The following is a 55,613-nucleotide window of genomic DNA, read 5'->3' on the forward strand; positions in this document are numbered from 1 at the left end:
CGTCAGGCTCGACGGGAACGAAAGCCCGTTCGCCCTCCCGCCGGACGTCGCCGAGCGGGTCGCCTCGGAAACGGGCCGCCTCGATCTCAACAGGTACCCCGACCCCGAAGCGCACGATCTGAGGGCGCTCCTGTCCGGGATAAGCGGCTTCCCGAGCGGGGGGATAATCCTCGGGAACGGCTCGGACGAGATCATAGGGATGCTCGTGACCGCATTTACAGGCGGCACGGGGAAGGTCGTCTGCCCGGCCCCGACGTTTTCGATGTACAGGCTGAGCGGGCTTGCGCTAGGGGCGACGATACTGGAGCCAGGGCTCGACGAGAGATTCGACCTCGACATGGCGGGCATGCGGGCGCTCATAGAGGAGAAGGACCCGGACATAATCTTCCTCGCCTCGCCTAACAATCCCACGGGGAACGCATATTCCGAAGACAGGATTCTCGAAATAATAGAGCTTTCGGGCGGGCTCGTCGTAGTCGACGAGGCGTACGGGGATTTCTCGGGGCGGAGCTTTCTGCCGCTGGTTCCGGAGCACGGGAACCTCGCCGTGATGAGGACGCTCTCGAAGATAGGGTTCGCCGGGCTAAGGCTCGGGATGCTCTACGCCGGCGAGGGGGTAGTGCGCGAGGTAAATAAAGTCAGGTATCCCTACAACATAAATTCCTTTAGCCAGTGCGCGGCGCGCGTGGTGCTCGAAAACGGGGAGTTTATAGCGGAGAACGTTCAGCTCGTCGTGAGAGAGAGGGGAAGGGTATTCGGCGCTCTCTCTGAAATTCCAGGAGTCGAAGCCTTTCCGAGCGACGCGAATTTCATTCTCTTCAGGGTGCCGGACGCGGACGCTGTTTTCGAGGGGCTCATCGAGAGGGACGTTTTAATAAGGAGCTTCAACAGGCCCGGGCGGCTCGAAAACTGCCTCCGGGTTACTATAGGCACTCCGGGCGAGAACGACGCCTTCCTTGCCGCACTACGCGGCGCGCTTTCCCTTTAAGAGATATATCCCGCCGAAGACGGCCCAGAATACGAGGCACGCAGCGGGGAATACGTCGCCGATCCTCGTGTAGAATGTGTTCTCACCGTTCATGAGGCCGACCTCGCCTTCGAGGTTCATCCTCTCGAACGTGGGCGTTTCGGCGACCACCCTGCCGACGGGGTCTATTATCGCGCTTATGCCGGTGTTCGTCGAACGGAGGAGATATTTCCTCGTTTCGATGGACCTCGGTATCGAGACGAAGAGGTGCTGGTATGGGGCTATGGTTCTTCCGAACCATGCGTCGTTCGTGATGTTGATTATGAGGTTCGCGCCTTTCTCGGCGAACTTCCGGCTGAAGGGCGGGAGTATGTCTTCGTAGCATATGATCGGCCCGATACGGGCTCCCTTTTCCGGTATCTCGAAGAGGTCGTATTCGTCCCCGGGCGTGAAGTCGCCCGACGCGGGGCTTATCTTCTTTATCGCCGGGAAGTATTTCGAGAACGGGAGGTATTCGCCGAAGAGGAGGAGCTTGTTTTTATGATAGCGGGAGAGTATTTTCCCCTCCGAGTCGGTCAGGAACGCCGTGTTGTACTGTATGACGTTCTCGCTCGTGATGACCTCGATGTCTTCTTCCTTGGGTGTGAACGACATGCCGCCGACGATGAAGTACTTACCTTCCATGTGGGGAACGCCTACGGTGTCTCTTAGCGCGAGATAATTGGTATCCGTAGGGAACCACGCCTGTATCGCCGTTTCGGGCCAGATTATGAGATCGACGTCCGTAAGGCCGAGCGACATTTCCTTATGCTTCTCGGTGACGATGTCTTCCTGGCTCTCGGACTTTTCGAGGAAGTCGAAGTTGGCCTGTACCATGCCTATCTTGAGCTTGGGGGCCCGGGTTATCTCGGCGTCCACCTGGCCTATTCTCACGTAGCCGTATGCGAGAGAGGCGGAGACGAGGACGGCGGAGAGTGCGATCTCCCTTACCGGGAACGGCGCTCTGCCGCCCTGCCGCAGGATCGCTCTCGTGATCGCGACGTTAACGAGGACGATGACGAAGCTGAGCCCGTAGACGCCGAATATGTCGAATATCTGGATGACGGGGAGGTAGTCGGCCTGGGAGTTACCTATGCCGTACGGGAACAGGAACGGGAAGAAGTATTCGACGGACGTCCAGACGGCCGCTATGAGAAGGGCCGATAGGAGGCCCGGGCGACGCGTGAAGCCGAGACGCGTTACGATGCAGGAGAATAGTGCGTAGGAGAGCCCCGAGAAGGCGCTCAGTATGACGATGAAAATGACGCTGACCGGAATCGGGAATCCGCCGAACCTGCTGAGGGTGCCTATGAGCCAGTAGGTCCCTATGAGGTTCGAGAGCGTCCCGGCGAGGAGCCCGAGCTTAAAGGCGTTTTTAGGCGTCTTGTCCGATATGGCGTAAAAAAGCGGGACGAGGAGAATCCACGACAGGATGCCGGAGTAGGGGATCATGAACGTCAGGGGATAGAGGACGCCGGTAAGCGCGGCGAGGACGAGGTCGAGCCTGCGTATGCCTTTCATGGTGCATAAAAGATACCCAAGACGGGTGTTATGGAAAGGACCGGCTTGAAACGCTCGTAAGGCGGACGAAACGCCGTCAGGCGCGGGCGCGTTTCTTCCTGCCGGGCTTCCCGGGGCTTTCGGGGGCGGGGGCGTTTTCTTCGGCGCCGCGGAGGGAATAGAGCTTTACGGCGCCGATTATGATTATGGCTACCGCCATCACCTGGGCCAGCGAGAGGCCGTGTATGGGGCTCGGGGTCGTGCTCCTCAGAAATTCGATAAGGAACCTCTCGAGCCCGGCGAGTATTAGATAGATCGAGAAGAGCCATCCCGCCGGTTTCGGCCTCTTTCTTAATTTCCATATGATAGCGAAGACGATGAGTATGAGCCCGATCTCGTAGAGCTGCGTCGGGTGGACGGGAACGTCCGTCGGGGGGAGGCCCTTCGGGAACGCCATGGCCCAGGGGAGGTCCGACGGGACGCCGTAGTCGTCGCCGACGAGAAAGCAGCCCACGCGCCCTATTGCGTAGGCCAGCGCAAGGGACGGCGATGCCATGTCGCCTACCGTCCACATGCTGATCTTGTTGCGGCGGGCTATTATCCAGGTGAGTATTATCGCCCCGATAAATCCGCCGTAGAACGTGAGGCCGCCCCTCGAAAGAAGGCTCGCACCCGGGTTGGCGAGAATCTCGGAGAGGGGGATGTTCTCGAAAACGTAAAGCAGCTTCGCGCCGACTATGCCGCCGAACATGGCGGCGAGGAACATGTTGCCGACGACCTTCTGATCGAGGTTCTTCCGCCTGGCTTCGACCGTTATGAGCCAGTAGCCCGCGAGAAAGCAGAGGGCCATCATGGCGCCGAAGCTCGAGATGCTGAAATTCCCTATGCTTATCAGCTCGGGATACATTAACTACCCTTTTGGCCGAGCCGTTTTGCGGCCTCGGATTCGATCTCTTTTTTGAGCTCGCCGTTCCTGGCGACGAAGACGTACGTCACGAGGAAGAGCGCGGCGCACATGGCGAGCTGAATGTAGAATACGACGTCGAGCAGGTTCATGTGTCTCTCCGGTTAATAATTTGAACGGAGGGGGCGATAAGTCAAGTAAAAACATTTCGGGTGGGTCCGAGGCGGACTCGAATCGTGCAAAAATCCCGTGTTTTAACGGAAATTTAACACTTCTTTACTTGAAGTAGCCTTTAAAAAAGGGTAAATTGAACATACTAAATGCTAACCGCTCCCGTGTTAGTTCTGAATCGTTACTTCGTTCCAGTTACCATAACGAGCGTCAAAAGAGCTTTCGTAATGATGTATAGCGGCGTCGCGAAAGCCGTCGGCTCGGACTACGAGACGTTCGATTTCGAGTCGTGGTCGCAGGTATCCGCCATGAAAAACGGCGAGGATGCCGTAAGGACCGTTAGCGCGGTATTCAGGACGCCGAGGGTGATACTGCTGGTCCGTTACGAGGGGCTCATAAGGAAGGAAGCCAAGTTCAACAGGCTCAACATCTTCAGGCGGGACAGCGGCATGTGCCAGTACTGCCGGAAGAAGTTCTCGCGCGCGGAGCTTACGATAGATCACGTCATACCGCGCTCGCAGGGCGGGAAGAGCGTGTGGGACAACGTCGTTTGCTGCTGTGTCGATTGTAACAGGAAGAAGGGCGGAAGGACCCCGGAGCAAGCGAGGATGAAGCTCAGGACGAAGCCCCGTAAGCCCGTGTGGGACCCGTTTTCGAACGTCTATCTAAAGGCCGTCAGGTATAAGGAATGGGAGCCGTTCCTCAATTTCGTAGACGTTTCTTACTGGAACGTAGAGCTCGAAGAGTAATGCGCCCGGGATTTCGACCATACCCGCAATAGCTGTGGCTTTTCACTCATCCATAGGCTAAATTTATTCTCAAGATTCTATTCGGACTGTACCGACCCAAAAGACTGGAGGACCGATATGGTGTTAAGGACGCTCATGCTTATATTGGCCGTTTTCGTATCCGCGGCCGGGAGCGCATTCGCGCAGATAAAACTTCCCGACGTTACGGGGCCGACGATTCAGCGTATTCCTATATTTATCCCCGACCTCTCGAGCGTGGGCTCGCCCGACGCCAAGGGCCAGGAATTCGTCGAGGTCCTGCGGAACGACCTTTTGAACGCGGCCCTCTTCGAGGTAACATCGGGAAGCGCCGTATCGGGCGACCCGTCGAGCATAAACTTCCAGTCGATATACGACGCGGGGGCCGATTACATGGTTGCGGGTCAGTACCAGTCTGTAGGCGGGAAGATCAAGTTCGCCGTACAGCTCTTCAACGTCCGCGAGCAGAGGCCGATTCTCGGAAGGTCGTACGAGGCCACTTCGGGCAAGGTGCGCGAGGCGGCCCACAGGTTCGCCGACCAGGTCATGAAACAGATAACCGGCAACGACGGGTTCTTTACATCCAGGATCGCGTTCGTGATGGGCGGCACGCGCGACAGGAATCTGTTCCTGATGGATTACGACGGGGCCAACATAAAACAGCTTACGAGGCACAGCTCACTCGTGATGTCGCCTCATTGCTCGCCCGACGGATCGAAGATCGTATTCAACTCGGACAAGGTATGGGACCAGGACCTTTACATGATAACGCTCGGCTCGTCCATATCCGAGACGAGGCTGACCAAGGCCTTTAAGCTGGAGCAGAGCGCGGAGTGGTCCCCGAGCGGGCAGCAGCTCGCCTTCAGCGCCAACGGCGACATATACGTTTCGGGCCCGAGCGGGAAGGGCGCCGTGAACATAACGAGGAGTAACGCCATCGACGTTTCGCCGACGTGGTCGCCGGACGGGAGCAGGATAGCCTTCGTTTCGGACAGGGGAGGGAACCCCGGGATTTACGTCATGAACTCGAACGGGAGCGGCGTGAGAAGGATAAGCGGCGGCGGATACTCCACCGACCCTTCGTGGTCGACGAACCCGCGCGTGAATAAAATCGCGTTCGTGAAGCTGGAGGGGGGCGGCGCCAACATCTACACCGTGAACCCGGACGGCTCGGACGAAAAGAGGCTCACGGCCGGAGGCAGGAACGAAAACCCGGCCTGGTCGCCCGACGGCCATTATATCGCGTTCAGCTCTACGAGGAGCGCCGCAAAGGACATGTACATCATGTACATGAACGGGGAGAACCAGAGGCGGCTCAGCCAGGGCGGCGGGAAGTCGTTCCCGACCTGGTGCAAGTAGGCCGGCGCGGGACGGCCTTGCCACCGGTGAGAATCGATTGAGACTCTTCATTGCAGCGCTTCTCCCGGACGAAGTGAAGTCAGCGTTCGCAGGTTACATAGCTTCGCTCCGGAAAGTCACCGAAGGCGTGAAGTGGGAAAAGGAAGAGAAGCTCCACATAACGCTTAAGTTCCTCGGCGAAACGGACGAGGCCACTGCCGGGGCGGTGTCCTTCGTTACCGGCGCGGCAGCCGGGAATTACGCCCCCTTCGAGATGAGCACCGGGAACCTCGGCGGATTCCCCGACCTTGAAAGGCCGCATATTCTTTATGCCGGCCTCTCCCAGAACCCCGGTCTTTCGGCGCTGCAAGGCGAAATCGACGAGGGACTCGAGCCCCACGGATTCGGGAGGGAGAAGAGAACGTTCGTCCCACACGTCACCATCGGGAGGGTGAACGGCAGGATGAGGACGATCGGCCCGCTCCCTATACCGGAGAAGATCCGCTTTACTGTCAGGGAAATTTCCGTAGTCGGAAGCGTCCTCGGAAAGACGGGCTCCGTTTACACGCCGGTTCGTACCTTCATTCTCGGCGGATAAGCCGCGGGTTCTTTCCGTTCCTCGCCGCCGCGAGCGTCCTTCAGACACACCGATCGAAATTCCCCATGCGTTCCGGCGGGGAATCCTGTACGCTTTAATCAGATCGAGCTCGGTCACTTAAGGGGGATGGATTTACCGGAGGAGTATATGAAGATATACGTAACGGGAGCGACGGGAGTGCTCGGAAAGAGGATAGTCAGGGAGCTCTCCGGACTCGGGCACACCGTCGCCGGCATGGCGAGGAGCGCGAAGGGCGAAGAGACGGTCGGGTCCATGGGCGGAGTGCCTTCACGCGCCGACCTCTTCGACAAGGACGCCCTTTTGAAGGACATCGAGGGCTCGGACGTCGTCATACACGCGGCGACGTCAATACCGGTAAAGAAGAGGCTCAAGCCCGAGGATTTCAGGCTGAACGACCGCATACGCCGCGAGGGGACACGTATCGTCGCCGAATGCGCCATCCAAGCGGGCGCACGCAGGCTCGTATTCCAGGACGTCGTATGGGTCGCCCGTCCCGAGGACGGTTCGTTTTACGACGAGAGCTCGCCGGTCGTCCCGTCGCCTACGCTCCAGTCGGGCATAGACGGCGAGGGAATCGTGCTCGGGGCGGGTGAAAAGAGCGGCATGGTCGCGACCGTCCTCAGGTGCGGGTTTTTCTACGGCTCGGACACTGCGCACACGAGGCAAATGGGCGCGGGGCTCAAAAAGAGGGCGTTCCCGATAATCGGGGACGGCGAGGCGCTGTGGTCGCTCATTCACATCGACGATGCGGCGTCGGCCTTCGTGACGGCCGCACTCGAAGACCTCCCCGGGATATGGCACGTCGTCGACGACAGGCCGGTCAAGACGGGCGATTTTCTCAATTACTTCGCGGGGCGAATAGGAGCGCCTCAGCCCTACAGGTTCCCGGTGTGGCTCGCTCGTTTTCTTGCGGGAAGCTATTCCGTCGGGTTCTTCACGGCGTCGAACAATACTTCCGCCGCTAAGCTCAAGCGCGCGTCGGGCTGGTCGCCGAAATATCCCACGTACAGGGAAGGGATACAGCAGGTCGTCAGGGACTGGAAGGCCGAGGGCTTCCTCTAAGCCGGCGCGAATCGCCCGCGGCGTTTATCCGGATTCGCGACCGAGTAACGTGCGCTTGCGCCCGATCCCCCACCTGTACCCGCTGAGGGAGCCGTCCGTTCTCACGACGCGGTGGCACGGTATGGCGACGGCGAGCATGTTCGACGCGCATGCCGCACCGACGGCGCGGGCCGACCCGGGAGCGCCGATTTTTTCCGCGATTTCGCTGTAGGTCGCCGTCTCGCCGGCCGGAATCTCCATGAGCGCCCGCCAGACCCTTTCCTGAAATGCCGTCCCGCGTATGTCGAGCGGAAGCCAGAGGCCCCGGGAGGGATTTTCGACGAACCCGACTACGGTTGCGACGAGCCTCTCGAAACCCTCATCGCCGCCCGAGAGCTCCGCCTTCGGGAAGCTCCGTTCGAGCTCGCGCACGAGCTCTTCGGGGTCGTCCCCGAGCATTATGGCGGCTACGCCCCTTTCGGAAGCGGCGACCAGGACCGCCCCAAGAGAGCACTGACCGACGGCGAAGCTGAGGCTCGCGCCGCTCCCGCCGGAGCGGAATTCGCCCGGCTTCATACCGAGCATCTTCCCCGAGGATTCGTAGAACCGGGAGCTCGAGCCGAACCCCGAGCGGTATATGGCGTCGGTGACGCTGGCCGAGGCGGGGAGCTTCTCCCTGACGCTTTTTCTCCTGACGGCGTTCGAGTACGCCTTGGGCGTGACGCCGGTGATTGCCTTGAACAGCCTGTGGAAGTGGAAGCGGCTCATGCCCGCCGCGCGGGCGAGATCGGCCAGGCCGGCGGAGCCGCCGGATTCCTCTATCGTCCGGCATGCCCTTACGACCGCTTCGGCGCTGCCCGCGTCTCCGTCCTCGTCGGGGCGGCATCTCCTGCACGGCCTGAAACCCTTGCGTTCGGCCTCTTCGCGGGCGGTGAAAAAGAGGACGTTTTCGCGCCGGGCCTTGCGGGCCGGGCAGGACGGCCTGCAGTATACGCCCGTCGTCAGCACGGCGTAGTAAAACGCGCCGTCGCTGCCGCGGTCCCTTTCAAGGACCGCCGCCCACCTTTCGTCGTCGCCGCGCGGGATAATCCCGCCGCTTTCTTTTGTCGTCATATATGCCATTAGTTTAACCTCCGGCTCGTGGTTTTATAAGGAGTGTAGCGCGGCGCGACCGGGGGAACACTCCGTTTCTTGCCGCCGAATTAAAAATGCCGGATTGGCTGTATCGCGGTTCGGAGCGGGTTACTCCGCGTCGTGGAATATGACGCCCATGGTGAACCGCTCTCCTGAGCGGATGCGGCTGACGCCGTGACGCATGTTGACGCGGTGAAAGCCGCGCGCGCCGCGTACAGGCCTCTCGCGCACGGGGAAGATGACCCCTTCACCCTGCCTGAGCGGGACGACCTCGACGCTCGACTGCATGCGGGGCCGCTGACCCGTGAGGACGAACTCGCCGCCCTCGAAATCGCGCCCGGGCTCCGACAGGAGGAACGCCACCTGGAGCGGGAAGACGTGCTCGCCGTAGACATCCTGGTGGAGGCAGTTGTAGTCGCCCGGCCTATACCTCAGGATGAGCGGGGTCGGTTTCGTCTGCCCGGCGGCGCGGCAGCGGGCCTTGAAGGATTCGTGATCGCCGGGGTAGCCGACGTCTATGGACATGGCTTCGTTCCAGCGGTTGGCTATCCCGGAGAGGAAGGGGTAGAGACTCCCCCTGAGCCCTTCGACTACAGGCGGGAGCGGGTAGGAGAAATACTTGTATTCTCCGCTGCCGTAGCCCTTGTTTTCCATGACGACGGTCTTGCGGTACCGCTCATCATCGCCGTAGGCGGCCGTCAGCGAGCCGCACTCCTCCGGGGTCAGTATGGGACCGATAACGGCGTAGCCGTATGTGTCGAGCCCGCATGCTATGCCGTTCCAATCGAGCGACGCGATCTGTTTCTGGAGTGCTGCTTTACTCGATTTGCCGTTCGCCGTCATTTCATGTCTCCTCGTCCGGGATTGGTTTCGTACGTTCTAAGAATATACCGTTTGGGGAGTTCCGCCGCATCCCGGTTCTTGCCGCCGAATCCGAATTCGTGTCCGCGCTTGAAATAGCCGCCTGAACCTGAGAGGATATTTTCATGAGCGACGGATTCCACGGCTTTTCGAAAGGGGCGTTCGGGTTCCTCAGGGATCTCAAGGGGAACAACAATAAAGAATGGTTCGACGAGAACAGGGGCGTGTTCGAGGAATGCGTCCTCACGCCGGCGAGGTATTTCGTCGTCGCGCTCGGCGGGCGTCTTAAAACGCTCTCGCCCGGTGTGAAAGCCATACCCGAGATAGATAAATCGATATTCAGGCTGAGGCGCGACACCCGGTTCAGCGAGGACAAGACGCCTTACAAGACGCACCTCGGGATTCTATTCTGGGAGGGGCCGGGGAAGAAGCTCGACAATCCGAACTTTTACGTCCATCTGAACGAGGATTCTATTTTCATCGGCGCGGGGGAGTACCGCTTCCCGCCGGGGAGCTTGAGGGCGTACAGGGATGCGGTGGTCCATCCGAAAAATGGCGCCGGGCTCGGAAAAATATTGAAGCGTTTCTCGGAGAACCCTTCGTACAAGATCGGGGGCAGGCATTACAAGCGGATACCGCCCGGATACGGCCCCTCGCACGGGAACGCGGAGCTCCTTCTGCATAACGGGCTCTTCGTATACTACGAAGGCCCGGTCCCGGAGGAGGCATATTCAGAGAGGTTCGTAGATTTCTGCTTCGGGGTGTTGAAGGACATGTCGCCGCTCTTCCTCTGGACGCTGAAGGTTCTAGGGAGCGCAAAGGGCGGCGCGTCTCCCGTCAGGCGCGGGCTTTGAGGGAGGAATCGTAACGCGCGCGGGCCCTCTCTATCTTCTTTACGTTGCGGGCGCCCCATTCTTCGAGGACGTCGAATACGGGGATGAGAGAGAGGCCGAGGTCGGACAGCGAGTAGACAACCTTCGGCGGTATCTCCATGAACTGCTCCCGGTTTACGAGACCGTCTCTCTCCAACTCGCGGAGCTGCTGTGTGAGCATCCTCTGCGTGACCTTCGGTATAAGCCTCCTGAGCTCGTTGAAGCGCTTCGGGGACTGCCTGAGGTAATAAATGATGTCCGGCTTCCACTTCCCCCCGAAGGCGTCTATCGCGCTTCCCACGGGGCAGGCTGTTTCTTTTATCCTTATTTCCATTCGTCTACCTCGGTATACAAATAGTAACTATATATTAAAAATGTACCCGGTTGAAATAATATACCACGATTATAAACTATACATCGAGTAGTATTTGAAAAACGGTTTCGAACGCATAGGGGGGAGCAAAATGACGGACGAAGAAAGAAAGTCGATAGCCGCTGAATACCTGAAGAGCCTCGACTACAAGAGGGACTTTTACCATCTTATCGCGGAAGACGCGGAGGTTTATTTCCCGAACTGGGGCGTCGCCAGGGGGGCCGACGAGTACAAGAAGCTCTTCTCGCACCTGGGGACGCTGGTCGAGGACTTCACACACTTCCACGCTTACATAAACTGGATAATCCAGGGCGACATGGTCGTGGCCGAGGGGTCGAGCAAGGGCAGTCTCAAGAGCGGGGAGACCTGGAGCGACAGCAAGTGGTGCGACGTGTTCGAGATAAGGGACGGCAAGATACAGCGGCTCTACATATATCTCGACCCCGAGTATTCGCGTTATTAAGTAAGCTCGTAAGGGGCGTCGAACTTTGTCTCCACGGGTCATTCGCGCCGGAAGGAGGGGCGTATGATAATTACTACCGTCTATTCGGACGAAGAAGGGGAGTCTCATTTCGGGGAGCTCGAAATAGAGCTCACGGATGCGGGTGAGCTCGGGCGGCTTTCGGACAGGTTCCCAGCCCGCCATATAATCTTCAGGGAGAACGGCCCGGAATACGATTACGACTGGCACTGCGCCCCGGACAGGCAGTACATAATACTCCTCGACGGGCATATAGAGATAGAGGTGAGCGACGGGGAGAAGAGGGCGTTTTCCGGAGGGGATATAATCTTCGTCGAGGACGTAACAGGAAAGGGGCACAGGACGAGGACGACCGACGGCAGGCCGCGAAGGTCTGTCTTCGTGACCATAGACTAGTTCAAAAATGCTGGAAGGAGCGAAGCATGCCGAGCAAGATACTTGGGATTCACCACATAACGGCGATAGCGACGAGCGCGAAGAATAACCACGAGTTTTATACGAAGGTGCTGGGGCTTCGCCTCGTGAAAAAGACGGTCAATTTCGACGACCCGGGGACGTACCATTTTTATTACGGGAACGAGACCGGGGAGCCGGGGACGCTGCTTACGTTCTTCCCGTGGGAGGGGATAAGGCGGGGGAGGCTCGGGACGGGGCAGGTGACGGCCGTCTCGTATTCCGTCCCGAAGGGCTCCATGAAGTTCTGGCTCGACAGGTTCGGCCGCTACGGGGTGATTTACAATAACCCGTCGGAGAGGCAAGGCGAGGAGGTGATGGTGTTCGTCGATCCGGACGGCCTCAAGCTCGAGCTCGTCTCGGGCCCGGAGGAGGACGACCGGAAGCCGTGGCTTGCCGACGAGATCCCGGCCGAGCACGCGATAAGGGGTTTTCACAACGCCGCGCTCACGCTCGAAGGGTACGAGGCGACGGCGAGGCTCCTTACGGAGGAATTCGGATACGTCAAGGTCGCGGAGCACGTCAACAGGTTCAGGTTCGAAAATCCGAACGGCAGGCATGCCAACAAGATAGACCTCGTCTGCCTTCCCTCGGGGCAGCGGGGGAGCGTCGCGGGCGGCTCGGTGCATCACATCGCGTTCCGCGTCGCGAATTCCGAGGACCAGATGGAGGTGAGGGAAAGGCTCGTCGGGCTCGGATATAACGTTACGCCGCGGATGGAGAGGAACTATTTCAAGTCGATTTATTTCAGGGAGCCGGGGGGAGTCCTGTTCGAAGTCGCGACGGACGAGCCCGGTTTCGCGATAGACGAGGACGTGAGCGAGCTCGGAAGGTCGCTCAAGCTGCCGGAGTGGCTCGAACCCCGAAGGAAGGACATCGAAAAGGCGCTGCCGGAGATATAGAGGAGAGAGATGGCGGAAGATTTGGGCTTCATACATAAATATGTACCGGCGAGCGACGCCGAAAGCGAAGAGGCGATCTTCATTTTCCACGGCACCGGAGGGGACGAGGAGAGCCTCCTCCCCGTGGCCGATATCATACTGCCGGGCGCCGCCGTCGTAAGCCCAAGGGGGAAGGTGATCGAAAACGGAATGCCGCGTTTCTTCAGGCGTTTCGCGGAAGGTGTTTTCGACCTCGAAGACCTTCACATGAGAACGGAGGAGCTCGCGAAATTCATAGAGAGGGCGCGGACCGCATACGGCCTCGAAGATAAGCGGCTCGTGGCCGCCGGGTATTCGAACGGGGCGAATATAGCGGCGAGTCTCGTACTCACGCATCCTGGGATTTTCTCGAAGGCCGTTCTCTTTCACCCGATGGTGCCGTTCGTCCCCGAGCGGCTTCCGGACCTCACGGGTACGGATGTCCTGATAACAGCGGGCACTAACGATCCGATAGTCGATCCGGAAGGCACGAGGGAGCTTGCGCGGCTGTTAAGACAATCCCGTGCGCTGGTGGATGTCTTCTGGCACGACAGGGGGCACAGCCTCACGAGCGAAGAGCTCTCCGCAGCAAGGACTTTCCTCGAAAACCCCGCCTGACGGTTTTTATGTTCCCGCCGGATGGAGTAACCTTATCTCCATAAGGGAATTCGCCGCATTAAAATTCCAGGATTCCCGGGAGAAAATGTAATGATAGATTTTTATACGGCGGGGACTCCGAACGGCAGAAAGATTGCGATAATGCTGGAGGAGACGGGGCTCCCCTATAACCTCATACATCTCGACCTCGAAAATCTCGATCAGAAGGAAGAGTGGTATCTAAAGCTCAACCCCAACGGCAGGATACCGACGATTGTGGATAAGGACAACGACGATTTCGCCGTATTCGAGTCGGGTGCGATACTGATTTATCTCGCGGAGAAGACGGGGCAGTTCATGCCGGCTGACGTGAAAGGGCGCTCGACCGTTATACAGTGGCTCATGTTCCAGATGGCGGGGATAGGGCCTATGCAGGGGCAGGCGAACGTCTTTTTCAGGTATGCGCCGGAGAAGATAGAGTACGCGATAAACCGTTATCACCGCGAAACGAAGAGGCTGTACCAGGTTCTCGAAAAGAGGCTCGCCGAGAGCGAGTATCTTGCCGGGGATTATTCGATCGCCGACATGGCGACATACCCCTGGATTGCGGTGCACAACTGGGCGGGAGTCGGCGTCGAGGACCTTCCGAACCTGAGAAGGTGGATGAGGGACGTGAGACTGCGTCCCGGAGTGGCGAGGGGGATGGACGTTCCGAAGTCGAAAAAAGAAACCAAGGATGAGGCCGCGGAGAGGGGCTCGAAGCTCCTCGTGTGAGGAATCGGCCCCGGAATCGACAACTGTTCTGTGGAGAGCGCATTTATGAAGCTGGTCAAAACCGACGTTGCAATCATCGGAGCGGGGACGGCGGGCATGGTCGCTTACAGCAGCGCCTCGAAGCGCACCGGGAACACACTTCTTATCGAGGGCGGACCCTACGGGACGACGTGCGCCAGGGTGGGCTGCATGCCGAGTAAGCTCCTCGTAGCGGCGGCCGAGGCCGCGCACGCCGTCAAGGAAGCCCCCGGCTTCGGGGTATTTCCCGGGGGGGAGGCGAGAATCGACGGGCGGAAGGTCATGGAGCGGGTGAAGAGCGAAAGGGGCCGCTTCGTCGGCTTCGTCCTCGACTCCATAGAAAGGATGCCGCCCGAAAGAAGGCTTGCGGGCCACGCGCGGTTTTTGGACGACAACACGCTAGATGTCGGCGGCCACACAAGGGTCGAGGCGAAGTCTGTCGTCATAGCCACCGGCTCGAGCCCGTCCATTCTCCCGATGTTCAGCGGGCTCGGCGACAGGCTTATAGTGAACGACGACGTCTTCGAATGGGACGACCTGCCGCCGTCCGTTGTAATCTTCGGCGCGGGCGTAATAGGCCTCGAGCTCGGGCAGGCCCTTCACCGTCTCGGCGTACGGACCGCGATACTCAGCAAGAACGGCCTCGTCGGGCCGATAAATCATCCGGCGATAAAGAAGTACGCCGCGGAAACGTTCGCCGGCGAGTTTTACGTCGATACGGACGCCGAGGTTTTGGGGGTTTCCCGGAAAGACGGCGGCGTCGAGGTGCGGTACGTCGGCCTCGACGGAGGCGAGCGGACGGAGGAATTCGAATATCTCCTCGCCGCCACGGGGAGGACGCCGAACGTAAAGGACATCGGGCTCGAGAACACGAGCCTTAAGCTCGACAAGAGGGGAGTCCCGGTTTTCGACCGCTACACGATGAGGTGCGGCGAGAGCTCCATATTCATTGCAGGGGATGCGGATAACGACGCGCCGGTGCTCCACGAGGCCGCGGACGAGGGGCGGATCGCGGGAGAGAACGCGGCGCTCTATCCCGAGGTCAAAGCCGGGCGGAGAAAGACAGCGCTCAGCATCGTGTTCACCGATCCGGAGATCGCGATAGCGGGCCCCGGTTACAACGAGCTCAAGAATACGGAGGGGCTTTGCTTCGTTACGGGTACGGTCTCGTTCGAAAAGCAGGGCAGAAGCAGGGTCATGCGGAAGAACAAGGGAATACTTCACGTGTATGCGGAGTACGGGACCGGGGTTTTCCTCGGGGCCGAGATGTTCGGGCCGCGCGCCGAGCACGTAGGGCACCTCCTCGCGTGGGCGGCGGAGAAGAGGATGACCGTCCCCGAGATGCTTGCCATGCCCTATTACCACCCCGTCGTAGAAGAGGCCGTCAGGACGGCTCTGAGCTCGGCGAACGAGAAGCTCCACAAGGGACACGCGCTAAGCCCGGAGAGCGTCGAGTGCGGCCCCGGAATCTGACGGGACGGTGGCCTACCGGCCTTCGCGCGCCCATATGCCATGCCATTGTTTCCTGATGGCGGAATAAGTAGACTTCCCCGAAATATCGAAAGGAGGTGACGGAGAGATGAGACTCGAAGGCAAGACCGCGCTTATAACCGGCGGAGGCGAGGGGATAGGCAGGGCGACCGCGCTTTTGTTCACGAAGGAGGGCGCCAGGGTCGGAATAATGGGGAGGACCAAATCGAAGCTGGACGGCGTCGCCGCAGAGGGCGAAGGGCCCGGCGGGATCACGGCGTTCGAGGGGGACGTCTCGTCCGAGGCCGACGCGAAGAGGGTGGTGGAGGAATTTTATAAAAAGCACGGGCGCATCGACATACTCTTTAACAACGCCGGAATACTCGAAGGCGGGACAGTCGTCACGACGACGATGGCCGTCTGGGACAGGACGATAGATATAAACGTGAAGGGCGTCTTTCTCATGAGCAAGTACGCCGTTCCGCTTATGGCGAAGCACGGCGGCGGCTCGATCATAAACAACTCTTCGGTCCTCGGAATCGTGGGCATGGAAAACTGCGTTGCGTACAACGCCTCGAAGGGGGCTGTAAGGCAGATAACGAGGAGCATGGCGCTCGACCACGCGAAGGAAAACATACGGGTGAACTCCATCTGCCCGGGTTACATAAAGACGAAGATGGACGTCGAGTTCATGGGGAACCCGCCCGACGCCGAGGAGCAGCTCGACAGGATAGCGGCCGGGATGATACCGCTCGTAAGGCGCGCCGAGCCTGTAGAGGTTGGGCACGCCGTCTTGTACCTGGCGAGCGACGATTCGAAGTACGTTACGGGCTCCGACCTCGTAATCGACGGCGGCTGGACGACGCTCTAGCCGGGAATCCTTATACTTTAGCGAAGGATACATAATGGACCCGTTAAGCCAGGGGCTTGTGGGCGCTGTCGTGCCCGGGAGCGTTTCGAGCCGGAGGGAGCTTCGCCTCGCGTCACTCGCCGGTTTTCTGTCGGGTATGCTGGCCGACGTGGATATACTCATCCGCTCTTCGCGGAAGACCCGCTCCTCGTCCTCGACTACCACAGGCAGTTCACGCATTCGCTGGTTTTTATTCCCGTCGGCGGGCTCATCGCGGCCGGTTATCTGGCCGTTCATCCCGGTTATCCATGCGTCGTCGGAGACATGAGGCATTCGCTGCTGCCGAACGGGGTGAAGCCCCTCTGGGGGATCGTGATAGATCCGGCGAATCCGGGTCGTCACGTGAAAATGTTCGATTACGGGAGGGCCGTAACGGCCGATAAGTGGCGCGATTTCTCGGCCGTGCTTTTGGGAAAGGAGCCTGATAGCGGCGCTCCCGGAGAACCGGAATGACCCGTTTGGCCGCGCAGGGCGGAGCCCTTAGATTTCGCGTTTTTCCGGGATATAATAATCAGAGGATAGAGGAAACGCTGATGCCGATTTACGAGTTCTTCTGTAAGAAGTGCAATACCGTTTTCAAGTTCTACTCCAGAACCATCGATACCACGACGATACCGAAGTGCCCCAGGTGCAGGCGCGTTAAGCTCGAAAGGATGTTCTCGTCTTTCGCCACGCTCGGCAAGAGCGGGAAGGGTGAGGATACGGCCCCTGACATAGACGCGTCCAAGCTCGAGAGCGCTCTCTCCTTGCTCGAACGCGGCGCCGAAAGCGTGGACGCCGAGGACCCCAGGCAGGCGGCGGATTTCATGAGGAAGCTCACAGACGCAGCCGGCATATCCATGGGGGAGGGGATGGAAGAGGCGCTCGCCCGTATGGAGCGGGGAGAGGACCCGGACAGTATAGAGGCGGAGATGGGGGAGCTTCTGTCGGAGGGTTCCTTCGAGCTCGATTCCAAAAAGAAAAAAAAGGGCCGGAAAAAGTCTGACGACAAGCCCGAGATCGACGAAACCCTTTACGAGCTTTAAAGCCCGCGCGTTGAAACCGTATTAACATTTGAAGACGTATTAACATCCCGGGGTCCCTGGTGTATTGTCTATCTCGATGCCGGGATTGCTTTCACTTTTCACTCTATCCCTTCTTTTGACCGTGCTTTCATTCGGCTGCGCCGGAAAGAAGCCCGAGACCGACGCCGTAAAACCGGAGACCGCCCCTGCGCCCCCGATATACGTAGACATATCGGGCTTCGAAAGGCCCCCGTGCTCGACGCCCGACGTCGGGACGAAGAGCGGCCTTCTCTGCGGGAACATCATAGGCACGTCCGGCGGTAAGGCGGTGAACGCGTATCTCGGCATACCGTTTGCCGAATCGACGGCCGGGCGGAACAGGTGGCGGGCGCCCGCGCCGAGGGCTCCGTGGGAAGGCGTCCTCAGAGCGACGAGGACGGGCCCCGCCTGTCCTCAGACGGGTGAGACGATCTATCCCGAGAGCGAGGACTGCCTTTATCTCAACGTATGGGTCCCGGCGGAAGCTTCGCCCGCCCCGAGGGCCGTGATGGTGTTCATATACGGCGGGGCGTTCGTTTACGGCTACGATGCGCAGCCTCTATACGACGGGGCTTATACGGCGGGGAACGGGGACGTGATCGTCGTCAACGTGAATTACAGGGTGGGGGCGCTCGGGTTTCTCTCGGGCGTCAAGGACGCGAAGACGGGGGAGGCGGTGAACGGCAATTTCGGAATACTCGACCAGATAGCCGCTCTCGAGTGGGTGAGGGACAACGTCGCATCTTTCGGCGGCGACCCGGAGAAGGTGACCATATACGGAGAGAGCGCGGGCGCCATGAGCGTCGGCATTCATCTCGTGTCGTCGCCGCGGTCGAAGGGCCTCTTCAGGGCGGCCATAATGGAGAGTAACCCGCTCGGGCTCCCCTACAAGAACGTGAGGCAGTCGCGCGCCGTGGCGAGGGAGTTCGCTTCGAACCTCGGATGCGGCCCGGACGACCTCGCATGCATGAGGGCGCAGCCGGCGGAGGCCGTCCTCGCGGCGCAGATGCAGATGGATATGGCGCTCCCCGCGCTCTTCCACGGCATAAGGGATTTCCTCGCGTGGTCGCCGGTCGTCGACGGCGACGTCGTCGTGCAGCAGCCGATAAGGGCGATAGAGGACGGCAGGCTGACGAAGCCGGTTATTCTCGGCACCAACCGGAACGAGGGGCTGTTATTCGTCGAGGTCGTAAAATCCGCGCTGGGGTGGAAAAAGGTTTCGGATTTCGATTATCATGTCGCAATCGACTTTTTTTTCCGGGATTCGGCTCTCAGGAAGAAAATTTACGCGCACTATCCGCCCGACGGCCGCGACAACACCGAAACTATATCGAGATTGTTCACGGACTATCTATTCGCCTGCGCGAATCTGTACGCGGCCGGAAAAAGCGCCGGTGCAACGTGGTCGTACGTATTCGACCACGTGCCCTCACACAATTCGTGGCCGGAATATCCGGCCTGCGGGGAGAACGTCTGCCATACGGCAGAGCTGGCTTTCGTTTTTCACTCCGCCGGGAACATGGGATGGGAATTCACGCCCGAAGAGGAGCGGCTCTCGGGGCTCATGGTTTCTTACTGGACCGGTTTCGCCAAAGACCTCGACTCCGGCGGCGCGTGGCCCGAATATGAGCCCGGCTCGCGGAGCCTTTCTTTCGTGACGCCCGTCGAGGACATAACGACCGAGACCCCGCCCTCCGCGTGCGCTTTCTGGAACGGCGTAGGATACGACCTCGGCGATTCGTTCCGGGGCCTCTTTTGAACCGCACGACGCCGTTCCGTTTTACTCGCGGAATATTTACACCCGGCGCTTAAGGGCAGTAGAATTTGCTATCCCAACGTTTACGGACGGGTATAGTTGCCGAATTTTCTTCTGACAATCCTCGTGCTCTTTTCCGCTTTCGCGGCGCTCGCGCCGGTGCGCGCGGACGAAGTGTTATCGTCTCGGGAATACATGACGGGTGACTGGGGCGGAGCGCGGCAGAGGCTCGAGGACTGGGGGCTTACAGTGACGGCCGAATATTCGGCGGATATTCTCGGGAATCCGGCAGGCGGTTTCAGGAAGAAAGTTGATTACGCGGGGCTCCTCAATCTTTACCTCGACTTCGACCTCGAAAAGATATTCGGCATTAAGCGGACTAATCTGATTGTATCCGGGTTCTGGGCTTCGGGATGGAGCCTCAGCGCCCGCGCGCTCGACAATTATTTCACCGTGGCCGGAGATTTCAACGGTAATTCCGCCGGCCTCTATCAGTTTTTTCTGCAAACGAGCTTTTGGAACGAGAAGCTCGTTATAGCGGTCGGACGAATGGGAGCAGGAGACGATTTCGCGATCACGGATGCCATGGGTGTTTACGTGAATGACGCGTTCGATCCCGGCCCGGTAAGCCTCGCCTATAACATTCCCGCTTTCCTCAGTAATCCGTATGCCGCGCTCGGGATACGGGTTGATATAAGACCCGTCGAGACTTTTTACATAGCAGGAGGTGTCTACAATGCAAGCCCGGGCACCACGAAGAATCCCAGGTTCGACGGGCATATCGATTTCAGCTTTGGTGACGGGGCCATACTTATAGCCGAGGCAGGGTTTACGCCCGGCGGCGAGGAGTCGGGGGACGCGTACAAGGCCGGCGTATATTACGATACGGGTAAATTCAACGATATTGCCGAAGACGGAAAAACGGAGACCGGAAATTACGGTTTTTACGCCTTCGCCGAGCAGATGGTGTACAGGGAGTCGATGGACGGCGGCCAGGGGCTTACTCTGTGGGCGGGAGGTACGCTCGCGCCGGACGAGGAGATAAACACCTTCCCCTATTTCCTTTCAGGCGGGATGCTCTACGAAGGGCTGATTCCCGGCAGGGATAACGACGTCGCCGCTTTCGGCGCTGCTTACGGTATACTGAGCCGGGACATCGAAGGGCAGGACTTTGAAATCGCTCTCGAATGGACTTACGCATATCAGCTCTACCCCTGGCTCGCCCTTCAGCCGGACGTGCAGTGGATCATAAACCCGGGCGGGACGGGGGAGATTCCGGATGCGCTCGTGGCCGGGGTGCAGGTATCGCTCGACCTGTAGTCACGGCCGGAAGTGCTTTGCAAAGCCCGGTCGGACGGCGCTCCGAAATCAGTCGCCGTTCTATTCCCGATTAAAAACTTCCTTCAGGAATTCCTCCATTTCCGCCCAGGATTGCTTGTCGGCCTCGGCGTTATAGGTTATGGGGAGATCGAACTTCTTCCCGAGCTCGTCGGCCTCGGGGTTGGTGAAGCTGTGGGTCGCTCCCGGGTAGACGATGACCTCGTAGTCTGCGCCGGCCGCGTCCATCTCCTTCCTGAATTCCTCTATCTGCTCCGCCGGGATGTAGGTGTCGGCGCCGCCGGTCATCACCAGTATTTTCGCCTTTATAGCCCCCGGTGCGGCCTTTTGCTGCGTGCCGAGGCTCCCGTGGAAGCTGGCCACGCCGTCGAGGTCGGCCCCCGTACGGGCCATGTGGAGGACTATCCCGCCGCCGAAGCAGTATCCTATGGCCGCTATCTCGTCCGGGTCGACCGCGGGCTGCTTCTTAAGGAATTCGAGGGCGGCGTTGAACCTTGCCTCGGCCACGGCCATGTTGCTCAACGTCTCGGACGTAAATTTCTGTGCGTCCGAGGGATGGTCCGCCGTCTTGCCGTTGCCGAACATGTCGAGGGCGAGCGCCGTGTAGCCGAGCCCGGCGAGCATGTCGGCCCGCTTCTTCGCGTAGTCGTTGAGCCCCCACCATTCATGGACGACGAGCACTCCGGGACGCTTGCCCTTTATGCTGTCGTCGTAAGCGAGGTAGCCCTTGAAGGTGGTTCCGCCCGACGTGTATTCGACCGTCTCTCCTTTCACTTCGGCGAAAGACGGGACCGATAAAAACAGGAACAGCACGGCTGCCAGTGTGAGTATAACTTTCATGATATTTCCCTCCCCGTGTGGTATTTTAAGTTGATAAATGATTGATGCCGGGATGTCAATCGAACTTTCCCCGTACCGGGTATCAGGCGCTCCGAGGAGGATGGAATGACCGGCAAGCTTATACTCACTTTCATAGCGATGGGTATCGGCGTTATGGTAATCGCGGTCGATATAGCCGCCATAAACGTCGCCCTCCCATCGGTCGAAAAGGATTTTCAAACTACCATAGGCACTGTCGAATGGGTCGTGAACGGATATGTGCTCGCCTGGGCCGTGCTCATGGTTACGTGCGGGAGGCTGGCCGACATGTTCGGCCGGAGGAAGATCTTTTTCGCCGGTATAGTGGTATTCGGCGCGGCATCCCTCGTCGGCGCACTGGCCCACGATTCGGGGATGCTGATATCGGCGAGGGTAGTGCAGGGCGCGGGAGCGGCGCTCCTGTGGCCCGCGATACTCGGCATCGTGTATTCGTCCGTGCCGGATACGCAGAAGGGGCTTGCCGTGGGATTGATACTGGGCGCGGCCGGCGTCGGGAACGCGGCCGGACCGCTCCTCGGGGGTTTTCTTACCGAGCTCTTTTCCTGGCGGGCCGTCCTTTTCTTCAATATACCCTTCGCGCTGATCGCGGGCCTTATCACCTATTTCGTCGTGAAGGAAAAGGGCGCCGGCGAGTCCGGCGGGAAGATAGATTACGTCGGCATCGTAACCGTTTCGTTGTCGCTGGTATCGCTGCTCTACGCCGTAAACCAGTCGACGTCCTGGGGCTGGACTTCGGGCAAGACGCTCGCGCTCCTGGTTTCCTTCGCGGTATTCCTCGTGGTCTTTATCCTCTACGAGAGAAGGACGGCGGACGCGCTCATCCCGGAGGACGTCATGAACAACAGGAGGTTCATGGTAACGGGGGCCATGATGCCGCTGGCCGTTCCGGCGTTTTTCTCGATTCTGCTGTTCATCCCGCAGTACCTCGAAAAATTTTACGGGTACACACCCGTGGATTCGGGGGCCGCGCTCGTTCCCATGCTCCTTACGTTCGCGCTCACCGCGCCGGTGTCGGGGACGGTTTATAACCGGCTCGGCCCCAGGCTGTCTATCTTTACAGGGATGGCGCTCCTCTGCGTCGGCACCGTCCTGATACTGCTGTTCGGGTTCGGGGGCTCGTATGCGGGTATGGTCCCGGGGCTGGTGCTTTTCGGGATCGGCGTCGGTTTTTCCATACCGTCGATTACGACCGCCGCGGTCGGGGCCGTCGACGAGGCGAGGGCTAGCCTCGCGGGCGGCATAATCTATATGTTCGAGCTTGCGGGCGGGGCGCTCGGGCTCGCCATAATAACGACCATATTCACCGACGCGGTCAGGAAGGACATTGCCGTCAGGCTCACCGAGCTCGGATTTGCCCTCACGGGCCCGCAGAAGTCCGACCTTCTCGATTTCATCCTGGGCAGCGGGAGCAGGGAAAAGCTCGTAAGCGAGCTCGGGCCCGATAAGCTGAATACGGTTTTCTCTCACGTGAGGGAATCGTTCGTTACGGGACTCCAGGAGGGGCTCGGGTTCGCCGCCGTGGTCCTCGCCGTCGGAGCCGTTCTCACCCTCATCTTTATAGAGGGCAAGAAGGGCCCGCGCTCCTGACGCCGGAATCGTCCGCTTAAAGGCAAAAATGATTGAGTGCCGGTTTCTTCTTGGTTAAACTTAATGAGTCTGATTAACATGCCCGTTCCCTTCGTTCGTTTCCGCCTCCGGCGGGATGAAGACGGGCAGGATTCTTTAATTGAGAACCTTTAAAAGAGCTTCAATATGGTTAATGTCGGGCCTCGCGGTAATAGTTGTAATTGCGGCCTTATCGCTGCTCCTGGCCCAGAAGTACATCAGCCGTGAGCACGTAAAAAAAGAGATACTCAACTACCTTTCGGCCAGGATAGCCGGGAAGTTCGACTTCGAATCCATAGACTTTCAGTTCTTTCACAGGCCCCGCGTCGAGATAAGGGCCGGGAGCTTTTCGATACCCGGGGAGGCCGAGGGGACGTTCGAGACGCTCATCGTATATCCGAGGGTGCTTCCCCTGCTGACCGGTCACGTCGAAATAGACTCTATAGAAATCGTAAAGCCGGTCGTAAGGCTCACCATGCCGGAAACAGCCGGGCCGGAAACCGTGGAGGAGCGCGATACCCTAACAATAGTGCGAAATTATATTTCCTCCGTATTGGGGTATTTCGACAGGCAGGACAAGGGGCTCGAAGCCGCGATAAGGAACGGTAGCCTGGTCCTGAGCCAGCCCGGGTACGAGGACCTTACGTTCGACGGCCTTAACGCCGGCGTCGGGCTCCCCGACGGCAGGCTCGAGGTCAGCGTCTCCGGGCGGGGGAGCCTGTGGGACAGGCTGTCCCTGAGCGTTTTCGCGGTCACGGGGGCAAAAGATGTAAAAGGCAGCCTTACGGTAGAGGGATTTAAGCCACGGCTTCTCTCGCGTTATTTACCCGAGGCCTTACGCATAATAAAAGACGGAAGTGTTAACCTTGCCGTCGATTTCACGACCGATAAACTGGATTCGCTCGACCTGAAACTGGGCGCTTCGACGCCCGGCCTTACGCTCTTGAGAAACGGCGAGGAGTTCACTTTGCGTCTTAAGAGCCTCGCCGCCAACGCCGAGCTCTCGGATGCCGGGACGAAGGTCGTCCTAGGCCGCGCGGAGCTCGAGAACCCGCCGGCCGTTATATCCGGCTCGTACGAGATGGAAAAGTCCCCCGCTTCGGGGAAGCTCCTTTTGGAAGGCGCGAACGTGGACGCCGGGGCCGCAAGAGAGGCCACCCTCGCCGTGGCCGGGGGGAACGACGTCGCAGGCAAGATATTCGAGGTCGTGAGGGGAGGGACTGTCCCGAAGATTACACTCGAGGCCGCCGGGCCGACGTTCAGGGACTTCTGGCGAGAGGGGAACTTCGCGCTCCGTGGCAGCATGGTCGGCGGCTCTATACACATTCCAGTGGTCGGGTACGACATAGAGGAAGCGAGCGGGGACGCGGTTATAGCGGACGGGCTACTCCGGGGGACTAACCTCAGGGGAAGGCTCGGAAAATCCCTCGGGTACGACGGCACGCTGGTCCTGGGCCTGGGCGGCGACGAGGAGGATCTCACTCTCGATATAGCGGTCGACGCCGAGCCGTCTGAAATTCCTCCGGTGATAATGCAGTTCGTCGACGACGAGGTCGTGAACCACGAGCTTTCGCTCCTGTCGAACGTAACGGGCAGGGTGACGGGCAGGCTCAGGCTCGGCGACAGGAAGAAAAACCCTGACCCGATAATAAATGCGACGGATATAGACATCACGGCCGAGTACGGACGGTTCCCCTATCCGCTCGGGATAAAGGGCGGGACGTTTTCGTTCGCGGATAAGGTCATGACGCTCAAGGGATTCACCGTAACCGGGGGGAACAGCTCACTCGCGGACGTGTCGGGGGTTATAGAGCTCGGGGACAAGGACAGCCTCGACATGAAGACGGGGGCAGCGTCGATAGACCTTGGGCAGATTTATTCATGGCTCGGGGAATTCAAGGGATTCGGGCCGCATCTTAAAGACCTGGGCGCCGTTACGGGGAGGGCGGAATTCCCGTCGGTATCGGTGACCGGGCCGGTTTCGAAAGTAAAGGACTGGACGATTACGGCGAAGGGCATGATGACAGCCGTCGGCATGGAGCTCTCGGGGCCGCGCGAAAGGCTCGTGATAGCGAGCGCCGGCGTCGAGTCCTCGGGCGGGAGGATCACCCTTTCGAACGCCGTCCTTTCGCACGGCGAGACGTCGGTCAACCTGGACATGGTGCTCAGCGATTACTTTACGGAGCTGTTCTCGCTCAAGATGGATTTCGACGGGAAGGTCTCGCCGCCGGCGATGGACATATTAACCGAATACGTGCCGCTTCCCGAGGAGCTCGTATTTTCGGGCCCGCTTTCGGTCGGAAATTCCAGCCTCGAGCTGAAAGGCGGGGGGAAAAAGAAGGCGCCGGACGGGAAAGGCGAAGGCGCGGCGGGCCCGGACGGGGGACCCGAGTGGGACGTGGACGTGAATGTAAAGGCGGACTCGCTCGAATGGAAAGAGGGGGAGGCCGCCCCGGAAGCGCCCGCAAGCACCCCGCAGCCCGGGGGGGAGAAGTGGAAGTCGCCCGTGAGCGGCAGGGTCAATATAGAATCGGCGAGCTTTAAGTTCAAGAAGCTCAACTGGGATTCCGTCCACGCCATGGTCTCGTTCATGGAAAACGGCATCGGCATAGACGTGAGCAAGGCCGACCTCTGCGGCATTTCGACGCCGGGGTTCGTGAGCGTGGCCCCGCCCGGGGTCAAATTCGAATTCAGGCCGAATACGGCCGACGAAAGCCTGGAGGTCGTCATAAAATGCCTGCTCGACAAGGCCGGCATTATCTCGGGGGACCTCGATCTGAAGGCGGTCCTCTCCTCGAACGCCGGGGAGGGCGGCTTCTTCGATAAGCTTCAGGGCCGCATCGACCTGACATCGACCGACGGCTGGGTCGAAAAGTACGGGAGCCTTGCGAGATTCTTCGCCATACTCAATTTCGGGGACATGTTCAGGGGACAGGGGCCGGATTTCAAAAAAGATGGATTCAGGTACGACAGGCTCACGGCCGGCGCCGATATTAACGACGGCAAGATCAATATAAATAAAGCGGTGATGGAGGGGCCTTCGCTAAAGGTTTTATGCGAGGGGTCCGTCGATCTCGTCAACGACAAGCTCGACCTCGAATTGATAGTAATCCCCGTAATGGCCGTCGATTCCGTGATAGACAAGATACCGCTTATAAGCTACATCTTCGGCGACAGTAACGTTTCCATTCCGATAAAGATAACCGGCGATCTTTCGAATCCGTCCGTTTCACAGATATCGCCGTCGGCTATAAGGTTCGGGCTCCTCGGTCTCATAAAGCAGACGCTCAACATACCGGCTACGATTATATTGCCGGTGAAAAGGGCCGAAATAAATGAGCCTGGAGATTCGGATGCCGCCCCGCCGCCGTCCCCCGCGGCGAGCGGCGGGAACGACGCCATGCCGGGCCTTCCGGATAATAAATAGGCTGCGTCCCCGCGTTAATTACTTGTTCCTGAGTATGTCCCTTATCTCCGTGAGGAGCTTCTCTTCGTTCGAGGGCTCGGGCGGGGCCGGCGGGGCCTCTTCGCTCTGTCTCTTGAGCCGGTTTATATTCTTGACAAGTACGAACACCGCGAAGGCCACTATGAGGAAGCTGATGACGGTGTTTATAAACGCGCCGTAATTTATCGTTACGGCACCGGCGGTCTGGGCGTCCGCAAGGGCGGCGTAGGGGCCTGGCGGGACCCCTTCTTTCAGCACTACGAAAAGGTTCGAGAAGTCCACGTTTCCGAGAACGAGGCCGATAGGGGGCATGATGACATCGTTTACAAGAGACTGGACTATAGTGCCGAATGCGGTGCCGATTATGATACCGACGGCCATGTCGACGACATTTCCTTTTATCGCGAATTCCCTGAATTCTTTAAGCACCATCCACCTCCGTTAAGTATCAATTTTCGTAATTATTACACATAGCGCGCCCGCAGCCAACCTGAATATGTGGACTGCCGCCGCGGCGGCTGATAAAATAACCTTTCGGACTATTTTAATGACAGGGACGAAAAATCAAAACCGGGTAGAGATAAAGTACTGCCGGCAGTGCCGCTGGCTCCTCCGCGCTTCGTGGATGGCGCAGGAGCTGCTGACGACGTTCAGCGAGGAGCTCGGCGAGGTTGCGCTCGTTCCCGGAACTGGCGGCGTGTTCGAGGTAAGGGTTTCGGGCGAGCTCGTATGGTCGAGAAAGGAGAGGGGGCGCTTTCCCGACATAAAGGAGCTCAAGCAGCTCGTCAGGGACCACGTCGCCCCGGGAATGGACCTCGGGCACTCGGACGCCTGACGCCGAATCCGACCGGGATACGAACCTTCGTTCCGTCAAATCTCATACGCGTATAATATTCCCCCGATGCCCGTTTATCTTCTGGACAGCTCGATTTCATTTCCCGGCCCCGACATGGCCGAGGAAGACGGCCTTCTCGCCATAGGGGGCGACCTCTCGAAAGAGCGTCTCCTGCTCGCCTACGCAAGCGGAATTTTCCCGTGGTACTCGGAGGGGTATCCGATAATGTGGTTCTCCCCGGACCCGCGCCTCATCTTCGAGCTCGGCGGCCTTCACGTGTCGAAGAGCCTCATGAAGACGATAAAATCCGGCGTCTTCGAGGTGAGGTTCGATACGGCGTTCGAGGAGGTCATGCGCCTCTGCGCCGCGACGGCGCGGAAAGGGCAGGAGGGGACGTGGATTACGGGCGACATGCTGGATGCGTATACCAGGCTTCACCATGACGGCTATGCGCACTCCGTCGAGACATACCGCGGGGACGAGCTCGTCGGAGGGCTCTACGGCGTCTCGCTGGGCGGGGTCTTTTTCGGGGAGTCGATGTTCCACAGGGTAAGGGATGCGTCGAAGGTTGCGTTCTATCATCTGGATAGATTCCTCGCGTCGAACGGTTTCGACTTCATCGATTCCCAGGTTCCTAACAGCCACATGAAGAGCCTCGGCGGCAAGGAGATTTCGAGAGAGGAATTCCTTTCGAGACTCGCGAAATCGCTCGAAAAGAAAACCCTCCGGGGGCGCTGGCGGTATGAGCCGGAGACGTAAACGAACGAACATGCTGTTGTCACGGCGTACCGGGAGGGGTTATATTTGGAAAAATCGATAAAACATAATACGGAGGATTGTTTATGAAAACCGTTTTGTGCTACGGGGATTCCATCACGTGGGGCTTTAAGCCCGAGGACGGGACGAGGTACGCATACGAAGAACGCTGGACAGGCGTCCTTCAGGCGAAGCTCGGCCCGGGCTACCGCGTCATCGAGGAGGGGCTTCCGGGCAGGACGACCTGCTGGGACAGCCCTTATCTTGCCGACAGGAACGGCAAGGCTTCGCTTCCGCTCGTCCTTGAAACGCACGCCCCCATAGACATATTCGTTCTCATGCTGGGGACGAACGACCTCTGGACGAGGTTCGGTTTCTCCGCGCAGGACATCGCGGCCTCGTGCATGTCGCTTGCCTGGACGGCTCTCAGGAGCATGTGCGGCCCCGGAGCGGGCGCGCCGGAGATAGTTCTCGTGGCGCCGCCTCATCTCGGCGCGCTTTCGCCGTACATGGGCCTGTTTTTCAGCGGAAGGCAGACAGAATCGAAGAAGCTCGGAAGGGAGCTCGAAAAGATAGCAGAGCTCCTCGGGTGCAGGTTCCTCGATGCGGCCGGGGTGGTAAAGCCGAGCAAGGCCGACGGGGTGCATCTCGACGCCGGGGCGAACCGAAAGCTCGCCGCCGCCGTCGCGGCCGCGATCTCGGGGAAGCCCGCCGGGGCCGAAAAGCCCGCGCGGAAGCGAAATTGAAAAATAGCGCCCGGCATGTATACTGAAATTCCGTTTACCATGCCTGATTCGAACCCGGCAAAAATCTAAAGAATTTTGACCGACAGAGGAGACTTTAATGAGCGAGTGGAAGTTTATAAATCACGGTAACCAGGAGATAGCGCCCTCCAAGAGCAAGAGGGCTGTCTTCATCGGCAGGTACCAGCCGTATCACATGGGGCACGTGAGCCTCGTAAGGCAGAAGCTGGACAAGGGAGTGCCGTGCCTGATAATGGTAAGGGATATCCCGCCCGACCCGAAGAACCCTTTCACGACGGAGCAGACGGTCAGCATGATCGAAAAGTACCACAAGAGCAAGGGCGACGACGTCGTCGTGATGATAATCCCGGACATCGAATCCGTTAACTGGGGGAGGGGAGTCGGATACGAGATGAACGAGTTCACCCCGCCCGACGACATAGGCTTCATATCCGCCACGAAGGTAAGAAATTCGATAGCCGAAGGCAACGACGACTGGAGGCAGCTAGTTGACGAGTCCATACAGGAAGACGTCGTAAAGTACCTGAAAGGCGAGTAACCCGGAGCAGTACTGTAACCTTACGCCCGGGGTTTAGACCGCCCCGGGCCGTTCTCGAGACTTCCCGTCCGGATCGCTCGCGCTTGCGGGAAGAAGCGCGGCCGTGATATTATCGTTTATATACACCCAACGGACGGTGATGTCACGTGGCCGGCGGTAATCACGATCGCGAGGAATGCGGTAAGGAGTTCGGCAGCTTCGCCGAGTTCTACCCGTTTTATCTGAGCGAGCATTCGGACCCCCTGAACAGGCGGCTTCATTTCGCCGGATGCGTGCTCGTGATAGCGTCCGTGCTCTCTGCCGTTATCTTCGGCGAGTGGCTGTTTTTTCTCCTCGCCCCCGTATTCGGATACGGCCTTGCGTGGGTGGGCCATTTCTTCGTCGAGAAAAACAGGCCCGCCACGTTCAAGTATCCCCTCTGGAGCCTCATGGGCGACTGGGCGATGTTCGGGGAGATAGTGACGGGGAAGATAAGGCTGCAGGTGACCGCCGGCGGCCTTTCGTGTCTCTCAGCCGCACATTCCGTATATACAAAAACCGATTACCGGGTAAAATCTAAAAAGCATCTTCGGGGAATCTGCAACCTTATGCCGAAGCTTCTCGTATTTCAGCACGTGGCCCACGAAATACTTGGTACGCTGGACCCTCTGCTCAGGGGATCCGGCTTCAGGATAAAGTACGTTAACTTCGAGCGGTATCCCGATTACGTCCCGATGCTTTCCGGGTACGACGGGCTCATAGTCCTCGGGGGGCCGATGAACGTCGACGAAACGGGGAGGTACCCCTTCCTCAAGACTGAGGTTCGGGTTATAGAAAAGGCCATAGAGTCGGACATGCCCGTCCTCGGCATTTGTCTCGGCTCGCAGCTCATCGCGAAGACCCTCGGCTCCAGGGTCAGGAAGAACCGTGAAAAGGAAATCGGCTGGTACGACGTTACACCGAACACGGAAGGCGCGTCCGACCCGCTGCTTTCGCATTTTTCCGAAACGGAGAAGATATTCCAGTGGCACGGCGACACGTTCGACGTGCCCGGGGGGGGGACGCTCCTGGCTTCGTCCGAGCTCTGCGAGAACCAGGCGTTTCGGTACGGGGACAACGTTTACGGCTTTCAGTTCCACATGGAAGTCGACGAAAGGATGGTCGAGAGGTGGCTCGGCATCCCCGAAAACCGGAAGGAGATAGAAGAAGCGGCCGCTATAGACCCGGAGAAGATAAGAAAAGATACGCCCGTTCACATATCGCGGCTGAAGGAGCTTAGCGACGCATCGTTCGCAGGGTTCGTTAACCTCTTCGGCTTTTCGAAAAAGCGCCTGACCCTGCCTTCGAGGTAGCCCCCGTTATTTGTCCGAGTTCTCGGACGCTTTCCTGGCCGGACGCTGCGGCCTTCCGAATTTCCTGTAGTCCTCGGCGAACTCCCGTAGCTTCTTGTCTACGAGGTAGTTTATTGTCCCCCTCTTGAACTTCCCGCTCTCGCCGCGCTTTCCGGCTTCCTTGCCGGTCAATATCTCGGTCGCCTGCTCTATGGTCTCGACGGGGTAGATGTGGAACTTCCCGGCCTTTATGGCCTCGACCACGCTCTTTTTGAGCATGAGGTTCTTTACGTTCTGAAAGGGTATGACGACGCCCTGCTCGCCAGTGAGCCCCTTGGCCCTGCAGACCTCGAAGAACCCTTCTATCTTTTCGTTGACGCCGCCGATGGGCTGTATCTGGCCCTTCTGGTTGACGGAGCCCGTTATCGCGAGGCTCTGCTTCACCGGCACCCCGGAGAGGCTCGAAAAGAGAACAATGAGCTCGGCTGCCGAGGCGCTGTCGCCGTCTATCATCTCGTACGTCTGCTCGAAGCCGATGCTCGCCGAAAGGCTGAGGGGCACTTTCTGCGCGTAGTTGGAGCCGATGTAGCCGCTCAGTATGAGGACGCCCTTGTCGTGTATGTTGCCGCTCATCCGGGCCCGGCGCTCGATGTTGACGAGGCCCTCGGTGCCCATGTACGTTTCGCACGTGATGCGTGAGGGCTTTCCGAACGCGTAGTCGCCCATGTTGTAGACGGCGAGGCCGTTTATCTGGCCCGTCACCATGCCCTCGGTATCGACCATTATGACGCCCTTGGCTATCGACTCCTGTATCTTCTCCTCGACCATGTTGGACCTGTACACTTTTTCCTCTACCGCCTTCTCTACATGCTCGCGGCGTGTGGAGCCCTCGTCTCCTTCGACCCTCGACCAGTAGTCGGCCTCCTTCAGTATCTTCGTTATCGAGCCGAGCTGCACCGAGAGCTTGTTCTGGTCGCCGGAGAGCCTGGAAGAATATTCGATCACGCGCTCGATGCCGCTCCTGTCGAACGGTTTGAGCCTGTCCCTGTCGCATATGGTCCTTATGAAGCAGGAGTACTGGGAAATAGTCTCGTCGTTTCTTTCGACCACGGAATCGAAGTCGGCCTTTACCTTGAACAGCTTCCTGAAATCCTGGTCGTAGGAATAGAGCATCTGGTACATGTAGGAGTTCCCGGCGAGTATGACCTTGACGTCGAGTTTTATGGGCTCGGGCCTTATGCCGACGGGGCCCGAGAAGCCATACTGCTGGTAGATGTCTTCTATACGGAGCTCCTCGTTTTCTATGGCCTTTTTGAGCGCATCCCAGATGAAGGGATACTTGAACATGTCGAGTATTTCGAGGACGATGTAGCCGCCGTTGGCCTTGGCCAGGGAGCCGGCCTGTATCATCGTGAAGTCCGTGAACATCGCCCCGAACCTCACTTCCTTTTCGATGGAGCCGAAGAGGTTGTTGTAAGTCGGGTTCGTTTCGAAAATGACAGGGGCGCCTTCGGTGAGGGAGTTGTCTATGACGACGTTTACCTTATATTCCGTGAACTGCGGCGAAGGCTGCTGCGGACCTCTCACCATGAAGGGCATCCCCGCCTGGGGAACGTTCTTTTCCGGGAGGAAGATTTCTATATTCTCGAGGATGTTCTTCTGCATCTGGTCGAGGTAGTCTATGACTTTGGGGAAGGACGTGTACTTTTCCCTGAGCGTTTCGATTATCTGCCCGACGGAGAAGAGGGCGACCCTTTTTTCGAGCTCCTTTATCTTCTCGCCGGCGTCGTTTTCTACTTTCCTGGCCGTCTTGAGAGACTCGGCGACGAGGTTGTCTATTTTCTCTTTTCGCGCCTGTATCTCTTCCTTGGTCGCGTCGTCGAGTGTGGCGTAGCTTTCCTGTGTTACCGGCTTTCCTTCGACGAGGGGGATGGTGATTATACCCGTCGGGGAGAACTGCACCTGTATCTGGTTTTCGGCCCCTTTCTTCTGGAGCTCCTCGAAGAGGTTGTTCTTTTTCCTCTGGAACTCGTTCATTACGTTCTGACGCTGCTCTTCGAACTCCTTGCTCTCGAACGCCCTCGGGATATCCGTTTTCAGGACCTGGAGGAACTCGTCCATGTCCTTCTTGAAGACCTTCCCCCTGCCGGTCGGGAGGTCTATGGCCCTGGGTTCGTTCGGGTTCTGGAAGTTGTAGACGTAGCACCAGTCCCCCGGGGTGGGTTTTTCTTTCGCAACCCTGTCGAGGATGGTTTCGATCGTTGTCGATTTCCCTACGCCGGTCGGCCCCGCGAGGTAGATGTTGTACTCGCTGTACTCCATCCCGAGCCCGAACATTATGGCGTCCACGGCCCTTTTCTGACCGATGAAATCCTCGCAGGGCCTGAGGTCGTCGGTGGATTCCACGTTTAGGGAGCCCAAATCACAGACACGGTAAACCTGGGAAGCCTTCAGCTCCTGAACCTTTCGCATTTCATCCCCCCTTTTTGAACCTTGTTATTTACGTATTTTACCTCTACGGGTCAAAATCAACTATACCCAATCCTTCCGTTCTGAAAAACCCTGTAGAACTATTCCCGGGCCGCCGGGCTACGGGTGTATAAACGAGCCCCCCGGGACGTGTATCTCGCCGGAAGCATGCGATTGTCTTGACTTTTTTCCCCTTACGTGTTGCAATAACTGTGGCTTTTCGGACCGTCGCAGCCTGGATTACGATTCCGAAATGCGCACGATACGGTCGTTATCGTCCGGAGCCGTAATTAAAAAAATCACGCAGGCCTGCCTGCGCTTATCGGGGGGGACGACAGGCGACTCGCCTGTTCCATTAATCCAGACAGGACGCCGCTGCCGGCGGGAAGCGGCCTCGTATAAAACCATGACGAATATGAAGAGCTTTACCCTGCTTGCCTCGCTGCTCCTGCTTTTTGTCTTTCAGTCCTGTGCGTCAAAGAACCCTGACTATAGCGGGGCTTCCGGTGCGGACATCCTCTTTCCCGTCGAGCGGGATTTCGAATGGGGGTTCATAAACCGTTCGGGCGATCTCGTGATCCCTTACAAATACGAGGGGGCGGTGGATTTTTCGGAGGGGAGGGCGCTCGTAAAGAAGGACGGCAAGTGGGGCTATATAAACGAGTTCGACATCATGGTCATAACCCCGCAGTTCGAGGAGGCGCACGAATTTTCGGAAGGCCTCGCGCACGTCAAGATAGACGGCAGGTACGGCTACATAGACAGGGTGGGGAAGATAGTCGCCGAGCCCGAGTTCGAGAAGGCCGAGCCTTTTTCGGAGGGGCTTGCCAGCGTGAAGATAAACGGCAGGTGGGGGTACATAGACAAGACGGGGCGGATGAAGATAGAGCCGCGTTTCGAGAGGGCGTTCAGCTTTTCGGACGGCCTCGCGCTAATCGTCGAGGACGGAGAGGGCGGTTTTATAAAGAAGAACGGCGACGTATTCATAGAGCCGAAGTACGACTGGGCCGAGGGTTTCTCCGAAGGGCTCGCGTGCGTCGCGGCGGACGGGCGGTACGTCTACATAGACAGGTTCGGCGAGGTGAAGCTGAAAACGGACTTCGACGGCGCGAGGCACTTCAAGGAGGGGGCGGCCGCCGTTACGAAAAGGGAGAAGCAGGGCTTCATCAACAAGAGCGGGCTGATTATCGTCCCCATCGAATACGACCAGGTCGGGGATTTCTCCGAGGGGTACGCCAGCATGAGGGTGGGGCCGAAGTGGGGGTTCGTCAACAAGCGGGGCGAGGTTGTCGTGGAGCCCCGGTTCCACACGGCCGTAAGCTTTTCGGGCGGGCTCGCCATAGTCGAGCTCGGGAACGGCAAGTGGGCATACATCAACAGGAAGGGCGAGTTCGTCTGGAGGTCGGACGAGGTTAAATAAAGCCCTCCGCTAGCCCGTTTCCATGCCGCGGGCTTCTTCTTCCTTCATTTCCACTTCTTTTACGGTCTTCCGGGCAGGCGGTTTTATGAGCCATGCGGTCGATCCCAGAATGAGCGTTATCCCGAGGAGCGTTATCAGCTCTATCGCGTATCTGAATACGAGGATGTCGTATCCCGCCGAGAAGCCGACCTTTATAAACCCCGCCGCCGAAACGCCCGGGGCTTCGCCTATTGCGAACGCCTTCGTCATAGCGAGCTGGCCCACGGTGCCGAATACCCCCACGCCGGCGAGCATCAGCAGGTTCTTTGTCTCCGACATGAACGAGAGATCGAAATCCTTTCCGAGGGCGAATATGAGAACGAGGCACGTGAGCGACGCCGTGCCGGCGAAGTGCGTCACTATGACGCGCGGGTCGAGCCCGCGAAGCTTCCTGAGGATTATCATCACGACGGCCCCGGCGAGCGCGCCGTAAAGCGCGGCGAGGCCCGCGATGCTCCCGTTGCCTATGTGCGTGTGCTCGACGAGAACGACGCCGATCATGCCCATGACGATGGAGACCCATATTCTCTTCCCCGCCGCCTCGCCGAGAAGATAGCCCGCGAGGAGCGCAACCCATATCGGCTTGGTCTCGGTTATCACGGCGACGTCCGAGATGGGGAGACGCGTAAGCGCGTAGAATGTCGCCACCATGGCCGAGCAGCCGACGAAGCTCCTTAGCCAGAGAAGCGGCCTGTTGAGCACTATGGGGGTAATGCCGGCGCGCAGCGTGAGGATTAGGGCGAAGACGAACGAAAGGAACATCCGGAGGAACGCCAGTATGAGCCAGTCGCATTCCTTCCCGAGGGCGTGGATGAGCGCGGCCATTGTCGCGAAGTCGAAGCCCCCCAGGACCATCCAGAGTATGGCCTTGTTGTCGGGCGAGCCGAGGAAGCGGGTGAATCTGGTCGAGTTCATATTTTAAAGACTGTTTCTCCGTCCCGGTTCCCTGCTCTTTCAGCGCCCCGGCTCGGTGAGCACGCGTGATGGTAGGGGGTCACAAGGGGATTTCCCAATATTGTACCAGATGTATTTACGGATAATGGAGAGTGGGAATGCGTACCGGAAAGCCCGGGGCTATCCGGCGCTTTTCAGGAGCCCGTCGTGTTTTTTCAGGAACTCGAGCGCGATTTCGTTGAATTCATCCGGCTTTTCGATGGGCGGCGCGTGTCCGCAGTCTTTTAGAATAACGAGGGCCGAGCCTTTTATTTTCTCGCGGAGCTCCCTCGCGTATTTGGGCGGGATCAGGATATCTTCCTCGCCGCTTATGATGAGCGTCGGGGCCTTTATGCCCGACACCCAGTCCCTGAGATCGTGCGCCGCGCTTGCACGGGAGAGGTTTACGAGAGTCCTCACCGGGTTGTTTATGATGTTGGTCTCCCTCATGGCGAGGAGTTTTTCGAGGTTCTTTTCGGTGAACGATTCGGAAAAGAGCCAGGGGAGGGCGACGTCGTACCTGAGCCCGCTTCCGCCCGCCTCGGCCGCCTTTATCCACGACTCTATAGTCAGGCGGAGGAGCGGCTTTACGTGTGAGGATGTGTCGGTGAGGACGAGCGCGCCGAGCTTATCGGGATATAAGAGCGCGAAGTGCTGCGCGATCATTCCCCCGTTGGAGAGCCCGGCGACGTGAGCCCTGTCGATTCCGAGGGCGTCCATGAGCCCTGACAGGTCCTCGGCGTGCATCTTCTGTGAATAGGGCCCGTCGGGCTTGTCGGACGCCCCCTGCCCCCTGCAGTCGTATCTAAGCACGGTATAGCGTTTGCCGAACGGGGCCACCTGAAAGAGCCATCCGTTAAGATCCATCGTGAGCCCGTTTATGAAAACGACGACGGGCCCCGAACCCGAGAGCTCGTAGTTGAGGCTTATCGAATCTACTTTTATTCTCGGCATTTCGGAGTCATGCCCCGGGGGCGTCTTTGTAGAGGTCCCTGAGGTCGTTTATCACGTAGTCGGGTTTTATATCCGAGCCGGCGATATCCTCTCTTTTCGTCGAGCCCGTGAGCGTGAGTATCGTTATTATACCGGCCCTCTTGCCGCCGGTGATGTCTGTGTCCAGCCTGTCGCCGATTATGACGAGCCTTTTTTTATCCCTGTGGAGGTGCTCGGCTAGGGCGACCTCGAACATTATGGATTCGGGCTTTCCGACCGTTACGGCCGTTTTGCCCGACGCGACCTCTATGCAGGCGAGTATGGCCCCCGTGGCAGGTATGAGGCCTTCGGGGCTCGGGTAGAACGGGTCCCTGTTGGTCGCGTAGAAGCTGGCGCCGTTTCTTACGGCTATGGTGGCGGTCTTCATCTCGCCGTAGTGGAAATCTGGATGCCCGCCGACTATAACGAAGTCGGCATGATAGGCCTCTTCCCCCTCGACCACGGAAAGCCCCGTGAGGGCTATCTCTTCCTTGAGCGAGCCGCTGCCGACTACGTATGCCTTCATGCCGCCGACGTCGCCGTGTACGGATTTTATGTGATGGGCGAGCGCCATGCCGGACGTTATGACGTCTTCCGGCACCGTCTCGACGCCGAGCTCCCGGAGCCTTTCGGAATATCCGTGTGCGGTTCGCTTCGGGTCGTTAGTGATGAATATGACGGATTTGCCGTCGTCCCGGAGTCTTTTAATGGTTTCCCCGGCGCCGGGAGTGGGGCGGCCGCCTATGTAAACGACACCGTCGAGGTCGAGTAGGAGGCAGTCGAAAAGGTCGGCGAGTTTCATCTGTCTTAAGGTGTTCCAGGTGTACCGACGGCGTTATCGGCGGCGAGCACGGGATGAGCCGATCGGTCATCCCCATATGTGTTTCTTGAGCTCTTCCTGCTTGTCGTCGTCGGACTCTTTTTTGAAGAGCGATATAACCTTGTTGTAGTCGTCCTGGGCTATTTCGACCCCCATGATATTGAGCACGTCGACGGCGGCCTGCCTGTAGCCTTCGTAGAATTCCTCGACCTGCCCCGCGGCGCGCACTGTCTGTACGTCCAGGTGAAGGGCTATGGCCGCGAATTCCATGGGAACGCTCTTGTCGATTTCGAGCTCGTAGCCTTCGAGCTGTCCCTGAAGAAGGTAGCTTTTCCAGGCTTCTATTATTTTGTCTATCTCTTCTTTTTTCATCGAAAATTCCGGTTTGTAAGTTATTGGTAACCTTGATAAATTATATATCACGGAGAAGTTTTTTCAAATCCTGACGGCGGAACGGCCCCCGGGAGGGAGCCGGGCGGGTTACTGATTTCTGTTCTTCAGGAGCTTGCTTGCGACGATGATGTTGTCCCTTCCGGCCGCTTCGGCGATCTTGACGGCCTCCATGAGCGTGACTTTGTCCGAGAGCGTCGCGAGCTTGAGCAGCATCGGGAGGTTGACGCCCGAAATAACCTCGATGTTGTTTTCGTCGAGGAAAGTCAGGCTGATGTTGGACGGCGTGCCCCCAAACATATCCGTCACGAGGAGGATTCCGTCGTTGCCCTTGACCTTCTTGATCGCGGTTTTTATTTCCTGTTTGAAGCTCTCGAATTCCCTGTCGGGATCGAGACAGACCCCTTCCATCTTCACCGAGGGGTTCGACGAGAGTACGAAGTTCACGGCGGATATCAATTCCTTGGCGAGCTCTCCATGAGTTACCACTACTATACCGACCATAACGGCTCTCCTTAGTTCTTTGTGATGTCCCTGTGCCTCGTGACCGGCGACAGGCGCTCGAAATATCGAGACAGCTCGTTTGCGAGTACGACCGACCTGTGCTTCCCTCCCGTGCATCCGAGAGCGATCGTGAGATATGCCTTGCCTTCCTTCTCGTATCTCGGTATGAGGAATTCGAGGAAGTCGGTCAGCTTCTTCATGTATTCTTTCGTATCTTCCTTGCCGAGTACGAAATCCCTTATCTTTTCGTCGAGCCCCGTCAGATCCTTAAGCTCGTCTATAAAGAACGGGTTAGGCAGGAACCTGACGTCGAAGATCATATCCGCATCATAAGGATATCCGTGTTTATATCCGAACGACAGGATGTTTATCTGGAGCTTGTTGGTGTCGGACCTCTCGTACCTGCCCTTTATGACCTCTTTAAGCTGGTGAACGTTGAAATCTGATGTGTCGATGGTGAAGTCGGACAGGGACTTCAGGTCCTTCAGCATTTTTCTTTCCCTGGTTATGCCCTCGGCGATACTGCCGTTCACGGAAAGGGGGTGCCGTCTCCTGGTCTCTTTGTATCTTTTCTGGAGGACGTTGTCCGAGGAATCGAGGAAGATGAGATCGAGCGGATACCCCTTATCCCTTAGCTCTTTTATTTCCTCCGGCGCCCGGTTGAAGAATACTCCTTCCCTCGCATCGACGGCGAGGGCGACCTTGTTTATATCCCCTTTGGAGCTCTCGCAGAGCTCGATGAACTTTGGCAGAAGGGCGAGCGGAAGATTATCGAGGCAGTAATATCCGAGATCCTCCAGAACGTTCATGGCCGTACTCTTGCCGGAGCCTGAAAGGCCGCTTATTATCACGAGACTCGTCATCCGAAATACCTTATGGTCAGTAAAAAAGACAGCCGCGCGTCAGTTGTCGAACAATTGAACAGGGCGGCCTCCGCTCTGCTTTAATAATTGATTTCTGGCTGCGACTTCTATTATAGTGGACGTGTTTCTGCCGGGGCTTACCGGGATTACGAGATGGGGGAGGTCGATGCCGAGTATGTTATAGGTACTCGTTTCGATTCCAAGCCTGTCGTATTCGGTATCGGGATTCCATTGAACGAGCTCAATTACCATGTCTATCTCCCTCTTCTCCATAACCGATGTAGTCCCGAACAGGTCTTTTATGTTAATTATACCCACACCCCTTATCTCCATGAGGTGTTTTATGCGCTCGGGCCCGTTTCCGACGAGGCGCTCGGGCCCGACTTTTCTTATTTCGACTATGTCGTCTGAAATGAGTTTAGAACCTCTCAGTATTAAGTCAAGGGCGCATTCGCTTTTGCCTATGCCGCTTTTCCCGAGGAGGAGAACACCGAGCCTGTGTATGTCCATGAGGACCCCGTGTGCGGTGGCGAAGGGGGCGAGGCGCACCTCCAGTATTTCCTGGAGCATGGAAATCAGCTTCCCGGTGTAGAGCTTAGTCGAGAAGAGGGGGATGCGGTGCTTTTCGCACGCCTCGAGGAATTTTTCGTCGGGCGTGAGGTCGCGCGTGACTATAAAGCAGGGGACGTCCTGGGACATGAGGCTCTCGGTGACGTTCTTTTTCTCGGCCGCGGTTAATCTGTCGAAGTAGGCGATCTCGGTCTTCCCGAGTATCTGGACGGTGCCTTTGTCGAGCTTGAGGTCGGCGTCGAGGAGCTTGAGCCCGGGCTTTTGTATCCTGTCGGAGGATATGACGCGCCGGAGACCCTTTTCGCCGGTGAGTATATCTATTTCGAGCTTCTCCCCCCAGCTTTTAAGGAGCTCTCCTACCCGGAGAGCGTTTACCGTGTCAGAGTTTAGCATCTTCCAGAATTATCATCTCGTATATTTCGTCGCGGCTCTCGGATTTCATCAGCCTCGACCTGAGATCTGCGTTACGGAATATCTTCGAGATGCGGGCGAGGAGCTGTATGTGCGTGCCCGACGAGTGTTCCGGCGCTATGAGCGCTATGAAGAGGTGTGTCGGCTTGGTGTCGAGGGAATCGAAATCTACCCCTTTTTCGCTCCTTCCGAAAGCGGCTATCGTGCTCGTGAGCCCGCTCAGCTTGGCGTGGGGGATGGCCACTCCGGAATCGACCGCAGTGCTGCAGAGCTTCTCGCGCTCCATGAGCACCTCGACCAGCCTTTCGTCGTTTATGTTCGGATATACTTCGGATATGGTTCCGGCAAGCTCGCTGATGACCTCGGGCTTGGACTCCGCCCTGAGGTCGGGGATTACCGCTTTTTTTTCCAGAACGTCTGATAGTTTCATTGCGTCGCCGCCCGGCTCAGGGCTCGACGAGTGTGATTTGCCCGTCGTTGTCTACGTAAAGCACGTTCATGTCACTGGTTGCGCTGTTGCGGAAAGCGACCACGCTTTCCCCGGACGCGCTCAGCTGGAGAAAAGCTTCCTCGACCGTCATGAGCTTTCGCGAAAGCTTGCGGACCTTGACGCCGGATATGTCGGCCGTGCTCCTCTCGGGAGATTCGGCCGCTGGCGATGCTTCGCCCAGGGTTCTGGGCGAGACCCTTCTTTTGGCCGTAATCTTCTTATCTGTTTCTTTTTTCAGCTTGGCTATTATGGTGTCGACTGCGCCGTCTATGGCCGCGAGCATCTCGGTCGTTTCGAACGTGCTCGCCGTTTTAAGTACCTTGCTGTTTATCGTGATTTCGGCGTTGTCCCTGAACTTTTCGGTCCAGAGAACGAATTTCACGGTCGACTCTTCGTCGGATTTAAGGTATTTCTCAATTCTTTTGGATTTTTTAAGTGCGTAGGCCTTGAGCTTTTCGGGGTTCAGGTTGTCTGCCAGGTGTCTAGTAGTTACCGTTACTTTCATCTCGCTTTTTTGCTCCTGCTCTTGCTGAAGATGAAGGTATTTTAAGTGCTTTTCTGTACTTTGCAACAGTCCTTCGCGCTACTTTCACATTTTTCCTCTCGAGGATCTTCGAGATGTCCTCGTCGGAGTAGGGGCTGCCGGGAAGCTCGTCGGCGACTATTTCTCTTATCATGGATTTTACCCTCTCGTAGGAAATTTCCTTTCCGTGAGAGGTCTCGATTTTCCTCGAAAAGAGTGATTTGAGCTCTATGGTCCCCTGAGGCGTCTGTATATAGCGCCTGCTGGTGATGCGGCTGACCGTCGATTCGTGGACGCCGACCGACTGTGCGACGTCCTTCAGGATAAGCGGCTTTATATAGTCCTTACCGTGCTCGAAGAAATCCCTTTGCACCTCGACTATCTTCGAGATTATTTTCTTTACGGCGGCCTCCCTTTCGTCGAGGCACTTCATTATCCTCTGGGCGGCCTCTATCTTTTCCTTTATGAACTGTTTCGCTTCGGGGGGGAGGCTCTTCTCTTTCTTTAAAAGCGATCTGTAATAGCTGCTTATCCTAACCTTCGGGAAGTCCCTGTTGAGCTGGACCTGAAGCTCGTTCCCTATCTTGTACACGTAAAAATCGGGGACGATGTACTTCTCGGTGTCCTTCTGGTAAAAGGGCCTCCCCGGCCTGGGTTCGAGCGAGGATATGACGGACAGGGCTTCTTTCACTTCTCCGGGCGTGCATCCTAGGCCCGCGGCCATTTTCTGAATGTCGGTGTCTTCGAGCTCTTCGAGGTAGCCGTCGATTATCCTGATTTCGAGCCCGTCTTCTTTGTATCCGAGGTCGAGCGCCTGGATCCTGAGGCATTCCCCGAGGCTCCGGGAGCAGGCTCCCGTCGGGTCGAACGTCGTCTGGATTACGGCAAGGACTTCTTCTATCTCGCTCCTCAGCTCGCCGAGGTCGAGTGAGCCCGCAGCGCCGCCGTCGGGGCCGTCCCCGTTGGAGGCCGCAGAGTCCGCGCCGTGCTCCTGGAGATAGAGCTCCAGTATTTCGTCCACGTCTATTTCGAGATATCCGTCCTCGTTCGTGTTGCCGATTATGACAGATGCGATTTGCTTTTCCCCGGGCAGGAGGTCGGATACTTCGAGCTGCCATCTGAGGTGGTCGTTGAGGGAGTCGGCCGACGTGACCCGGCTCTCCCAGGGCTGCTCGTCCTCGCCGCCGCCGTCGAGCTCTCTCGACGAATAATGGGGCATGTCGTCGTCACCGCCGAGAAGCCTTTCCCCGCCGAGGCTCCCGAGGTCGAAATCCTCTTCGCCGGAGTCGCTTTCGGTTTTGTCGGACGGCTCGTCGTTCTCTTCGAGTGTGGGGTTTTCGATGAGCTGCTCTTCGAGGTAATCCTTGAGCTCGAGCGTCGTCATCTGTATGAGCTTTAGGAAGAGCTGAAGCTCCTGGGTAAGAATCAGGCGCTGCTGAAGGACCTGTCTCTGGGACGTAGTCTGGCTTAAATTAGTGCTCATGCTTGACCCTGACTATTAAAAACAATAACCCCATTCAAATTCTATGCCAAATGTTTATATTCTACAAGGAGAATATCTATTTGTCTAAAATCGGCGGGGGTTTTTGCCCGAACCGAAGCGCCAGAAACCGCCCCGGTTCGGCGTTTCGGGCCGGACAGGATATAATTTATGGACGGCCCTACGGCCGGGGTATCGATATGGAAATTCAGGGTCCGGGAAAGATAGTGATCATGGCCGGCGTCGTTCTGACTGCCGTCGGCGTCCTCATGCTGATCGCGCCGAAGCTGCCTTTCATAGGCAAGCTGCCCGGGGATTTTTACTTCAAAAAGGCCGGCGTGTCGTTCTATTTCCCGCTCGCGACGTCCGTAATCGTGAGCATCGTTCTCTCAATTCTCCTGAGCTTTTTTTTCCGGGGGAAATAATGTGCCGGCCGGTCAGTGGGGCTGCGAAGGAATGGCCCACGCCCTTTCCCTGGCCATTTTTTCTTCGTACTTCTCTATCGAGTCCTCGCTCCTGAGCGTGAGGGATATGTCGTCCAGCCCTTCGAGAAGGGTCTTCTTTTTAAACGGGTCTATGTCGAAGCCGATGCTGAGCCCTTCGCCGTCGGAGATGGTTTGCGTCGGGAGGTCGACGGTAAGCGAGTAGCCCCTTTTCGCCGCCGTCTTCTCGAAGAGCTTCTTCACGTCCGCCTCGGGTAGAGCTATGGGCAGAATGGAATTTTTGAAGCAGTTGTTATAGAAGATATCGGCGAAGGAGGGGGCGATGATCACCCTGAAGCCGTATTCGCGGAGCGCCCACGGAGCGTGCTCGCGTGAGCTTCCGCTCCCGAAGTTCTGCCCGGCGAGGAGTATGCTGGCGCCGGCGAGGTGCGGCTGGTTGAGCTCGAAATCGGAATTGAGCGAGCCGTCTTCGAGGTATCTCCAGTCGAAAAAGAGGAATTCCCCGAAGCCCGTCCTTTCGATCCTCTTTAAGAACTGTTTCGGTATTATCTGGTCCGTATCGACGTTCATCCTGTCGAGAGGGGCTACTACCCCGGTTATTTTTACGAGCGGCTCCATGATTGTTGCTCCTTCTTTTCTATCGTTATTAGAGTTCCCTGTCGAGGTCCCAGTCCCTGATGTCGACGAAACGGCCTTCTATCGCCGCCGCCGCAGCCATCTGAGGGCTTACGAGGTGGGTTCTCCCGCCCTTGCCCTGCCGTCCCTCGAAGTTCCTGTTGGAGGTGCTGGCGCATCTCTCGCCCGGCTCGAGGATGTCGGGGTTCATGCCTAGGCACATGCTGCATCCCGATTCCCTCCACTCGAACCCGGCCTCCTTGAATATCCTGTCGAGGCCGAGCTTTTCCGCCTGGAGCTTCACGAGCTGTGAGCCGGGAACGACCATTGCTTTTACCGTAGACGCGACCTTCTTTCCCTTTACAACTTTCGCAGCTTCTGTGAGGTCCTGTATGCGGGAATTGGTGCACGAGCCTATGAAAACCCTGTCCAGTTTTATGTCCTCTATAGGGGTGTTCGGCTCGAGGCCCATGTATTCGAGGGCGCTTATCGTAGCCTTCCGGTTGTTCTCGTCGTCCATGGCGTCGGGATCGGGCACGCGTCCCGTGATGTCGATAACCATGCCGGGGTTTGTCCCCCAGCTTACCTGGGGCGCCATGCTGCCGGCGTCGAGGATTATGCTCTTGTCGAATCTCGCGCCTTCATCCGTCCTTAGCTCTTTCCAGCTCTGGACGGCGGCGTCGTAGTCCGGGCCCTTGGGGGCGTATCTCCGCCCCCTGATATATTCGAACGTCTTTTCGTCGGGGGCTATCATGCCCGCGCGGGCCCCGGCCTCGATGGACATGTTGCAGATGGTCATTCTCTCTTCCACCGTCAGGTCTTCGATCGCCTGGCCCCTGTATTCGACGACGGTTCCCGTCGCTCCCGCCGTGCCTATATGGCCGATGATGCTGAGTATTATGTCCTTTGCGGTTACGCCGTAGCCCCTTTTGCCCTCGATCCTGACCTCAAATTCCTTGGGACGGGTCTGCCTGAGACACTGGGTCGCCAGGACGTGCTCGACCTCGCTCGTCCCTATGCCGAAGGCGAGCGCGCCGAAGGCGCCGTGGGTAGAGGTGTGGCTGTCGCCGCAGACTATCGTCAGACCCGGCTTCGTGAGGCCGAGCTCGGGGCCGATGACGTGCACGATGCCCTGCATATCGCTGTTTATGTTGAGGCCGAAGAGGGTGACGCCGAAGTCTTCGCAGTTCTTGACGAGGACGTCTATCTGCTGGGCCGAGATCGGGTCTTCGATCGGAAGCGCCCTGTTTGTCGTCGGTACGTTGTGGTCCATCGTCGCGTAGGTGAGGTCGGGCCTTCTGACCTTGCGCCCGGAGAGCCTGAGGCCCTCGAAGGCCTGGGGCGATGTTACCTCGTGCACGAGATGAAGATCGATGTAAAGGAGCGTCGGCTGTCCTTCCTGCTCCTCTACTACGTGCTGTTCCCATATCTTATCGAAAAGCGTTCTGCCTGCCATGTCTTTTCCCTACCTTGGATGATACAGACTAGTAAAATTATACATTTCAAATCGGCCCCTGCGTAACTCCCGGAACGCCGGGGGACGTACATCCTTAAAATAATTACGTATTGCGGCTTATCAAGGCCCGGGCCGAACGGCTCCCGGTTATACCCTGAACGCCTTTCTCCCCGGGAATACGGCCTCGCTTCCGAGCTCTTCCTCAATCCTCAGGAGCTGGTTGTATTTCGCTATGCGGTCGCTCCTGGAGGCCGAGCCCGTTTTAATCTGCCCGGAGTTGGCAGCGACCGCTATGTCCGCTATGGTCGAATCTTCCGTCTCGCCCGACCTGTGGGATATTATATAAGTGTAGCCGGCCTTGTCCGCCATGCGTATGGCCTCGAGGGTTTCGGTGAGCGAGCCTATCTGGTTCACCTTGACGAGTATGGAATTCCCGACGCCTTCTTTTATCCCTTTTTCGAGCCGTTTCGTGTTGGTTACGAAGAGGTCGTCCCCCACGAGCTGGACCTTCCCGCCGAGCTCGTCCGTGATCATCTTCCAGCCCTCCCAGTCGTCCTCGGCGAGCGGGTCTTCGATGGATATGATCGGGTACTTCGTAATCCATTCCGCGTAAAGCGCTATGAGCTTGTCCTTGGCGAGCTTCTTGCCCTCGACACTGTACTTGCCGTCTTCGAGGAATTCGCTCGACGCGACGTCGAGCGCGATCGCCACGTCTTTTCCGAGCTTGTAGCCGGACCTGGAAACCGCTTCGGATATGCACTCGACGCCTTCTTCGTTCGACTTCAGGTTAGGCGCGAAGCCCCCCTCGTCGCCGACGGAGGTGGAATAACCCTTTTTCTTCAGTATGGCTTTTAAGTTGTGAAATACCTCGACCCCGGCCCTTATCGCATCCGAGAAGCTCCCGAAGCCGACGGGGACTATCATGAATTCCTGAAAGTCGAGGTTGTTGTCGGCGTGGGCCCCGCCGTTGATTATGTTCATCAGCGGGACGGGAAGTGTGTTGGCGGATATCCCGCCGAGGTATCTGTAGAGCGGGATGCCGAGGGAATCCGCCGCCGCACGCGCCGAGGCAAGCGATACACCGAGTATGGCGTTCGCGCCGAGCTTCGACTTGTTCGGAGTGCCGTCGAGGTCTATCATCAGGCGGTCTATCTCGCCCTGGGACGAAGCGTCGAGCCCTATGAGCCTGGGAGCGATTTTTTTATTTACATTGTTTACGGCCTTTTGTACGCCCTTCCCGAGGTATCTGTCCTTTGCCCCATCCCTGAGCTCCACGGCCTCGTGCTCTCCCGTGGATGCGCCCGAGGGGACGGCGGCCCTCCCGAAGGACCCGTCGTCGCACCTTACGTCCACTTCTATCGTCGGATTCCCCCTCGAATCCAGTATCTCTCTCGCCCTGACTGAATATATGGTGGCCAAGTCTCAAGCCCTCCGGGTGATGTGGTTTCGGATAAGGGAAATTACCACAGGAGTTTACGCCAATCAAATCGGTTAAAATTATATATAGCCGGAGGGTGTCCCTATATGTGCCCCGGCGGATTTACACGGTCGATACAATGGGGACGGCCCTTATGTCCCGGGTTCTGCTGTTTTCTGTTGGAAATAGGGCGGGGGTTCGGTAAAATTCATGCTTTAAAATCACGAGGTCGAGGGAAAAGCTATATGGGATTCATATCCGTACTTAAAAGAAGGTGCAGTGCTTCGGTTTTAGTCTTGGTTTTATTCGTGGTTGCATGCGCTGTCGGCGACGAAAATCATCCTGGTACCATAGACGACCTCAGCTCCGACACGCTTGCAAGGCTTCTCCTCTGGACGGCGCCCGGAGACAACGGGAACAGCGGCAGGGCCACCATATACTTCCCGAGATACTTAGAAACAGAAGAGGTGGAGGAGCTGCTCGGCGTTCCATCCCTGGACGGCGTTCCCTTTATAGAGATAGAGGAGACGGTGAGGAATAATTTCGACATAGCGACGCAGGTGCCGGACTTCGATCAGCCCGAGAAAGCCGGCTCGCCGGAGATCTTCCTCGTGCCAAGGATAGATATAACGGGGTCTACCGAGTATTACTTCGCGGTACGCACCAACGACGAGGTGGGGAGCTCTTCCCAGCCGTCAAACGTGACGTCGATAACGACCGGGATTCAGAACCTGAGATATGTGAGCTCGGACCCCGGGAGCTGTCTCGGAACGGGCATCTCCGCCGGTAACTATAACGGCGACAGGACCACGAACGAGCAGGGGTTTACCGTCAGCATCAACGACTACGCGATAGGCGACCCGTGTCTCGGGCGAGTGTATATCTTTTACGGACAGAACAACCTTACTGAGAACGGAAGCGGGGTAATCGACGTATCCACCGCGGACGTCACGATCATCGGCCCCGAGGGGCAGGACTTCGGCGCCGCGCTCGCGACCGCGTCCCACTTCGAGAGCGACCCGAGGGCGCTTGAGCTCGTGATAGGGGCGCCGGCGTTCGACAACGGCAGGGGCAAGGTTTACGTCGTTTTCGGAAGCCTCGAATTCCCGAGCGTCGTAGACCTCACGGACGGGAGCGTCGAGCACATAGAGATAGAAGGCGAAAACCAGGGGGACAATTTCGGGCTGACGCTCCAGGACGGCGTGGGAATACTCAACGGAAGGGGCGTCATGATGGTGGGAGCGCCGTTTTTCAATGCGGCCACGGGAAAGGTATACGTCTTCAAGGGCCCCGACCTCAGCAAGACCAGCGTGAACCAGGCGGCGTCCGTGGCGCACGCCACGTTCACGGGACCGCAGGCGGATGGATTCTTCGGGTTCTCCATGGCCGTCCTGGGCAGGATAGATTCCAGCAGCTACGACGAGTTCGGCATAGGCGCGCCAGGGCTCGGAAGGGCGTACCTGTTCCGCGGGAAAAATAGCCTCAACAGCATAAATCTCGCGACCGACACCACCTCGGATACGCTTCTCCTGCAGGGCAGCGCCGCGGACAGCTTCGGATTCAGCATTTCGGGCGACGGGGACGTCGACGGGCAATTCAACGAGAACGGTCAGGTCAGCAACAGCAGGCCGGACGTCGTCGTCGGCGCGCCCGGTGCAAACGGCGACACGGGGGCCGCTTTTCTCTACTCGGGCCAGGTGCTGAGGGAAGCCTTCGAGAACGGCGATCCGATCACTATAGAAACGGAGCTCTCGGGCTCCGTGCCCGGAGAGCAGTTCGGCTCTGCGGTAGCGATCTTTCCGAACCTTACACCGTCGGCCCAGGTCAGAAACCGCGATACGGCGAACGTCCTCATATTCGAAGACAGTAACGCCGACATAGCGGTCGGCGCGCCCGGGAGTAACCACGTTTACGTCTTCTTCGGGCAGGAGAACATGCCGGCCTTTCTGACAACGGGCGATGCGAACATGACCATTAACGGGCCCGAGGGGGAATCGCTGTTCGGCTCTATCATAATCGAGATGTACGATATAAACGGCGACGAGATTGACGATATGGGCGTCGGAAGCGGCGGCTCGGTAAACATTTACTACTGAGCCCGGGGCCCGGTTTCAGGCTGCGGTCCGCCGGACCAGACGCAGGAGCTACTCGTATCGGAGGGCCTCGATGGGGTCGAGCCTGGAGGCCTTTCTCGCGGGATATATACCGAAGAATATTCCTATAAGGGCGGCGAATCCGAAGGATAAAAGGACGGACCCGGGGGAGATTACGGTCTCCCATCCCGTAAGCGACGACGCGATTTTCGAGCCCGCGATTCCCGCCGCTATTCCTATCACGCCGCCCGTGAGCGAAAGCAGTATGGCCTCTATCAGGAACTGGACCATTATGTCCTTCGGCCTGGCCCCGACCGCCATTCGTATGCCGATTTCTCTCGTCCTCTCGCCCACGGACACGAGCATGATGTTCATGATGCCTATGCCGCCGACTATGAGCGATATCGAGGCTATGCTGCCGAGAAGGACGGTCATGATGTCCGAGATGTTGAATATCCTCTGAATGATTCCGAATTGTGAGCGGAGGTAGAAGTTGTCTTCGTCGCCGGGCCTCAAGTTGTGCCTTTCTCTCAGCAGCTGCCTTATCTCGGATTCGGCCGCCGGTATGTCGCCGGGGGCGTTCACCGAAACGGATATGGTTTCGAGGCTGTTAGAGCCGAGGATTCTCTTCTGAAACGTGGTGTAGGGTATTATGACGACGTCGTCTTGGTCGCGCCCGCCCGTAGTCTGGCCGAGGGCTTCCATAACGCCTATGACCTTGAACGAGTTCTTTCCGATCCTGACCGTCTCGCCGACGGGGTTTCTATAGCCGAAGAGGTTGGAGACGACTGTCGCCCCGAGGACGCATACGTTCTCGGCGCCGGCGACGTCTTCACGGTTGAAGAATACCCCCGTTTCGGGGTACCAGTCGTTAATGAATACGAACTCGGGTGAGGTGCCGACGACCATGGTGAAGAAGTCCCTGTTCCCCCATACGACCTGCTCGGGGTTGTCTATCATGGGGGCGACGTGGCTGACGATCGAAAGATCCCTTATGGCGTCCGCGTCGTCCGTCGTGAGCGTGATGGCGCTCTCCTGGACCCCTACGCCCCTCTTGCCGGGGTTCACTATGAGGGATTTCCCGCCGAGGCTGGTGAGCTGCCTTTCTATCATGAGGTTTGCGCCCTGGGTGAGGGCGACAAGGGAGATGACGGCCGCGACGCCGATTATTATGCCGAGTGTGGTGAGTATTGAGCGGACCTTGTTTGTCCTTATGGCCCTCGACGATACCTTAAGCGCTGCGGTGATGTTCATTGTCTATCTTCCGGCTCTTTGACCCCGGGCTTTATTTCCCGCCGTCGTTGAGCCTTTCCTCGGAGACGTTTCCGTCCTTGAATACTATGGTCCGGGCCGCGTATTCGGCGATGTCGCTTTCGTGCGTTATGGTGATTATCGTTTTCCCCTGCGAGTTGAGAGAGACGAATATCTCCATTATCTCGGCGCTCATCTCGGTGTCGAGGTTTCCCGTGGGCTCGTCGGCGAGGATTATGCTCGGGTCGTTGACCATGGCGCGCGCGATGGCGACCCTTTGCTGCTGACCGCCCGAGAGCTGGGAGGGGAGGTGCCTCTCGCGGCCGCCGAGCCCCACCATTTCGAGCGCGGCGAGCGCCTTTTCTCGCCTCATTTTCTGCGGCGTGTCGTTGTACACCATCGGCAGCTCGACGTTTTCGAGCGCCGACGTCCGCCCGAGGAGGTTAAAGCTCTGAAAGACGAACCCTATCTTCCGGTTCCTGATTTCGGCGAGCTCGTCGCGAGAGAGCGTCGATACCTCCTGGCCGTCGAGGAAATACCGCCCCCTCGTCGGTTTGTCGAGGCAGCCTATTATGTTCATGAACGTGCTTTTCCCCGAGCCCGACGCCCCCATTATGGAGACGAACTCGCCCCCGGCTATGTCTATCGATACGCCGCGGAGCGCCCTTACCTCTATGTCCCCCAGGTAGTAGATTTTGTGTATGTCACGCGTGACTATGACTTTCCCGTTGCCGCTCATCCTCAGAATCTCCTGGGCTGAGGGAGGAGGGACGAGCCGGCGTCGGATTTGCCTTTCGTTACGGCCTCGACTATAACCTTCTGTCCTTCTTTAAGGCCGCCCTCCAGTATCTCCGTGTAAACGCCGTCGCTCGCGCCCGGCTTTACGGGGACGGCCCCGAGGCGTCCGCCGTCGAGCTCCACCCAAACATAAGAGTCGCCCGAGAGCTCGTCGGGCCTTTCCCTTACGGGAACATTGGACGGGGGGATGAATCTCAGAGCCGCGGTAGGCACGCGGAGGACATTCTCCCTGTCGGATACGACTATCCTGACCTCGGCGGACATGCCGGGCTTTAGCTTCATCGAATCGTTCTTCGTCATGACGACGACGTTATATGTGACGACGTTATTGGTTACTACGGGTTCGTTCCTGACCTGGGTGACGGTGCCTCCGAACACATCGTTAGGATAGGCGTCCACCCTGAATTTTGCGCTCTGCCCGGCCGAGACCCTGCCTATGTCGGCCTCGCTCACCCTGGCGTCTATCTTCATCTCGTCGAGGCCGCTCGATATGACGAAGAGTGTTTTCCCGTCCGCCGTGACGGACTCGCCGGGATCGACGCTTCTCGAAAGGACCATGCCGTCTATGGGCGCCCTGATGACGGAGCCCTCGGCGTTCGTTTTGGCCACGTCTAGCGCTACCTTCGCCTGCTCGTAGGCGGCGAGCGCGGTCGCGTATCTCGATTGCGAGTCGTCGAATTCCTCTTTGGGGATGAGGCGCTTCGAGTAGAGCTCCTTGTTGCTCTTGTAAAGCGAGCTCGCCATGTTGAATTCGGCCTCGGCCTTTTTGGTGTCGGCCTCGGCCTTCCTGAGCTCCGTCCGGAGGAGGGAAGGGTCTATCTCGGCGAGCGGGTCGCCCGCCGATACCCGGTCGTTGAAATCCACGTTGACGGCCGAAACCGTGCCCGCGACGCGGGAAGAAACGTCTATAGTGAGGAGCGGGTTCACCGTGCCGTTCGACGCTACGAGCGAGACGACGTCCCCCCTGTCCGCCTCGGCCGTTCTGAAGGTTGTCTCCGAGCCCCCGCTGTCGAGGAGCCTCGGGACGATAAAAGCGCCCGCGGCAAGGAGTATGACTAACACTGCGATTGTTTTTTTATTGATCAAGGTCACCGCCTCCGCTTATAGCCCTTTCGAGCTTTGCAGCGGTAATTCTGTAGTCGTATATGGCCTGGAGGTAGGCCGCGTTCGCGTTCGAATAGAGCGCTTCGGCCTCGGCGAGCTCGACGTCGGACGCCCTTTCGAGCCTGTACCTTTCGCGCGCGAGGGCGAGGGTTTCCTCGGAGGATCGCCTTGTCTCTTCCGTTACGGAAATATTCTTTTCGGCGAGGCTGAGATCCCTGTGGAGCTTTCTTATCTCGGATTCCACCTCGGTTCTTTTCGTTTCTAGCTCGGCCCGGGAGCGCCTGAGCTGGGCCCTTGCGTTTTGTATCCCGGCGTTTTTCTTAAAGCCGTCGAATATGTTGAGCTCGAGCCCTATACCCGCGATAAAGCCCGGCGTTTCCGCTCCCTCGCCCTTGAACCTGTAGGCCGTCCTTCCGAATATGACGGGGAAGTATTCCTTCCGGGCGGCCGAGAGGTCGGCGTTCATCGCGGCCTCTTTGGCCTTCAGGCTCTTGAGCTCCGGCCTGTTGGCTAGCGCCGTGTCTATGGATTTTTCGATATTCATCTCCACTTTGTCGTACGTCGGGTCGTCGACGAGGGTGTAGTTAAACCCTCCATCGACGCCCATTGCGTCGAGGAGGCCCTGCTTTGCCGCTTCGAGCTCGTTCTCTGCGGTGTTGAGCTCGAGCCGGGCGTTTCCGAGATCGACCATCGCCTTCGTGACGTCGGCCTTGCCCGCCCGCCCCGCGTCGAAGAACCCTTGGGCGCGTTCGAGCCGCGCCTCGAATTCCCGGACCTTCTTCGCCCTGGCTTCGGCCGCATGCTGCCACGACAGCACACTATAATAACTAACGGTCGTGTCGAGTATGAGGTCTTCCCTTGCCGTTTCGCTGTCGAACCTCGTAGATCTTAGCTGCGCCTTGCTCGATTTTACGCGGTTCGAAGTACGTCCGAAGTCCCATATCATCTGGTCCAGGAAAAACCCGGATTCCCTGCCGATGAAGGGGAATACGAGCCTCGTGTAAATTTCGGGGTACCAGGCGGAATTCGCGCTCCTCACGAGGGACTCGGAAATTTCAACGGATGCATCGGCGGCCGTCATTCCGGGGTTCTCTCCGAGGGCCGTCGCTATGGCCTCGTCGAGGGTCAGAACCCCCGCTTCTTCCGCGCCGGAAGGGGCGGAAAGGCACAGTGCGAAGCACATCACGAGGAACAATCTTAAGGGGTTAGCTCTCATTTTCTCTGAATTATGCAATAATATGACCCTAAAACAAAGCCGTTGCAACACCTTCCGCCCTCCCGTACAATACCGTAATGGCGTTCGGCGTTTACGTTCACATACCCTACTGCGTCACGAAATGCCCTTACTGCGACTTCAATTCCTACGGCTCCCGCGGCAGGTTCCCGGAAGAGGATTATACTGAGGCCCTCCTGAACGAGCTCGGGCTGTACGAAGAGGAGCTCGCCGGGGGCGGGCTGACGTCCGTATTTTTCGGGGGAGGAACGCCGTCCCTTTTCGACCCGGGCTCTATAGAAAAGGTCGTTTCGGCCATATTCGGGAAGACGGGATCTTCGGGGGAAGGGATAGAAGTTTCGCTCGAAGTCAATCCGAAGACGGCCGACCTCGAAAAGCTGAAGGGCCTCCGGCGCGCGGGCGTGAACAGGATAAGCGTCGGAGTACAGTCCTTCACGAGGCGGAAGCTCGAATTCCTCGGGAGGATAAACGATCCCGACGATTCGGTGAGGATCCTGGAAGAAGTGCCCGCCGCCGGGTTTACGAACTATAGCTTCGATCTGATGTACGGGACGGGCGGGGAGACGATGGCGGAATGGGAGGGCGACCTTTCGCGCGCGCTTTCGTTCCCATCGGCGCACATTTCCGCCTATTGCCTCACGATAGAAAACGGGACGGAGTTCGGGAAGCTCCACAGGGCCGGAAAGCTCGTCCTGCCGCCCGAGGATTCGCTCTCGGAGTTCATAAGCTACACGACCGCCTTCCTCGAATCCGCCGGGTACGGGCAGTACGAGATCTCGAACTACGCCAGGCCCGGATACGAATGCAGGCACAACCTTCTTTACTGGAGGGGCGGGGACTATATCGGCGTCGGCGCGGGCGCTCACTCGCACCTGGGCGGCGCGGGGGAGGGCGGCTGGGGGAAAAGGTGGGCCAACGTCAGGAACCCGAGCTCGTACATAAAGGCCGTTTCCGAAGGCCGAAAGCCCGTCGATTTTTCGGAGGAGCTCGGGCGGGACGAGGCCGTGGAGGACGAGATACTGATGAGCTTCAGGCTGAGCGACGGGCTCGACATACCTGCCCTCAGGCGGAAGTACGGGGTCTCGCCCGACCTTTCGAGGATAGGCTACCTGAGCGACGACGGTTTTATAGATATCTCGGAGGACAGGCTCAAACTGACCAAAAAAGGGGCACTCCTTTCTGACGAGATAATCGTAAGGCTCGTGAGCTCGCTCGGATAAACCCGTAAAACTCACTCGCTTTTTATGAGGTGCTTTACCCCGCGCTCTTCTATGAAGTATTCGAGGCCGATCTCCTCGGCGTGCTTCATGAGCTCGTAGTATGCGGGCCGCGAAAAGCGGGCGTCGAACTTCCCGCCCTTGACCTTTATATACGGGACGTTCCTGTCGTCGATGCGGAGGTTCTCAAGGTCGAGCTTCTCTTCCGTCTCGTCGTTGAGCCTCACGTAAAAATCCCCTCCGCGAAAGTCGGCCATCCTGACGACGAATGGCGTGTCCTCGACCTTGACGTAAAGACGCCCGCTGCCCTCGTCGACGAAATACCTTCCTTCCTCGTCCCTGCCCAGGAGCTTCTGGTTGTAAAGGTACGTCAGCCTGTGACGGACCCTGATGCCGTCCTGGTACCAGTTGCCTTCCTTGTCTATCAAAAACCTGTACGTGATTTCGGGGGCCGATTCATTTGCACTCATGTTCTTCCAGTATATCGAATTTCGCCGGCCGCGTCCTATTCGCCGATTATCTTGACGACGACCCGCTTCTTCCGCATGCCGTCGAACTCGGCGTAAAAAACCCTCTGCCACGGCCCGAGGTCGAGCTCGCCGGCCGTGACGGGGAGTATCACCTGGTGGTGCATGACGAGGTTCTTGAGATGGGCGTCGCCGTTGTCCTCGCCCGTCCTGTGGTGCCTGTAGTCGTCCCTTCGCGGGGCGATGTCTTCGAGCCATTCCCATATGTCCTCGATGAGCCCGTCCTCGAGGTCGTTTACGTAAACGGCCGCCGTTATGTGCATGGCCGAGACGAGGGCGAACCCCTCTTTTATGCCGCTCTTCCCGAGTATGCTTCTTACGGTGTCGGTGATGTGCACCATCTCGCGCCTCTTTTCCGTCCTGAACCAGAGATATTCGGTATGGCTTTTCATGGCTTCCTCCCCGGACCGGTGCGGTCCGTATAAAGAGATTAGCCCGTAAGGGGCGTTATGCAAAAACCTCCGTCCCGGTGTAGTATCATCGGAAGGGGCTTTACGGAGACCGGCATGATAATAGAGCTGATAGTTATACCTATAGGAGAGGGCGTTTCGCTCTCGGAATACATCGCCGAGGTGATGAAGGTCATCGAGGCGAGCGGGCTTCCGTACGAGGCGCATTCGATGGGGACGAATATCGAATGCGGCTGGGAGGACATAACGCCGCTCGTGAAAAGGTGCCACGACGCCCTTAAGGCGAAGGGCGTCGAGCGCATAAGCACGACGGTACGCATAAGCGAGAGGACGGACAAGCCCTATACGATGGCGGGCAAGATGGAGAGCCTGTCTCGGAGGCTTAAGAGGGAGTAAAGACGGTCTTCCCCTCCCGATCCTTCTTTTCATTTCCTTCCCTTCCCCCTGGAAGGGGGAAGGCCGGGATGGGGGTAAGAAGGAGTACCTTCCCCGACCGTTCCACGTTCCTTGACTGCGCCCGGGATTTAGGGTTATTAATTCAGGGTAATGGAAGGGGACGGAAGATACTGGCTGGCCCTCGGGATCGCGACAGGGATCGGGCACTCGGTGGTTAAAATCCTGAGCGCGAGATACGGCAGCGCCGGGGAGATATTCCGCGCGCCCGAACGGGAGCTCGCGGCGATAGA

The 55,613-nt window shown here is 58.1% G+C and carries 58 protein-coding genes and 1 pseudogene (2 of these 59 running past the window's edge); 31 read left to right on the forward strand and 28 right to left on the reverse strand.

The window, feature by feature from the left end:
* Positions 1-988: the 3' portion of a histidinol-phosphate transaminase gene (hisC, locus tag PKC29_10460; protein HML95839.1), read on the forward strand. It extends 113 nt beyond the left edge of the window; the window shows 988 of its 1,101 coding nt (coding positions 114-1,101); its start codon lies off the left edge, out of view; it ends in the stop codon at positions 986-988.
* Here the strand turns inward: hisC and lnt are convergent.
* From lnt to PKC29_10475, 3 genes are all read right to left on the reverse strand, one after another.
* Positions 965-2,527 carry an apolipoprotein N-acyltransferase gene (lnt, locus tag PKC29_10465; protein HML95840.1) on the reverse strand — a complete coding sequence of 521 codons (1,563 nt, stop codon included), beginning with the start codon at positions 2,525-2,527 and terminating at the stop codon, positions 965-967. The two genes, hisC and lnt, sit on opposite strands and share 24 nt — an antisense overlap.
* 76 nt (positions 2,528-2,603) lie before the next feature.
* Positions 2,604-3,413, reverse strand: coding sequence for a prolipoprotein diacylglyceryl transferase (gene lgt, locus PKC29_10470; protein ID HML95841.1), 810 nt, complete (start codon positions 3,411-3,413; stop codon positions 2,604-2,606).
* Positions 3,413-3,562, reverse strand: a complete 150-nt coding sequence (locus tag PKC29_10475) for a hypothetical protein (GenBank protein ID HML95842.1) — start codon at positions 3,560-3,562, stop codon at positions 3,413-3,415. Before PKC29_10475 ends, lgt begins: the two co-directional genes overlap by 1 nt.
* A 168-nt stretch (positions 3,563-3,730) precedes the next feature.
* On the opposite strand from PKC29_10475, the gene PKC29_10480 reads away from it, so the two are divergent.
* The 4 genes from PKC29_10480 (at position 3,731) to PKC29_10495 (ending at position 7,367) form a co-directional block, all read left to right on the forward strand.
* Complete coding sequence (locus PKC29_10480; protein HML95843.1) at positions 3,731-4,330, forward strand: HNH endonuclease; 600 nt, start codon at positions 3,731-3,733, stop codon at positions 4,328-4,330.
* Positions 4,331-4,447: 117 nt separating this feature from the next.
* Entirely contained in the window at positions 4,448-5,707 is a 1,260-nt protein-coding gene (locus tag PKC29_10485; GenBank protein HML95844.1) for a hypothetical protein, read from the forward strand.
* A gap of 37 nt (positions 5,708-5,744) precedes the next feature.
* Complete coding sequence (gene thpR, locus PKC29_10490; GenBank protein ID HML95845.1) at positions 5,745-6,284, forward strand: RNA 2',3'-cyclic phosphodiesterase; 540 nt, start codon at positions 5,745-5,747, stop codon at positions 6,282-6,284.
* Between the two features lie 147 nt (positions 6,285-6,431).
* Entirely contained in the window at positions 6,432-7,367 is a 936-nt protein-coding gene (locus PKC29_10495; protein ID HML95846.1) for an NAD-dependent epimerase/dehydratase family protein, read from the forward strand.
* Positions 7,368-7,391: 24 nt separating this feature from the next.
* Here the strand turns inward: PKC29_10495 and ada are convergent, their stop codons facing one another.
* A complete protein-coding gene (ada, locus tag PKC29_10500) occupies positions 7,392-8,459 on the reverse strand; it encodes a bifunctional DNA-binding transcriptional regulator/O6-methylguanine-DNA methyltransferase Ada (protein ID HML95847.1) in 1,068 nt (355 codons plus the stop codon).
* 129 nt (positions 8,460-8,588) lie between these two features.
* Complete coding sequence (locus tag PKC29_10505) at positions 8,589-9,323, reverse strand: 2OG-Fe(II) oxygenase (protein ID HML95848.1); 735 nt, start codon at positions 9,321-9,323, stop codon at positions 8,589-8,591.
* Between the two features lie 143 nt (positions 9,324-9,466).
* Here PKC29_10505 and PKC29_10510 point away from each other — a divergent pair, with 143 nt between their 5' ends.
* Positions 9,467-10,195: a DUF2461 domain-containing protein gene (locus PKC29_10510; GenBank protein ID HML95849.1), complete on the forward strand. Its 729-nt coding sequence runs from the start codon at positions 9,467-9,469 to the stop codon at positions 10,193-10,195.
* Here the strand turns inward: PKC29_10510 and PKC29_10515 are convergent.
* On the reverse strand, positions 10,179-10,547 hold the full coding sequence (locus tag PKC29_10515; protein HML95850.1) for a helix-turn-helix domain-containing protein: 369 nt from the start codon (positions 10,545-10,547) through the stop codon (positions 10,179-10,181). The genes PKC29_10510 and PKC29_10515 overlap by 17 nt on opposite strands.
* A gap of 130 nt (positions 10,548-10,677) precedes the next feature.
* Between PKC29_10515 and PKC29_10520 the strand changes: the two genes are divergently transcribed.
* From PKC29_10520 to PKC29_10575, 12 genes and pseudogenes are all read left to right on the forward strand, one after another.
* Positions 10,678-11,049: a nuclear transport factor 2 family protein gene (locus tag PKC29_10520; GenBank protein HML95851.1), complete on the forward strand. Its 372-nt coding sequence runs from the start codon at positions 10,678-10,680 to the stop codon at positions 11,047-11,049.
* Positions 11,050-11,112: 63 nt separating this feature from the next.
* Positions 11,113-11,463, forward strand: a complete 351-nt coding sequence (locus PKC29_10525) for a hypothetical protein (GenBank protein ID HML95852.1) — start codon at positions 11,113-11,115, stop codon at positions 11,461-11,463.
* A gap of 26 nt (positions 11,464-11,489) precedes the next feature.
* Positions 11,490-12,422 carry a ring-cleaving dioxygenase gene (locus PKC29_10530; protein ID HML95853.1) on the forward strand — a complete coding sequence of 311 codons (933 nt, stop codon included), beginning with the start codon at positions 11,490-11,492 and terminating at the stop codon, positions 12,420-12,422.
* 9 nt (positions 12,423-12,431) lie between these two features.
* Positions 12,432-13,058 carry an alpha/beta hydrolase gene (locus tag PKC29_10535; GenBank protein ID HML95854.1) on the forward strand — a complete coding sequence of 209 codons (627 nt, stop codon included), beginning with the start codon at positions 12,432-12,434 and terminating at the stop codon, positions 13,056-13,058.
* Positions 13,059-13,148: 90 nt separating this feature from the next.
* Positions 13,149-13,811 carry a glutathione S-transferase N-terminal domain-containing protein gene (locus tag PKC29_10540; protein ID HML95855.1) on the forward strand — a complete coding sequence of 221 codons (663 nt, stop codon included), beginning with the start codon at positions 13,149-13,151 and terminating at the stop codon, positions 13,809-13,811.
* Positions 13,812-13,856: 45 nt separating this feature from the next.
* Positions 13,857-15,302, forward strand: a complete 1,446-nt coding sequence (locus tag PKC29_10545) for a dihydrolipoyl dehydrogenase (GenBank protein ID HML95856.1) — start codon at positions 13,857-13,859, stop codon at positions 15,300-15,302.
* A 106-nt stretch (positions 15,303-15,408) separates the two neighbouring features.
* Positions 15,409-16,170, forward strand: a complete 762-nt coding sequence (locus tag PKC29_10550; GenBank protein HML95857.1) for a glucose 1-dehydrogenase — start codon at positions 15,409-15,411, stop codon at positions 16,168-16,170.
* Positions 16,171-16,204: 34 nt separating this feature from the next.
* Positions 16,205-16,449: pseudogene (locus PKC29_10555) on the forward strand (metal-dependent hydrolase).
* Between the two features lie 24 nt (positions 16,450-16,473).
* Positions 16,474-16,662, forward strand: coding sequence for a hypothetical protein (locus tag PKC29_10560; GenBank protein HML95858.1), 189 nt, complete (start codon positions 16,474-16,476; stop codon positions 16,660-16,662).
* Positions 16,663-16,742: 80 nt separating this feature from the next.
* Positions 16,743-17,234: a zinc ribbon domain-containing protein gene (locus tag PKC29_10565; GenBank protein HML95859.1), complete on the forward strand. Its 492-nt coding sequence runs from the start codon at positions 16,743-16,745 to the stop codon at positions 17,232-17,234.
* Between the two features lie 85 nt (positions 17,235-17,319).
* Positions 17,320-19,011, forward strand: coding sequence for a carboxylesterase family protein (locus PKC29_10570; GenBank protein ID HML95860.1), 1,692 nt, complete (start codon positions 17,320-17,322; stop codon positions 19,009-19,011).
* A 96-nt stretch (positions 19,012-19,107) separates the two neighbouring features.
* Complete coding sequence (locus PKC29_10575; protein ID HML95861.1) at positions 19,108-20,328, forward strand: carbohydrate porin; 1,221 nt, start codon at positions 19,108-19,110, stop codon at positions 20,326-20,328.
* A 60-nt stretch (positions 20,329-20,388) separates the two neighbouring features.
* Here the strand turns inward: PKC29_10575 and PKC29_10580 are convergent, their stop codons facing one another.
* Positions 20,389-21,186: a dienelactone hydrolase family protein gene (locus PKC29_10580; GenBank protein HML95862.1), complete on the reverse strand. Its 798-nt coding sequence runs from the start codon at positions 21,184-21,186 to the stop codon at positions 20,389-20,391.
* Between the two features lie 105 nt (positions 21,187-21,291).
* On the opposite strand from PKC29_10580, the gene PKC29_10585 reads away from it, so the two are divergent.
* Positions 21,292-22,812, forward strand: a complete 1,521-nt coding sequence (locus PKC29_10585) for an MFS transporter (GenBank protein HML95863.1) — start codon at positions 21,292-21,294, stop codon at positions 22,810-22,812.
* 172 nt (positions 22,813-22,984) lie between these two features.
* Entirely contained in the window at positions 22,985-26,257 is a 3,273-nt protein-coding gene (locus tag PKC29_10590; protein ID HML95864.1) for an AsmA-like C-terminal domain-containing protein, read from the forward strand.
* Between the two features lie 18 nt (positions 26,258-26,275).
* On the opposite strand, the gene mscL is transcribed toward PKC29_10590, so the two are convergent.
* Positions 26,276-26,704, reverse strand: a complete 429-nt coding sequence (gene mscL, locus PKC29_10595) for a large-conductance mechanosensitive channel protein MscL (GenBank protein HML95865.1) — start codon at positions 26,702-26,704, stop codon at positions 26,276-26,278.
* Between the two features lie 118 nt (positions 26,705-26,822).
* Here mscL and PKC29_10600 point away from each other — a divergent pair, with 118 nt between their 5' ends.
* The 5 genes from PKC29_10600 to PKC29_10620 all read left to right on the forward strand — a co-directional run bounded on the left by PKC29_10600 (position 26,823) and on the right by PKC29_10620 (position 30,499).
* Positions 26,823-27,110, forward strand: a complete 288-nt coding sequence (locus PKC29_10600; GenBank protein ID HML95866.1) for a SelT/SelW/SelH family protein — start codon at positions 26,823-26,825, stop codon at positions 27,108-27,110.
* Positions 27,111-27,176: 66 nt separating this feature from the next.
* Entirely contained in the window at positions 27,177-27,869 is a 693-nt protein-coding gene (gene aat / locus PKC29_10605; protein ID HML95867.1) for a leucyl/phenylalanyl-tRNA--protein transferase, read from the forward strand.
* Between the two features lie 83 nt (positions 27,870-27,952).
* On the forward strand, positions 27,953-28,612 hold the full coding sequence (locus PKC29_10610) for an SGNH/GDSL hydrolase family protein (protein HML95868.1): 660 nt from the start codon (positions 27,953-27,955) through the stop codon (positions 28,610-28,612).
* Positions 28,613-28,709: 97 nt separating this feature from the next.
* Positions 28,710-29,168: a hypothetical protein gene (locus PKC29_10615; protein ID HML95869.1), complete on the forward strand. Its 459-nt coding sequence runs from the start codon at positions 28,710-28,712 to the stop codon at positions 29,166-29,168.
* Between the two features lie 146 nt (positions 29,169-29,314).
* Entirely contained in the window at positions 29,315-30,499 is a 1,185-nt protein-coding gene (locus tag PKC29_10620) for a DUF962 domain-containing protein (GenBank protein HML95870.1), read from the forward strand.
* A 6-nt stretch (positions 30,500-30,505) separates the two neighbouring features.
* Here PKC29_10620 and PKC29_10625 read toward each other — a convergent pair whose 3' ends face one another.
* On the reverse strand, positions 30,506-32,950 hold the full coding sequence (locus PKC29_10625) for an AAA family ATPase (protein ID HML95871.1): 2,445 nt from the start codon (positions 32,948-32,950) through the stop codon (positions 30,506-30,508).
* 403 nt (positions 32,951-33,353) lie between these two features.
* Between PKC29_10625 and PKC29_10630 the strand changes: the two genes are divergently transcribed.
* Entirely contained in the window at positions 33,354-34,367 is a 1,014-nt protein-coding gene (locus PKC29_10630; GenBank protein HML95872.1) for a WG repeat-containing protein, read from the forward strand.
* Positions 34,368-34,376: 9 nt separating this feature from the next.
* On the opposite strand, the gene PKC29_10635 is transcribed toward PKC29_10630, so the two are convergent.
* From PKC29_10635 to rpoN, 10 genes are all read right to left on the reverse strand, one after another.
* Positions 34,377-35,321, reverse strand: a complete 945-nt coding sequence (locus PKC29_10635; protein HML95873.1) for a DMT family transporter — start codon at positions 35,319-35,321, stop codon at positions 34,377-34,379.
* A gap of 159 nt (positions 35,322-35,480) precedes the next feature.
* Entirely contained in the window at positions 35,481-36,293 is an 813-nt protein-coding gene (locus tag PKC29_10640; GenBank protein ID HML95874.1) for an alpha/beta fold hydrolase, read from the reverse strand.
* A gap of 7 nt (positions 36,294-36,300) precedes the next feature.
* Positions 36,301-37,113 (reverse strand): HAD-IIA family hydrolase, encoded by an 813-nt coding sequence (locus tag PKC29_10645; protein ID HML95875.1) that lies wholly within the window; start codon positions 37,111-37,113, stop codon positions 36,301-36,303.
* Between the two features lie 66 nt (positions 37,114-37,179).
* Positions 37,180-37,503 (reverse strand): hypothetical protein, encoded by a 324-nt coding sequence (locus tag PKC29_10650; GenBank protein ID HML95876.1) that lies wholly within the window; start codon positions 37,501-37,503, stop codon positions 37,180-37,182.
* Between the two features lie 108 nt (positions 37,504-37,611).
* Entirely contained in the window at positions 37,612-38,025 is a 414-nt protein-coding gene (locus PKC29_10655) for a PTS sugar transporter subunit IIA (protein ID HML95877.1), read from the reverse strand.
* Positions 38,026-38,036: 11 nt separating this feature from the next.
* A complete protein-coding gene (gene rapZ, locus PKC29_10660; GenBank protein HML95878.1) occupies positions 38,037-38,888 on the reverse strand; it encodes an RNase adapter RapZ in 852 nt (283 codons plus the stop codon).
* A gap of 39 nt (positions 38,889-38,927) precedes the next feature.
* Complete coding sequence (hprK, locus tag PKC29_10665) at positions 38,928-39,851, reverse strand: HPr(Ser) kinase/phosphatase (GenBank protein HML95879.1); 924 nt, start codon at positions 39,849-39,851, stop codon at positions 38,928-38,930.
* The gene (locus PKC29_10670) at positions 39,838-40,299 is read right to left on the reverse strand and encodes a PTS sugar transporter subunit IIA (GenBank protein HML95880.1); all 462 of its coding nucleotides are present in this window, start codon (positions 40,297-40,299) and stop codon (positions 39,838-39,840) included. The genes hprK and PKC29_10670 overlap by 14 nt, the downstream gene beginning before the upstream one ends.
* A 16-nt stretch (positions 40,300-40,315) precedes the next feature.
* Positions 40,316-40,864, reverse strand: a complete 549-nt coding sequence (locus PKC29_10675; GenBank protein ID HML95881.1) for an HPF/RaiA family ribosome-associated protein — start codon at positions 40,862-40,864, stop codon at positions 40,316-40,318.
* On the reverse strand, positions 40,842-42,365 hold the full coding sequence (gene rpoN, locus PKC29_10680) for an RNA polymerase factor sigma-54 (protein ID HML95882.1): 1,524 nt from the start codon (positions 42,363-42,365) through the stop codon (positions 40,842-40,844). Before rpoN ends, PKC29_10675 begins: the two co-directional genes overlap by 23 nt.
* A 197-nt stretch (positions 42,366-42,562) precedes the next feature.
* On the opposite strand from rpoN, the gene PKC29_10685 reads away from it, so the two are divergent.
* Positions 42,563-42,787, forward strand: a complete 225-nt coding sequence (locus PKC29_10685; GenBank protein ID HML95883.1) for a DUF2905 domain-containing protein — start codon at positions 42,563-42,565, stop codon at positions 42,785-42,787.
* Between the two features lie 12 nt (positions 42,788-42,799).
* Here the strand turns inward: PKC29_10685 and leuD are convergent, their stop codons facing one another.
* From leuD to eno, 3 genes are all read right to left on the reverse strand, one after another.
* Positions 42,800-43,423: a 3-isopropylmalate dehydratase small subunit gene (gene leuD, locus PKC29_10690; GenBank protein ID HML95884.1), complete on the reverse strand. Its 624-nt coding sequence runs from the start codon at positions 43,421-43,423 to the stop codon at positions 42,800-42,802.
* 28 nt (positions 43,424-43,451) lie between these two features.
* Positions 43,452-44,876, reverse strand: a complete 1,425-nt coding sequence (gene leuC / locus PKC29_10695) for a 3-isopropylmalate dehydratase large subunit (protein ID HML95885.1) — start codon at positions 44,874-44,876, stop codon at positions 43,452-43,454.
* 147 nt (positions 44,877-45,023) lie between these two features.
* Entirely contained in the window at positions 45,024-46,295 is a 1,272-nt protein-coding gene (gene eno / locus PKC29_10700; protein HML95886.1) for a phosphopyruvate hydratase, read from the reverse strand.
* 243 nt (positions 46,296-46,538) lie between these two features.
* On the opposite strand from eno, the gene PKC29_10705 reads away from it, so the two are divergent.
* Positions 46,539-48,389, forward strand: coding sequence for a hypothetical protein (locus PKC29_10705; protein ID HML95887.1), 1,851 nt, complete (start codon positions 46,539-46,541; stop codon positions 48,387-48,389).
* 48 nt (positions 48,390-48,437) lie between these two features.
* Here the strand turns inward: PKC29_10705 and PKC29_10710 are convergent, their stop codons facing one another.
* From PKC29_10710 to PKC29_10725, 4 genes are read right to left on the reverse strand one after another with little or no spacing between them, the layout of a single operon-like run.
* On the reverse strand, positions 48,438-49,640 hold the full coding sequence (locus PKC29_10710) for an ABC transporter permease (protein ID HML95888.1): 1,203 nt from the start codon (positions 49,638-49,640) through the stop codon (positions 48,438-48,440).
* A gap of 31 nt (positions 49,641-49,671) precedes the next feature.
* The gene (locus PKC29_10715; protein ID HML95889.1) at positions 49,672-50,376 is read right to left on the reverse strand and encodes an ABC transporter ATP-binding protein; all 705 of its coding nucleotides are present in this window, start codon (positions 50,374-50,376) and stop codon (positions 49,672-49,674) included.
* Between the two features lie 2 nt (positions 50,377-50,378).
* Complete coding sequence (locus PKC29_10720) at positions 50,379-51,521, reverse strand: efflux RND transporter periplasmic adaptor subunit (protein ID HML95890.1); 1,143 nt, start codon at positions 51,519-51,521, stop codon at positions 50,379-50,381.
* Positions 51,511-52,755, reverse strand: coding sequence for a TolC family protein (locus tag PKC29_10725; GenBank protein ID HML95891.1), 1,245 nt, complete (start codon positions 52,753-52,755; stop codon positions 51,511-51,513). Before PKC29_10725 ends, PKC29_10720 begins: the two co-directional genes overlap by 11 nt.
* A 77-nt stretch (positions 52,756-52,832) precedes the next feature.
* On the opposite strand from PKC29_10725, the gene hemW reads away from it, so the two are divergent.
* On the forward strand, positions 52,833-53,993 hold the full coding sequence (gene hemW / locus PKC29_10730) for a radical SAM family heme chaperone HemW (GenBank protein ID HML95892.1): 1,161 nt from the start codon (positions 52,833-52,835) through the stop codon (positions 53,991-53,993).
* 11 nt (positions 53,994-54,004) lie between these two features.
* Here hemW and PKC29_10735 read toward each other — a convergent pair whose 3' ends face one another.
* Both PKC29_10735 and PKC29_10740 read right to left on the reverse strand, forming a co-directional pair.
* On the reverse strand, positions 54,005-54,460 hold the full coding sequence (locus PKC29_10735) for a DUF1285 domain-containing protein (GenBank protein ID HML95893.1): 456 nt from the start codon (positions 54,458-54,460) through the stop codon (positions 54,005-54,007).
* A gap of 35 nt (positions 54,461-54,495) precedes the next feature.
* Entirely contained in the window at positions 54,496-54,909 is a 414-nt protein-coding gene (locus tag PKC29_10740; protein HML95894.1) for a secondary thiamine-phosphate synthase enzyme YjbQ, read from the reverse strand.
* Between the two features lie 114 nt (positions 54,910-55,023).
* Here PKC29_10740 and PKC29_10745 point away from each other — a divergent pair, with 114 nt between their 5' ends.
* Together PKC29_10745 and dprA are read left to right on the forward strand one after the other, a co-directional pair.
* Entirely contained in the window at positions 55,024-55,323 is a 300-nt protein-coding gene (locus tag PKC29_10745; protein HML95895.1) for an MTH1187 family thiamine-binding protein, read from the forward strand.
* Between the two features lie 150 nt (positions 55,324-55,473).
* On the forward strand, positions 55,474-55,613 hold the 5' portion of the coding sequence (dprA, locus tag PKC29_10750) for a DNA-processing protein DprA (protein HML95896.1). It continues 976 nt past the right edge of the window; only the first 140 of its 1,116 coding nucleotides appear in the window; the start codon lies at positions 55,474-55,476; its stop codon lies off the right edge, out of view.

The sequence above is a fragment of the Thermodesulfobacteriota bacterium genome (genome assembly GCA_035325995.1).
GTDB lineage: Bacteria > Desulfobacterota_D > UBA1144 > Nemesobacterales > UBA2774 > JADLGH01.

What these genes read in the sequence shown, in the direction of transcription:
- PKC29_10590 (HML95864.1), top strand. Translation starts at nt 22,985, where the DNA reads ATGTCGGGCCTCGCGGTAATAGTTGTAATTGCGGCCTTATCGCTGCTC.
- PKC29_10600 (HML95866.1), top strand. Translation starts at nt 26,823, where the DNA reads ATGACAGGGACGAAAAATCAAAACCGGGTAGAGATAAAGTACTGCCGG.
- PKC29_10515 (HML95850.1), bottom strand. Translation starts at nt 10,547, where the DNA reads ATGGAAATAAGGATAAAAGAAACAGCCTGCCCCGTGGGAAGCGCGATA.
- PKC29_10705 (HML95887.1), top strand. Translation starts at nt 46,539, where the DNA reads ATGGGATTCATATCCGTACTTAAAAGAAGGTGCAGTGCTTCGGTTTTA.
- PKC29_10645 (HML95875.1), bottom strand. Translation starts at nt 37,113, where the DNA reads ATGAAACTCGCCGACCTTTTCGACTGCCTCCTACTCGACCTCGACGGT.
- PKC29_10650 (HML95876.1), bottom strand. Translation starts at nt 37,503, where the DNA reads ATGAAAAAAGAAGAGATAGACAAAATAATAGAAGCCTGGAAAAGCTAC.
- rpoN (HML95882.1), bottom strand. Translation starts at nt 42,365, where the DNA reads ATGAGCACTAATTTAAGCCAGACTACGTCCCAGAGACAGGTCCTTCAG.
- PKC29_10510 (HML95849.1), top strand. Translation starts at nt 9,467, where the DNA reads ATGAGCGACGGATTCCACGGCTTTTCGAAAGGGGCGTTCGGGTTCCTC.
- leuD (HML95884.1), bottom strand. Translation starts at nt 43,423, where the DNA reads ATGGAGCCGCTCGTAAAAATAACCGGGGTAGTAGCCCCTCTCGACAGG.
- ada (HML95847.1), bottom strand. Translation starts at nt 8,459, where the DNA reads ATGACGACAAAAGAAAGCGGCGGGATTATCCCGCGCGGCGACGACGAA.
- PKC29_10565 (HML95859.1), top strand. Translation starts at nt 16,743, where the DNA reads ATGCCGATTTACGAGTTCTTCTGTAAGAAGTGCAATACCGTTTTCAAG.
- aat (HML95867.1), top strand. Translation starts at nt 27,177, where the DNA reads ATGCCCGTTTATCTTCTGGACAGCTCGATTTCATTTCCCGGCCCCGAC.
- lnt (HML95840.1), bottom strand. Translation starts at nt 2,527, where the DNA reads ATGAAAGGCATACGCAGGCTCGACCTCGTCCTCGCCGCGCTTACCGGC.
- hemW (HML95892.1), top strand. Translation starts at nt 52,833, where the DNA reads ATGGCGTTCGGCGTTTACGTTCACATACCCTACTGCGTCACGAAATGC.
- PKC29_10520 (HML95851.1), top strand. Translation starts at nt 10,678, where the DNA reads ATGACGGACGAAGAAAGAAAGTCGATAGCCGCTGAATACCTGAAGAGC.
- PKC29_10485 (HML95844.1), top strand. Translation starts at nt 4,448, where the DNA reads ATGGTGTTAAGGACGCTCATGCTTATATTGGCCGTTTTCGTATCCGCG.
- PKC29_10745 (HML95895.1), top strand. Translation starts at nt 55,024, where the DNA reads ATGATAATAGAGCTGATAGTTATACCTATAGGAGAGGGCGTTTCGCTC.
- PKC29_10725 (HML95891.1), bottom strand. Translation starts at nt 52,755, where the DNA reads ATGAGAGCTAACCCCTTAAGATTGTTCCTCGTGATGTGCTTCGCACTG.
- PKC29_10495 (HML95846.1), top strand. Translation starts at nt 6,432, where the DNA reads ATGAAGATATACGTAACGGGAGCGACGGGAGTGCTCGGAAAGAGGATA.
- PKC29_10735 (HML95893.1), bottom strand. Translation starts at nt 54,460, where the DNA reads ATGAGTGCAAATGAATCGGCCCCCGAAATCACGTACAGGTTTTTGATA.
- PKC29_10530 (HML95853.1), top strand. Translation starts at nt 11,490, where the DNA reads ATGCCGAGCAAGATACTTGGGATTCACCACATAACGGCGATAGCGACG.
- PKC29_10740 (HML95894.1), bottom strand. Translation starts at nt 54,909, where the DNA reads ATGAAAAGCCATACCGAATATCTCTGGTTCAGGACGGAAAAGAGGCGC.
- PKC29_10635 (HML95873.1), bottom strand. Translation starts at nt 35,321, where the DNA reads ATGAACTCGACCAGATTCACCCGCTTCCTCGGCTCGCCCGACAACAAG.
- PKC29_10715 (HML95889.1), bottom strand. Translation starts at nt 50,376, where the DNA reads ATGAGCGGCAACGGGAAAGTCATAGTCACGCGTGACATACACAAAATC.
- PKC29_10655 (HML95877.1), bottom strand. Translation starts at nt 38,025, where the DNA reads ATGGTCGGTATAGTAGTGGTAACTCATGGAGAGCTCGCCAAGGAATTG.
- PKC29_10585 (HML95863.1), top strand. Translation starts at nt 21,292, where the DNA reads ATGACCGGCAAGCTTATACTCACTTTCATAGCGATGGGTATCGGCGTT.
- PKC29_10535 (HML95854.1), top strand. Translation starts at nt 12,432, where the DNA reads ATGGCGGAAGATTTGGGCTTCATACATAAATATGTACCGGCGAGCGAC.
- PKC29_10525 (HML95852.1), top strand. Translation starts at nt 11,113, where the DNA reads ATGATAATTACTACCGTCTATTCGGACGAAGAAGGGGAGTCTCATTTC.
- PKC29_10505 (HML95848.1), bottom strand. Translation starts at nt 9,323, where the DNA reads ATGACGGCGAACGGCAAATCGAGTAAAGCAGCACTCCAGAAACAGATC.
- PKC29_10640 (HML95874.1), bottom strand. Translation starts at nt 36,293, where the DNA reads ATGCCGAGAATAAAAGTAGATTCGATAAGCCTCAACTACGAGCTCTCG.
- PKC29_10560 (HML95858.1), top strand. Translation starts at nt 16,474, where the DNA reads ATGAGGCATTCGCTGCTGCCGAACGGGGTGAAGCCCCTCTGGGGGATC.
- rapZ (HML95878.1), bottom strand. Translation starts at nt 38,888, where the DNA reads ATGACGAGTCTCGTGATAATAAGCGGCCTTTCAGGCTCCGGCAAGAGT.
- PKC29_10670 (HML95880.1), bottom strand. Translation starts at nt 40,299, where the DNA reads ATGAAACTATCAGACGTTCTGGAAAAAAAAGCGGTAATCCCCGACCTC.
- PKC29_10610 (HML95868.1), top strand. Translation starts at nt 27,953, where the DNA reads ATGAAAACCGTTTTGTGCTACGGGGATTCCATCACGTGGGGCTTTAAG.
- PKC29_10580 (HML95862.1), bottom strand. Translation starts at nt 21,186, where the DNA reads ATGAAAGTTATACTCACACTGGCAGCCGTGCTGTTCCTGTTTTTATCG.
- PKC29_10625 (HML95871.1), bottom strand. Translation starts at nt 32,950, where the DNA reads ATGCGAAAGGTTCAGGAGCTGAAGGCTTCCCAGGTTTACCGTGTCTGT.
- PKC29_10710 (HML95888.1), bottom strand. Translation starts at nt 49,640, where the DNA reads ATGAACATCACCGCAGCGCTTAAGGTATCGTCGAGGGCCATAAGGACA.
- hprK (HML95879.1), bottom strand. Translation starts at nt 39,851, where the DNA reads ATGCTAAACTCTGACACGGTAAACGCTCTCCGGGTAGGAGAGCTCCTT.
- PKC29_10540 (HML95855.1), top strand. Translation starts at nt 13,149, where the DNA reads ATGATAGATTTTTATACGGCGGGGACTCCGAACGGCAGAAAGATTGCG.
- PKC29_10545 (HML95856.1), top strand. Translation starts at nt 13,857, where the DNA reads ATGAAGCTGGTCAAAACCGACGTTGCAATCATCGGAGCGGGGACGGCG.
- PKC29_10675 (HML95881.1), bottom strand. Translation starts at nt 40,864, where the DNA reads ATGAAAGTAACGGTAACTACTAGACACCTGGCAGACAACCTGAACCCC.
- PKC29_10475 (HML95842.1), bottom strand. Translation starts at nt 3,562, where the DNA reads ATGAACCTGCTCGACGTCGTATTCTACATTCAGCTCGCCATGTGCGCC.
- PKC29_10685 (HML95883.1), top strand. Translation starts at nt 42,563, where the DNA reads ATGGAAATTCAGGGTCCGGGAAAGATAGTGATCATGGCCGGCGTCGTT.
- PKC29_10630 (HML95872.1), top strand. Translation starts at nt 33,354, where the DNA reads ATGACGAATATGAAGAGCTTTACCCTGCTTGCCTCGCTGCTCCTGCTT.
- PKC29_10480 (HML95843.1), top strand. Translation starts at nt 3,731, where the DNA reads ATGCTAACCGCTCCCGTGTTAGTTCTGAATCGTTACTTCGTTCCAGTT.
- lgt (HML95841.1), bottom strand. Translation starts at nt 3,413, where the DNA reads ATGTATCCCGAGCTGATAAGCATAGGGAATTTCAGCATCTCGAGCTTC.
- PKC29_10615 (HML95869.1), top strand. Translation starts at nt 28,710, where the DNA reads ATGAGCGAGTGGAAGTTTATAAATCACGGTAACCAGGAGATAGCGCCC.
- PKC29_10550 (HML95857.1), top strand. Translation starts at nt 15,409, where the DNA reads ATGAGACTCGAAGGCAAGACCGCGCTTATAACCGGCGGAGGCGAGGGG.
- leuC (HML95885.1), bottom strand. Translation starts at nt 44,876, where the DNA reads ATGGCAGGCAGAACGCTTTTCGATAAGATATGGGAACAGCACGTAGTA.